Annotated in this window: 60 protein-coding genes and 1 riboswitch (2 of these 61 cut by a window edge); of the genes, 20 read left to right on the top strand and 40 right to left on the bottom strand. The window is 66.4% G+C overall.

All coding sequences use genetic code 11. The features are described from left to right. The 3 genes in view from BP68_RS13035 to BP68_RS13025 are tightly spaced (each overlapping or abutting the next) and all read right to left on the bottom strand, a layout consistent with a single transcriptional unit that may run on beyond the window. On the bottom strand, positions 1–971 hold the 5' portion of the coding sequence (locus tag BP68_RS13035; protein WP_496372409.1) for a COX15/CtaA family protein. Its footprint begins 226 nt before the window's first position; the window shows 971 of its 1,197 coding nt (coding positions 1–971); its start codon is at positions 969–971; its stop codon lies beyond the left edge, outside the window. Beyond that, entirely contained in the window at positions 968–1,717 is a 750-nt protein-coding gene (locus BP68_RS13030) for a redox-active disulfide-containing membrane protein (RefSeq protein WP_496372407.1), read from the bottom strand. The genes BP68_RS13035 and BP68_RS13030 overlap by 4 nt, the downstream gene beginning before the upstream one ends. Beyond that, positions 1,659–2,441, bottom strand: coding sequence for an SURF1 family protein (locus BP68_RS13025; protein ID WP_496372405.1), 783 nt, complete (start codon positions 2,439–2,441; stop codon positions 1,659–1,661). The genes BP68_RS13030 and BP68_RS13025 overlap by 59 nt, the downstream gene beginning before the upstream one ends. Before the next feature lie 15 nt (positions 2,442–2,456). Here BP68_RS13025 and BP68_RS13020 point away from each other — a divergent pair, with 15 nt between their 5' ends. Continuing rightward, positions 2,457–2,681 (top strand): twin transmembrane helix small protein, encoded by a 225-nt coding sequence (locus BP68_RS13020; RefSeq protein ID WP_496372403.1) that lies wholly within the window; start codon positions 2,457–2,459, stop codon positions 2,679–2,681. Between the two features lie 159 nt (positions 2,682–2,840). Here the strand turns inward: BP68_RS13020 and BP68_RS13015 are convergent, their stop codons facing one another. The 7 genes from BP68_RS13015 to BP68_RS12985 form a co-directional block, all read right to left on the bottom strand. Beyond that, positions 2,841–3,722 (bottom strand): cytochrome c oxidase subunit 3, encoded by an 882-nt coding sequence (locus tag BP68_RS13015; RefSeq protein WP_496372401.1) that lies wholly within the window; start codon positions 3,720–3,722, stop codon positions 2,841–2,843. Between the two features lie 60 nt (positions 3,723–3,782). Beyond that, on the bottom strand, positions 3,783–4,004 hold the full coding sequence (locus tag BP68_RS13010) for a DUF2970 domain-containing protein (RefSeq protein ID WP_496372399.1): 222 nt from the start codon (positions 4,002–4,004) through the stop codon (positions 3,783–3,785). Beyond that, positions 4,001–4,621: a cytochrome c oxidase assembly protein gene (locus tag BP68_RS13005; RefSeq protein ID WP_496372397.1), complete on the bottom strand. Its 621-nt coding sequence runs from the start codon at positions 4,619–4,621 to the stop codon at positions 4,001–4,003. Before BP68_RS13005 ends, BP68_RS13010 begins: the two co-directional genes overlap by 4 nt. Positions 4,622–4,634: 13 nt before the next feature. Further along, complete coding sequence (locus tag BP68_RS13000) at positions 4,635–4,745, bottom strand: cytochrome oxidase small assembly protein (protein ID WP_496372395.1); 111 nt, start codon at positions 4,743–4,745, stop codon at positions 4,635–4,637. Positions 4,746–4,766: 21 nt separating this feature from the next. Beyond that, entirely contained in the window at positions 4,767–6,401 is a 1,635-nt protein-coding gene (gene ctaD, locus BP68_RS12995; protein WP_496372393.1) for a cytochrome c oxidase subunit I, read from the bottom strand. Between the two features lie 33 nt (positions 6,402–6,434). After that, the gene (gene coxB, locus BP68_RS12990; protein ID WP_496372391.1) at positions 6,435–7,604 is read right to left on the bottom strand and encodes a cytochrome c oxidase subunit II; all 1,170 of its coding nucleotides are present in this window, start codon (positions 7,602–7,604) and stop codon (positions 6,435–6,437) included. 497 nt (positions 7,605–8,101) lie between these two features. After that, on the bottom strand, positions 8,102–9,010 hold the full coding sequence (locus BP68_RS12985; RefSeq protein ID WP_496372389.1) for a class I SAM-dependent methyltransferase: 909 nt from the start codon (positions 9,008–9,010) through the stop codon (positions 8,102–8,104). Between the two features lie 35 nt (positions 9,011–9,045). On the opposite strand from BP68_RS12985, the gene BP68_RS12980 reads away from it, so the two are divergent. Together BP68_RS12980 and BP68_RS12975 are read left to right on the top strand one after the other, a co-directional pair. Further along, on the top strand, positions 9,046–9,783 hold the full coding sequence (locus tag BP68_RS12980; protein WP_496372387.1) for a phosphoribosyltransferase family protein: 738 nt from the start codon (positions 9,046–9,048) through the stop codon (positions 9,781–9,783). A gap of 85 nt (positions 9,784–9,868) precedes the next feature. Beyond that, positions 9,869–10,351, top strand: coding sequence for a tRNA (cytidine(34)-2'-O)-methyltransferase (locus tag BP68_RS12975; RefSeq protein WP_496372385.1), 483 nt, complete (start codon positions 9,869–9,871; stop codon positions 10,349–10,351). On the opposite strand, the gene BP68_RS12970 is transcribed toward BP68_RS12975, so the two are convergent. Next, complete coding sequence (locus BP68_RS12970) at positions 10,342–11,277, bottom strand: LysR family transcriptional regulator (protein WP_496372383.1); 936 nt, start codon at positions 11,275–11,277, stop codon at positions 10,342–10,344. The two genes, BP68_RS12975 and BP68_RS12970, sit on opposite strands and share 10 nt — an antisense overlap. Before the next feature lie 226 nt (positions 11,278–11,503). Between BP68_RS12970 and BP68_RS12965 the strand changes: the two genes are divergently transcribed. Then, positions 11,504–11,824, top strand: coding sequence for a DUF4148 domain-containing protein (locus BP68_RS12965; protein WP_496372381.1), 321 nt, complete (start codon positions 11,504–11,506; stop codon positions 11,822–11,824). 61 nt (positions 11,825–11,885) lie between these two features. Here the strand turns inward: BP68_RS12965 and BP68_RS12960 are convergent, their stop codons facing one another. The 3 genes from BP68_RS12960 to BP68_RS12950 all read right to left on the bottom strand — a co-directional run bounded on the left by BP68_RS12960 (position 11,886) and on the right by BP68_RS12950 (position 13,760). Next, positions 11,886–12,350 (bottom strand): MaoC family dehydratase, encoded by a 465-nt coding sequence (locus BP68_RS12960; RefSeq protein WP_496372379.1) that lies wholly within the window; start codon positions 12,348–12,350, stop codon positions 11,886–11,888. Positions 12,351–12,418: 68 nt separating this feature from the next. Continuing rightward, positions 12,419–13,039: a nucleotide-binding protein gene (locus BP68_RS12955; RefSeq protein ID WP_496372377.1), complete on the bottom strand. Its 621-nt coding sequence runs from the start codon at positions 13,037–13,039 to the stop codon at positions 12,419–12,421. A gap of 82 nt (positions 13,040–13,121) precedes the next feature. Beyond that, complete coding sequence (locus BP68_RS12950) at positions 13,122–13,760, bottom strand: LysE family transporter (protein WP_496372375.1); 639 nt, start codon at positions 13,758–13,760, stop codon at positions 13,122–13,124. Between the two features lie 255 nt (positions 13,761–14,015). Here BP68_RS12950 and kefC point away from each other — a divergent pair, with 255 nt between their 5' ends. After that, complete coding sequence (kefC, locus tag BP68_RS12945; protein ID WP_496372373.1) at positions 14,016–15,887, top strand: glutathione-regulated potassium-efflux system protein KefC; 1,872 nt, start codon at positions 14,016–14,018, stop codon at positions 15,885–15,887. A gap of 90 nt (positions 15,888–15,977) precedes the next feature. Here the strand turns inward: kefC and BP68_RS12940 are convergent, their stop codons facing one another. From BP68_RS12940 to BP68_RS12905, 8 genes are all read right to left on the bottom strand, one after another. Further along, positions 15,978–16,970 (bottom strand): tripartite tricarboxylate transporter substrate binding protein, encoded by a 993-nt coding sequence (locus BP68_RS12940; protein ID WP_496372371.1) that lies wholly within the window; start codon positions 16,968–16,970, stop codon positions 15,978–15,980. A 77-nt stretch (positions 16,971–17,047) separates the two neighbouring features. Then, the gene (gene catC, locus BP68_RS12935; RefSeq protein WP_496372369.1) at positions 17,048–17,332 is read right to left on the bottom strand and encodes a muconolactone Delta-isomerase; all 285 of its coding nucleotides are present in this window, start codon (positions 17,330–17,332) and stop codon (positions 17,048–17,050) included. 43 nt (positions 17,333–17,375) lie between these two features. Then, positions 17,376–18,716 (bottom strand): short-chain fatty acid transporter, encoded by a 1,341-nt coding sequence (locus BP68_RS12930; RefSeq protein ID WP_496372367.1) that lies wholly within the window; start codon positions 18,714–18,716, stop codon positions 17,376–17,378. Between the two features lie 55 nt (positions 18,717–18,771). Further along, positions 18,772–19,500, bottom strand: a complete 729-nt coding sequence (locus BP68_RS12925) for an SDR family oxidoreductase (protein ID WP_496372365.1) — start codon at positions 19,498–19,500, stop codon at positions 18,772–18,774. Between the two features lie 113 nt (positions 19,501–19,613). Beyond that, positions 19,614–20,414 (bottom strand): 3-oxoadipate enol-lactonase, encoded by an 801-nt coding sequence (gene pcaD / locus BP68_RS12920; RefSeq protein WP_496372363.1) that lies wholly within the window; start codon positions 20,412–20,414, stop codon positions 19,614–19,616. Positions 20,415–20,443: 29 nt separating this feature from the next. Continuing rightward, positions 20,444–21,646 (bottom strand): 3-oxoadipyl-CoA thiolase, encoded by a 1,203-nt coding sequence (gene pcaF, locus BP68_RS12915; protein WP_496372361.1) that lies wholly within the window; start codon positions 21,644–21,646, stop codon positions 20,444–20,446. Positions 21,647–21,721: 75 nt separating this feature from the next. Next, positions 21,722–22,375 (bottom strand): 3-oxoacid CoA-transferase subunit B, encoded by a 654-nt coding sequence (locus BP68_RS12910; RefSeq protein ID WP_496372359.1) that lies wholly within the window; start codon positions 22,373–22,375, stop codon positions 21,722–21,724. Between the two features lie 26 nt (positions 22,376–22,401). Next, positions 22,402–23,097: a 3-oxoacid CoA-transferase subunit A gene (locus BP68_RS12905; RefSeq protein WP_496372357.1), complete on the bottom strand. Its 696-nt coding sequence runs from the start codon at positions 23,095–23,097 to the stop codon at positions 22,402–22,404. A 102-nt stretch (positions 23,098–23,199) separates the two neighbouring features. Here BP68_RS12905 and BP68_RS12900 point away from each other — a divergent pair, with 102 nt between their 5' ends. Then, on the top strand, positions 23,200–24,003 hold the full coding sequence (locus tag BP68_RS12900; RefSeq protein WP_496372355.1) for an IclR family transcriptional regulator domain-containing protein: 804 nt from the start codon (positions 23,200–23,202) through the stop codon (positions 24,001–24,003). A gap of 15 nt (positions 24,004–24,018) precedes the next feature. On the opposite strand, the gene BP68_RS12895 is transcribed toward BP68_RS12900, so the two are convergent. After that, entirely contained in the window at positions 24,019–24,240 is a 222-nt protein-coding gene (locus BP68_RS12895) for a hypothetical protein (RefSeq protein ID WP_496372448.1), read from the bottom strand. A gap of 128 nt (positions 24,241–24,368) precedes the next feature. On the opposite strand from BP68_RS12895, the gene BP68_RS12890 reads away from it, so the two are divergent. Continuing rightward, complete coding sequence (locus tag BP68_RS12890) at positions 24,369–24,803, top strand: DUF1841 family protein (protein WP_496372353.1); 435 nt, start codon at positions 24,369–24,371, stop codon at positions 24,801–24,803. Here the strand turns inward: BP68_RS12890 and BP68_RS12885 are convergent. From BP68_RS12885 to tyrS, 3 genes are all read right to left on the bottom strand, one after another. After that, a complete protein-coding gene (locus tag BP68_RS12885; protein ID WP_496372351.1) occupies positions 24,764–25,666 on the bottom strand; it encodes a universal stress protein in 903 nt (300 codons plus the stop codon). The two genes, BP68_RS12890 and BP68_RS12885, sit on opposite strands and share 40 nt — an antisense overlap. A gap of 201 nt (positions 25,667–25,867) precedes the next feature. After that, entirely contained in the window at positions 25,868–25,993 is a 126-nt protein-coding gene (locus BP68_RS12880; protein ID WP_496372349.1) for a hypothetical protein, read from the bottom strand. Positions 25,994–26,142: 149 nt separating this feature from the next. Then, positions 26,143–27,375: a tyrosine--tRNA ligase gene (gene tyrS, locus BP68_RS12875; protein WP_496372347.1), complete on the bottom strand. Its 1,233-nt coding sequence runs from the start codon at positions 27,373–27,375 to the stop codon at positions 26,143–26,145. A gap of 191 nt (positions 27,376–27,566) precedes the next feature. Here tyrS and BP68_RS12870 point away from each other — a divergent pair, with 191 nt between their 5' ends. Both BP68_RS12870 and BP68_RS12865 read left to right on the top strand, forming a co-directional pair. Next, a complete protein-coding gene (locus tag BP68_RS12870; protein ID WP_496372345.1) occupies positions 27,567–28,931 on the top strand; it encodes a M23 family metallopeptidase in 1,365 nt (454 codons plus the stop codon). 14 nt (positions 28,932–28,945) lie between these two features. Beyond that, positions 28,946–30,067 carry an anhydro-N-acetylmuramic acid kinase gene (locus tag BP68_RS12865; protein ID WP_496372343.1) on the top strand — a complete coding sequence of 374 codons (1,122 nt, stop codon included), beginning with the start codon at positions 28,946–28,948 and terminating at the stop codon, positions 30,065–30,067. Between the two features lie 61 nt (positions 30,068–30,128). On the opposite strand, the gene erpA is transcribed toward BP68_RS12865, so the two are convergent. The 6 genes from erpA to BP68_RS12835 form a co-directional block, all read right to left on the bottom strand. Further along, a complete protein-coding gene (gene erpA, locus BP68_RS12860) occupies positions 30,129–30,500 on the bottom strand; it encodes an iron-sulfur cluster insertion protein ErpA (protein WP_496372341.1) in 372 nt (123 codons plus the stop codon). Between the two features lie 61 nt (positions 30,501–30,561). Continuing rightward, positions 30,562–30,957 carry a bactofilin family protein gene (locus BP68_RS12855; RefSeq protein WP_496372339.1) on the bottom strand — a complete coding sequence of 132 codons (396 nt, stop codon included), beginning with the start codon at positions 30,955–30,957 and terminating at the stop codon, positions 30,562–30,564. Positions 30,958–31,022: 65 nt separating this feature from the next. After that, complete coding sequence (locus BP68_RS12850) at positions 31,023–31,739, bottom strand: DUF6776 family protein (protein ID WP_496372337.1); 717 nt, start codon at positions 31,737–31,739, stop codon at positions 31,023–31,025. Between the two features lie 118 nt (positions 31,740–31,857). After that, complete coding sequence (gene rpsI, locus BP68_RS12845) at positions 31,858–32,250, bottom strand: 30S ribosomal protein S9 (protein ID WP_496372335.1); 393 nt, start codon at positions 32,248–32,250, stop codon at positions 31,858–31,860. Between the two features lie 10 nt (positions 32,251–32,260). Further along, entirely contained in the window at positions 32,261–32,689 is a 429-nt protein-coding gene (gene rplM / locus BP68_RS12840; RefSeq protein ID WP_011804079.1) for a 50S ribosomal protein L13, read from the bottom strand. Positions 32,690–32,842: 153 nt separating this feature from the next. Beyond that, positions 32,843–34,768: a serine/threonine protein kinase gene (locus BP68_RS12835; RefSeq protein ID WP_496372333.1), complete on the bottom strand. Its 1,926-nt coding sequence runs from the start codon at positions 34,766–34,768 to the stop codon at positions 32,843–32,845. A gap of 214 nt (positions 34,769–34,982) precedes the next feature. Here BP68_RS12835 and BP68_RS12830 point away from each other — a divergent pair, with 214 nt between their 5' ends. Continuing rightward, positions 34,983–35,876: a 23S rRNA (adenine(2030)-N(6))-methyltransferase RlmJ gene (locus BP68_RS12830; protein ID WP_496372331.1), complete on the top strand. Its 894-nt coding sequence runs from the start codon at positions 34,983–34,985 to the stop codon at positions 35,874–35,876. Positions 35,877–35,906: 30 nt separating this feature from the next. Here the strand turns inward: BP68_RS12830 and BP68_RS12825 are convergent, their stop codons facing one another. From BP68_RS12825 to ahcY, 5 genes are all read right to left on the bottom strand, one after another. Beyond that, positions 35,907–36,665, bottom strand: coding sequence for a septal ring lytic transglycosylase RlpA family protein (locus BP68_RS12825; protein ID WP_496372329.1), 759 nt, complete (start codon positions 36,663–36,665; stop codon positions 35,907–35,909). Next, entirely contained in the window at positions 36,613–37,230 is a 618-nt protein-coding gene (locus BP68_RS12820; protein WP_496372327.1) for a hypothetical protein, read from the bottom strand. The genes BP68_RS12825 and BP68_RS12820 overlap by 53 nt, the downstream gene beginning before the upstream one ends. A gap of 61 nt (positions 37,231–37,291) precedes the next feature. Beyond that, positions 37,292–38,131 (bottom strand): methylenetetrahydrofolate reductase [NAD(P)H], encoded by an 840-nt coding sequence (gene metF / locus BP68_RS12815; protein WP_496372325.1) that lies wholly within the window; start codon positions 38,129–38,131, stop codon positions 37,292–37,294. Further along, positions 38,128–39,126 carry a TlyA family RNA methyltransferase gene (locus BP68_RS12810; RefSeq protein ID WP_496372323.1) on the bottom strand — a complete coding sequence of 333 codons (999 nt, stop codon included), beginning with the start codon at positions 39,124–39,126 and terminating at the stop codon, positions 38,128–38,130. The genes metF and BP68_RS12810 overlap by 4 nt, the downstream gene beginning before the upstream one ends. A gap of 114 nt (positions 39,127–39,240) precedes the next feature. After that, positions 39,241–40,668: an adenosylhomocysteinase gene (gene ahcY, locus BP68_RS12805; protein WP_496372321.1), complete on the bottom strand. Its 1,428-nt coding sequence runs from the start codon at positions 40,666–40,668 to the stop codon at positions 39,241–39,243. Between the two features lie 61 nt (positions 40,669–40,729). Further along, positions 40,730–40,811, bottom strand: a riboswitch (S-adenosyl-L-homocysteine riboswitch). 134 nt (positions 40,812–40,945) lie between these two features. Between ahcY and BP68_RS12800 the strand changes: the two genes are divergently transcribed. The 9 genes from BP68_RS12800 to BP68_RS12760 are packed head-to-tail and all read left to right on the top strand — an operon-like array spanning position 40,946 to position 50,943. Next, positions 40,946–42,574, top strand: a complete 1,629-nt coding sequence (locus tag BP68_RS12800; RefSeq protein WP_496372319.1) for a peptide chain release factor 3 — start codon at positions 40,946–40,948, stop codon at positions 42,572–42,574. A gap of 12 nt (positions 42,575–42,586) precedes the next feature. Continuing rightward, positions 42,587–43,957 carry a hypothetical protein gene (locus BP68_RS12795; RefSeq protein ID WP_496372317.1) on the top strand — a complete coding sequence of 457 codons (1,371 nt, stop codon included), beginning with the start codon at positions 42,587–42,589 and terminating at the stop codon, positions 43,955–43,957. Between the two features lie 17 nt (positions 43,958–43,974). Continuing rightward, positions 43,975–44,325: an EamA family transporter gene (locus tag BP68_RS12790; RefSeq protein ID WP_496372315.1), complete on the top strand. Its 351-nt coding sequence runs from the start codon at positions 43,975–43,977 to the stop codon at positions 44,323–44,325. A 17-nt stretch (positions 44,326–44,342) separates the two neighbouring features. After that, entirely contained in the window at positions 44,343–45,329 is a 987-nt protein-coding gene (locus BP68_RS12785; RefSeq protein ID WP_496372313.1) for a glycosyltransferase family 2 protein, read from the top strand. A gap of 18 nt (positions 45,330–45,347) precedes the next feature. Beyond that, positions 45,348–47,228: a beta-galactosidase gene (locus BP68_RS12780; RefSeq protein WP_496372311.1), complete on the top strand. Its 1,881-nt coding sequence runs from the start codon at positions 45,348–45,350 to the stop codon at positions 47,226–47,228. 35 nt (positions 47,229–47,263) lie between these two features. Then, a complete protein-coding gene (locus BP68_RS12775; protein ID WP_496372309.1) occupies positions 47,264–48,094 on the top strand; it encodes an HAD-IIB family hydrolase in 831 nt (276 codons plus the stop codon). After that, positions 48,036–49,532, top strand: a complete 1,497-nt coding sequence (locus BP68_RS12770) for a YfdI family membrane protein (protein ID WP_496372307.1) — start codon at positions 48,036–48,038, stop codon at positions 49,530–49,532. Before BP68_RS12775 ends, BP68_RS12770 begins: the two co-directional genes overlap by 59 nt. After that, positions 49,529–50,512, top strand: coding sequence for a glycosyltransferase family 2 protein (locus BP68_RS12765; RefSeq protein ID WP_496372305.1), 984 nt, complete (start codon positions 49,529–49,531; stop codon positions 50,510–50,512). The genes BP68_RS12770 and BP68_RS12765 overlap by 4 nt, the downstream gene beginning before the upstream one ends. Next, positions 50,509–50,943, top strand: coding sequence for a GtrA family protein (locus tag BP68_RS12760; RefSeq protein ID WP_496372303.1), 435 nt, complete (start codon positions 50,509–50,511; stop codon positions 50,941–50,943). The genes BP68_RS12765 and BP68_RS12760 overlap by 4 nt, the downstream gene beginning before the upstream one ends. 25 nt (positions 50,944–50,968) lie before the next feature. On the opposite strand, the gene BP68_RS12755 is transcribed toward BP68_RS12760, so the two are convergent. Beyond that, on the bottom strand, positions 50,969–51,400 hold the full coding sequence (locus BP68_RS12755) for an Lrp/AsnC family transcriptional regulator (protein WP_496372301.1): 432 nt from the start codon (positions 51,398–51,400) through the stop codon (positions 50,969–50,971). Positions 51,401–51,531: 131 nt separating this feature from the next. Between BP68_RS12755 and ocd the strand changes: the two genes are divergently transcribed. Further along, the gene (gene ocd, locus BP68_RS12750) at positions 51,532–52,578 is read left to right on the top strand and encodes an ornithine cyclodeaminase (RefSeq protein ID WP_496372299.1); all 1,047 of its coding nucleotides are present in this window, start codon (positions 51,532–51,534) and stop codon (positions 52,576–52,578) included. 128 nt (positions 52,579–52,706) lie between these two features. On the opposite strand, the gene BP68_RS12745 is transcribed toward ocd, so the two are convergent. Next, positions 52,707–53,444 (bottom strand): amino acid ABC transporter ATP-binding protein, encoded by a 738-nt coding sequence (locus BP68_RS12745; RefSeq protein WP_496372297.1) that lies wholly within the window; start codon positions 53,442–53,444, stop codon positions 52,707–52,709. A gap of 25 nt (positions 53,445–53,469) precedes the next feature. Then, on the bottom strand, positions 53,470–53,818 hold the 3' portion of the coding sequence (locus tag BP68_RS12740; protein ID WP_496372295.1) for an amino acid ABC transporter permease. 323 nt of this gene lie beyond the right edge of the window; only the last 349 of its 672 coding nucleotides appear in the window; its start codon lies beyond the right edge, outside the window; the stop codon is at positions 53,470–53,472.

The raw sequence follows: 53,818 nt of genomic DNA, 5'->3' as shown, positions 1-53,818 counted from the left end.
TGGTCGCGCAGCACGCCGGCGCGCGCCAGGCGCCACACCAGCAGCGCCAGCACCAGCAGCACCGCATAGGCCGCGAGCCGGTGCACGTAGTGGATGGCCGTGAGCGCGGCAAAGCTGATGTGGCTGCCGTCTTGCAGCAGGCCCAGGGCGCGCCAGATCTGGAAGCCCTCGGCAAAGGCCATGTCGGGCCACCAGCTGCCCTGGCATTGCGGGAAGGTGGTGCAGGCCAGGACCGCGTAGTTGGTGCTGACCCAGCCGCCCAGCACGACCTGCAGCGCCACCAGCGCCGCCGCCGCGGCCAGCAGCCGGCGCAGGCCGCGCGGCAGCGCCGCGGGCGCCACGCCCCGGGTGGCCTGCGTCTGGCGCACGGCCTGCACGCACAGCAGCGCCAGCAGCACCAGGCCCCCGATGAGGTGCAGCGTGACGATGGCCGGGAACAGCTTCATGGTCACCGTGAGCGCGCCGAACGCGCCCTGCAGGCAGACCCAGACCAGCGTGACCGTGGGCCACCAGGGGCTGAGGGGCGGCGGCGCGCCGCCCTCGCGCAGCGCGCGCCGCCGCTGGCGCCACGCGGCCACGGTGAGCGCGATGATGAGCACGCCCACGCCGGTGGCCAGGTAGCGGTGGATCATCTCCACCCAGGCCTTGCCGTGCGTGACCGGGCCCGTGGGCATGGCCTGCTGCGCGGCGGAAATCTCGGCATGCGCGCCCATGGGGCTGGCGCTGCCGTAGCAGCCCGGCCAGTCGGGGCAACCCAGGCCCGAGTCGGTCAGGCGCGTGAAGGCGCCGAACAGCACCAGGTCGAAAGTGAGGAACAGCGTGAGCACCGTGAGCGCCTGCAGGTGCCGCGCGGGGCCGCGGCCCCGGCTGCGCCACCAGACCCAGGCCAGCGGCCCGAGCGCGATCGCCACGCCCAGCGCCATGATCTCGATGATCGGCGCAAGGTCGTAGAGCGGCTGCATGTCGGTCATGGCTGCGCCGCCTCCCGGCCGGCCTGGTCCCACGAGGACGAGGCGCGCAGCAGGCGCTCCAGGTCGCGCTTGGCCTTGGCCGCGCCAGCGCGGTCCAGCCAGGCGGGAAAGCGCATCATCCAGTTGCCCATGGGATCGACCACGTACAGGTGGTCGGGCAGCCGGTGCCCGGCCTCGGGCGCCAGCCAGGCGGCCAGCGCGGCGCCGTCCATGCGCAGCACCGTGGCCTGCCCCAGCCCGGGGGCGATGTCGGCCGGCGGCGAGGCACCGTCCGGCACCAGCCAGACCCAGTCCATGCGGTCCTTCTCGCGGCCCATGCTCTCGCGCAGCTGCCGCTGCAGGTACAGGTTGTTGCGGCAGCCTTCGTCGCAGGCGCCGGGCGCCACGCTCACCAGCAGCCACTGGCCGCGCAGCGCGTCCAGCGGCAGCTCGGCGCCCGCCAGGGTCGTCACGCGCGCCTGGGCCGGCATGGGGCGCTGCGGCTCGATCAGCTCGCCGAAGTTGCGCCGCCCCTCGGGCCGCACCACGTAGTAGGTGAAGTACGAGGCGACCACGGGCGCGGCGCAGACCAGCAGCAGACCCAGCATCTGCCAGCGGCCGCTGCGCGAGCGCTGCAGCGCCGCCACGGCGTCGCCCGCCTGCGGCAGGCTGTGCACCGTGAGGCCCAGCGGCTGCTGGCCGCCGGGCTCAGGCGCGCGGTTGGCGGCCTGATCGAGGTATGCGTCGGACGATTTGGAACCAGACATAGAGGATTGCCACCAGGCCGCAAAGCCCGAACCATTGGAAAGCGTAGCCGTAATGCTTGTCCACGCCGCTGTCGACGGGCGCCCAGTCGCGCCGCAGCCCTTCGCCGGCGGCGTCGGTCTGCACCACAGTCAGGGGCAGCAGCGCCAGGCCGGTCTCGGCCCCATAGGCGGCCAGGTCCAGATTCTGCCGGATGCGCGAAGACCCCTCGTCCCCAGCGGACGCCGCGAACTCATAGAGGCGCGCGGGCGGGCCCGCCACGCGCCCGCCCACGGCCACCTCGCCCGCTGGCGTGGCGATGTCCGGCAGGCGCGTGCGGTCTTGGAAGTTGCGCGGCACCCAGCCGCGCTGCACCAGCACGGCTGCCTGGCTGCCGCCCAGGCGCAGCGGCGTGAACACGAAGAAGCCGGGCCGCCCCTGCATCTGGCGGTTGTCCAGGAACACCGTGGCCTCGGGCAGCCAGTGGCCCTGCAGGGCCACGCGGCGGTGCAGCAGCGTCGCGGCGGCGGTCCCTGCCCCGTCTGCCTGCGCCTGCGCCCGCAGCAGCTCGGCGCCCTGCAGCGGCGCCAGCGCCTGGCGCTCGTCGATGGCGGCCTGCAGGGCCAGCTTCTGCGCGGCGCGCGATAGCTGCCAGCGCCCCAGCGAGGCCGTGGTCGCCATCGCCACCAGGGCGGCCAGCGTGACCAGCCAGAAGCGCAGGCCGAAGGGGCGTGGTGCGGGGTTCACCGGATAATGGGCTCCATGAAAATTCTGGTGGCACTGGCGTTTCTCGCCATCATCGCAAGCCTGGGCTCGGCGCTGTTTTTCATGATGCGCGGCGGCGGTGATGACCGGGCGCGCGGCAAACGCATGGCCCACGCCCTGGCGCTGCGCGTGGGGCTGTCGATTGTGCTGTTCCTGTGCCTGCTGCTGGCCTGGAAGCTGGGCTACATCCAGCCCACGGGCCTGCCCGCCGCGGCGCACTGACGGCAAAAAAATGAGCGTCTGGCGCTTGTTGTCCAATGCTTTCAGAGGTTTTCAACATTGAATTCCTTATGCAGCAAGCGCCAGCAGCTATTCTTTTGAAAGCAACGCCCGCGTAAAAAAAGCGCCTTGCGGCGCTTCTTGCCCGGAGGCGCTGGCGGCTCACATCCAGTACACCAGGATGTACAGGCCCAGCCAGACCACGTCCACGAAGTGCCAGTACCAGGCGGCACCCTCGAAGCCGAAATGCCGCTCGGCCGTGAAGTGGCCCTTTTGCAGGCGCAGGGTGATGAAGAGCAGCATCAGCATGCCCACGAACACGTGGAAGCCGTGGAAGCCCGTGAGCATGAAGAAGGTGGAGCCGAACACGCCCGAGTTGAGCTTGAGGTTCAGGTCCGTGTAGAGGTGGAAATACTCATAGCCCTGCACGCACAGGAAGGTGATGCCCAGCAGCACGGTGAGCCACATGAAGCCGATGGTCTTGGCGCGCAGGCCTTCGCGCAGCGCATGGTGCGCGATGGTGAGGGTGACGCCCGAGGTCAGCAGCAGCGCCGTGTTGATCGTGGGCAGCCAGAACGGTCCCACGGTCTGGAAGGGCTCGACGATGTTGGCCGGGGACGCCGTGGCGCCGGCCGCCACGGTGGGCCAGACGGCCTTGAAGTCGGGCCACAGCAGCGCGTTGTCCAGGCTGCCCAGAGCCGGCACGGAGTGCGCGCGCGCCCACCACAGGGCCGTGAAGAACGCGCCGAAGAACATCACCTCGGAGAAGATGAACCAACTCATGCTCCAGCGGTAGGAGATGTCGATCTTGCGGCCGTACAGCCCGCCCTCGCTCTCGTGTGCCGCGTCGCGGAACCACTGGTAGAGCACGAACAGCCACCACGCCAGGCCGAAGGCCAGCGAGTACTTGCCCCAGTCATGGCCGTTGATCCACTGGCTCGCGCCCAAAATGACGAAGAACAATCCGGCCGACGCCAGCACGGGGTGGCGCGACTCCGCGGGGACGTAGTAGTAAGGCGTCGTGCCGGGGGTAGATGCACTCATGTCAGCTCCTCGATCTCAAAGTTCTTGGTTGTCTCGTGCTTGTCGTTGCGGTGGTATCTCTCAGACGACCCAGTTCACCAGCCCTATCAGCAGCAGCACCAGCGCAAAGATGCCCACCACGCCCACGAACACGATGTGCAGCGGCTGCAGCTGTTCCTGGTCCTGCTGGTATTCCGCGCCCTTGCGCAGCCCGATGAAGGACCAGGCCACTGCCCGCAGGGTGCGCAGCAGCGAGCCCCGGCGCTTGGCCGGCGGCTGCGGCGAACGGCCGTTGGTGCTCATGTGCCGGTCTCCGCACGCGCGCCTGCGGGCGCCGTGGCCGTGGACTGGGGTGCGGGCGGCGTCTTGCCGCCCACCTCGAAAAAGGTGTAGGACAGCGTGATCGTCGTGACGTCCTTGGACAGCCGCGGGTCGATCACGAAGGCCACGGGCCATTCCTTCTTTTCGCCCGGCTCCAGCGTGTACTGGCTGAAGCAAAAGCATTCCAGCTTGCTGAAATGCGCCGCCGCCTGGCGCGGCGCATAGCTGGGAATGGCCTGCGCGGCCATGCGGCGGTTCTGCACGTTCTGGAACTCGTACATCACCGTCGCCAGCTCGCCCGGGTGCACCTGGATGGAGCGCTGCGCGGGCTTGAAGTCCCAGGGGCCGCGCGCGTTGGCGTCGAACTCCACGGTGATCAGGCGGCTCTTGTCCACCTGGGTGTTGGCGGGCAGCTTCACGTCACGGCCCGCCACGCCGTTGCCCGGCACCTGGCGCTCGGACAGCGAGAGGATGTTGATGCCCGTCATCTCGCAAATATGCTTGTAGATCGGGATCAGCACATAGCCGAAGGCGAACATGCCGGCAGCCACCACGGCCAGCTTGCCCACCATCTTCAGGTTCTCGCGGTGCATGGCCATGGTCCGTCTTCCGTCAATGCAGCCAGGCGATCTTCACCACGAATCCGATGAAGAAGGCCAGCACCACCGATGCCAGGATCAGCGCCATGCGCAGGTTGGATTTCTTTTGCTCGGGCGTGGTCATGGGGGCCTTCCCGCGCCTTGGTCAGCCGATCACCCGCGTGGCGGTGGCGTCCAGCTTGGGCGGCACCTCGAAGGTATGGAAGGGCGCCGGCGAGGGCACTTCCCACTCCAGGCCCTCGGCGGCCTCCCAGGGCTTTTGCGGCGCCTTCTCGCCACGCCCGCGCATCGCGGGCAGCACGACGAACAGGAAGAAGTACACCTGCATCAGCCCGAAGCCGAAGGCGCCCACGGAGGCCAGCGCGTTGAAGTCCGCGAACTGCATGGGGTAGTCGGCATAGCGGCGCGGCATGCCCGCCAGGCCCAGGAAGTGCATGGGGAAGAAGGTGATGTTGAAGGTGATCAGCGAGCCCCAGAAATGGATCTTGCCGCGCATTTCGGAATACATCACGCCGGTCCACTTGGGCGCCCAGTAGTAGTAGGCCGCGAACATCGAGAACAGCGAACCCGCCACCAGCACGTAGTGGAAGTGGGCCACCACGTAATAGGTGTCCTGCAGCTGGATGTCGATGGGCGCCATGGCCAGGATCAGGCCCGTGAAGCCGCCCATGGTGAACACGAAGATAAAGCCCACCGAGAACAGCATGGGCGTCTCGAACGTCATGGAGCCGCGCCACATGGTGGCCACCCAGTTGAAGATCTTCACGGCCGTGGGCACGGAGATCAGCATGGTGGCGTACATGAAGAACAGCTGGCCGGTCACGGGCATGCCGGTCGTGAACATGTGGTGGGCCCACACGATGAACGACAGGATGGCGATGGACGAGGTGGCATAGACCATCGACGCATAGCCGAACAGCTTCTTGCGGCTGAAGGCCGGCACGATCTGGCTGATGATGCCGAACGCCGGCAGGATCATGATGTAGACCTCGGGGTGGCCGAAGAACCAGAAGATGTGCTGGTACATCACCGGGTCCCCGCCGCCGGCGGGGTTGAAGAAGCTGGTGCCGAAGTGGCGGTCCGTCAGCGTCATGGTGATGGCGCCGGCCAGCACGGGCATCACGGCGATCAGCAGGTAGGCCGTGATCAGCCAGGTCCAGGCGAACATGGGCATCTTCATCAGCGTCATGCCCGGCGCGCGCATGTTCAGGATGGTCACGATGATGTTGATCGAGCCCATGATGGAGCTGGCGCCCATGATGTGCATCGCAAAGATGCCCACGTCCATGCTGGGCCCCATCTGCAGCGTCAGCGGCGCATAGAGCGTCCAGCCCGCGGCGGGCGCGCCGCCCGGCATGAAGAACGAACCGACGAGCATGAGCGCGGCGGGAATCAGCAGCCAGAAGCTGAAGTTGTTCATGCGCGCGAAGGCCATGTCGGACGCGCCGATCTGCAGCGGAATCATCCAGTTCGCGAAGCCCACGAACGCCGGCATGATGGCGCCGAACACCATGATCAGGCCGTGCATGGTGGTGAGCTGATTGAACAGCTCGGGGTTCACCAGCTGCAGGCCGGGCTGGAACAGCTCGGTGCGGATCAGCAGGGCCAGCACGCCGCCGATCATCAGCATGGCGAAGGAGAACAGCAGGTACAGCGTGCCGATGTCCTTGTGATTGGTGGCGAACACCCAGCGCCGCCAGCCGGTGGGTGCATGGTGATGGTCGTCATGGCCGTGCGCGTGACCGCCAGCGTGCCCGTGATTGTCCAGAACTGCGCTCATGGTTCGATCCCTCAAAACGTTGGGCGTTGCGGTTTACTTGCCACGCTGGGCCACGATCTCTGCCGGCTGCACCAGTTGCCCGGTCTTGTTGGACCAGGCGTTCTTGGTGTAGGTCGTCACGGCCGCCAGATCGGTGTCGCTCAACTGCGCCCAGGCGGGCATGGCGCCGCCGGCCGCGCCCTTGAGCACGACCTGGATCTGCTTGGCATGGTCCGCATCGGTGACGATGGCCGAGCCGTCGAGCGGCTTGATCGGTCCCGCGCCCTTGCCGTTGGCCTGATGGCAGGCGGCGCAGTTGGCGGCATAGACCTTCTCGCCACGCGGCAGCAGCGCCTCCAGCGTCCAGACCTTGCTGGGATCGTCCAACTTGGCGGCCGCCTTCTTCTTTTCCTGCGCCACCCACTGCGTGTATTCCTGCGCCGAAACGACCTTCACGTGGATGGGCATGTAGGCGTGCTCCTTGCCGCACAGCTCGGCGCACTGGCCGTAGTAGTCGCCCACTTTCTCGGCGCGGAACCAAGTGTCGCGCACGAAACCGGGGATGGCGTCCTGCTTGATGCCGAAGGCCGGCACCATGAACGAGTGGATCACGTCATTGGCCGTGGTGATCACGCGCACCTTCTTGCCCACCGGCACCACCAGGGGCGCATCCACCTTCAGCAGGTAGTCCGCCGGCGCATTGGCCACGTTGCCGCTGTCGGACATCTGGCGGTGGCTGCTGTCCAGCGTGGAGATGTAGGCCAGGCCCTCGCCCTCGCCGGCGATGTAGTCGTAGCCCCACTTCCACTGGTAGCCTGTCACCTTCACGGTGAGATCGGCATTGGTCGTGTCCTTTTGCGCCACCAGCACCTTGGTGGCGGGCAGCGCCATGAGGATCACGATGACGAAGGGAATCACCGTCCACACCACTTCCACCGTGACAGATTCATGGAAGTTGGCGGCCTGCGCGCCGCGCGACTTGCGATGCTTCCAGATCGAATAGAACATCACCGCGAACACGCCGATGAAGATCACCGTGCAGATGATCAGCATCATCCAGTGCAGGTAATGCTGCTCCTCTGCGATCTTGGTCACTGGGGGGGCCAGGTTCAGCTGGTTCACCGCGGGGCCGCCGGGCAGGTCCTGCACCGCATGGGCCGCAGTGCCCATCCATGCTCCTGCGACCAGCAGCCAAGAAGCCGGCTTGTTGGAAATGCTCGTCATAGTTCTCACTTACTTCTAAGCTCCAATTGACCAATCCCTTGCCGCTCCTGCGTGGGGTCAGGCAGCGCGCAAAGCCATGCGAATCCATCCCGCCAGGCCGGCACGGGTGTGGCTGCGCCACGTTGTAGTCCGTGTTCGTCCCGAGCCGCATGAACCCGACTTCCCAATCAGTCCAGACCGCTTTCCTGGCAGCCTGTTGTCTCCGTGATCCGGTGCGAGGCTCATGGCCCGCGCGGACTCTCCCGATCGCGTTCAGCATGCCCAGCCCCGAACCGGGCTGCAATACGCATTAGTCCCGAGGAAAGACCGCCAAGAAATGACGCAGGCAGGAGGTCTGGCGGCGCGCCGGCGCCCTCAGAGCTCCAAAAGATGCGACCGACGAGTCCAGGCAGCGTGCCCGCCCCGCAGCGCCAAGAGAGTTCCGAATCCGCAATCGCAAATAATTGTAGCGCGCCTTGATTGAGGTCATTGAGGGCGCAAATAGCGCCACAGCGGGCTCAGCGCGCCTGTGTACGCCCCGCGTGCAGCATGGCGCGCATGTCCTGCAGCGACACCGCGCTGCTGCCCTCCACACGCACGCGCGGCGCGGGTTTGAAGGCGTGGCCGTAGACGATCTCGAAGGTCAGCGCCAGTTGGCCGCCATTGCGCGGATCGGCCAGACGCTCCGTCAGTGCCCGCTCCAGGCGCTCGCGCCAGTGGCGTCCACGCAACGCTGCAAAGCGCTGCGGATGGAGGTTGCGCCCCAACCCGCGCAACTCCTGCAGCAGGCGCTGCGCAGTGGCAAACGTGAGGGTGACGCGCTCCATGTCCATCACCGGCTCTGAAAAGCCGGCATGCACCAGCATGTCGCCCCAGTCGTGCATGTCGGTCATGGCATGGCCGGGCGCGGGCCAGCCCAGCTCGGCATACAGCGCGTGCAGTTCGCGCACCGTGTCGGGCCCCAGGCAGGAGAACATCAGGTAGCCGTCCACCGCCAGCGCGCGATGCCAGCGGGCGATCAGCGCCTGCGGGTCGGCGGCCATGTGCAGCGCCATGTTGGACCAGAGCATCTGCACGCCGCCGTCCTGCGGCAGGCCGAAGCGCGGCGCGGCCGCAGACCAGCGCGCCGGGCTCCACCAGGACTTGGCGAACCGCGCCCGTGCGGCCGCCTCGCCCGCGGGCGAAGAGGTCTCGGCAATCTGGCAGGCGGACTGCGGGAAGCGCTCGCTCACCAGCGCATGGCCCTGCACGCCGCCCCGCAGCGGGTCCCAGTCGCACCAGGCCTGGGGCGCCTTGACGATCCACTGCAGCCGGTCCTGCATGCGCTGCGCCACTTCCTCGTGGAGCCAGGGCGAGGCGTCGGGCACCATGCCATGCCAGCGTGCGGCGGCGACCGGGTCGATGGTGGGCGGAAGGTGTTCGGACATGGCGTGCCGCAAATGGCCGCGAGTATATTGACCGCATGCTTTTCACGCGCCCCGCAGGGACATCGCAACGCTGGCGCCAGGGCCTGCACGCCCTGGCGGGGCTGGCGGCCCGGCTGCCCAGCCAGTGCGCGGTGTGCCACGCCTGGCCCGCCAGGCGGGTGTGCGACGCCTGCCGCGCACAGTTTGCCCTGCCGCTCGCGCGCTGCGCCACCTGTGCGCGCAGCGTGCCGGTCGGCGTGGCGCACTGCGGAGACTGCCTGCGGCACCCGCCACCCCTGGACGCCTGCCTGGCAGCGGTGAGCTACGGCTTTCCCTGGGCCGGCGTGCTGGCGCAGTTCAAGTTCCAGGCCGATCCCGGCTGGGCCGGGGCGCTGGCGGGGCTCATGCGCCACACCCCGGGCGCGCACGAGTTGCTCGCGCAGGCCGACTGGGTGCTGCCCGTTCCCCTGTCGCCCGAACGCCTGCGCCAGCGCGGCTACAACCAGGCACTGCTGCTGGCACGCCGGCTGGGCAGCCCACGCGTGCATGCCCATTTGCTGCTGCGCACGCGCGACGCCGAGGCGCAAAGCCACCTCACGCGTGCCCAGCGCCTGCGCAACCTGCGCGGCGCCTTCATGCTGGAGCCGTTGCAGGCGGCCCAGGCAACGGGCCGGCGCGTGGTGCTGGTGGACGACGTGATGACCACCGGCGCCACGCTGCACGCGGCCGCGGCGCCGCTGCGCGAAGCGGGTGCGCTGCACATCGGGGCACTGGTGCTGGCCCGCACGCCATGAGCCGGAACACGCTCAAGATACGAACGATTACCAAGCACCGGACCGCAAAGCGGCTTGCGCCGCTTTGCGCGTTGACAATAGCGCCATGTTTCACATCGTCCTTGTCGAGCCCGAGATTCCGCCCAACACCGGCAATGTGATACGCCTTGCCGCCAACACCGGTTGCACGCTGCACCTGGTCGAACCACTGGGCTTTTCCATGGAGGACCGGCTCATGCGCCGCGCGGGCCTGGACTACCACGAGTACGCCGAAGTGCGCCGCCACGCCGGCTGGACGGCGCTGCTGCGCGACCTGCAGCCCGACCCCTCGCGCATGTTCGCGCTCACCACGCATGGCACGCAGTCGGTGCACGACACGGGCTTTCTGCCCGGCGACTGGATGGTGTTCGGCGCCGAGTCGCGCGGCCTGCCGGCCGAGCTGCGCGAGACCTTCCCGCCCGCGCAGCGCCTGCGCCTGCCGATGCTGCCGGGGCAGCGCAGCCTGAATCTCTCCAACGCCGTGGCCGTGACGGTCTACGAGGCCTGGCGGCAAAACAGCTTCCTGGCGCCTGCCATGGCTCAGCCCTGAGCCTGCGCTTCCCCGCTGTCGCCGTTCAGCGCCTCACGCAGGCGCAGGCGCGTGCGCTCGGTCAGGAAGTCCAGGAAGGCGCGGACACGCGCCGGCATGAACCTGCGGCTGGGCAGCGCGGCGTAGAGCGTGTAGCTGCCGCAGGTCCATGGCGCCAGCACGCGCACCAGGCGGCCGCTGCGCAGGTGCTCCGCGGCCAGGTCCACGGACAACAGGGCGATGCCCGCACCGCCCAGCGCGATCTCCATGAGCGTGTCCGCATGGTTCGCCACGCAGACCGGATGCACCTCCACTTCGGTCAGGCGCTCGCCCTGCTCCGGGTGGCTGAGCTGCAGCACGCGCCCCTGCATATCCGCGCTGCTCGACAGCAGGCAGTCGTGCTCCGAAAGCTCCTGCGGCATGCGCGGCGCGGGGCGGCGGCTCAGGTAGGCGGGTGACGCGCACAGCACCCCCACGGTGGTGGCGAAGGGCCGCGCGATCACGTTCGCGTCATAGCCGGAGGGCACGCCGAGCAGGGTGATGTCATGGTCGGCTATCGGCGGGTCGCTGCCCAGCCGCACATGGATGTCCACCAGCACGGCCGGATGCTGCGAGCGGAAGTCCGCCACCATCGGCGCAAGAAGATGCGCGGCCATCACCGGATTGGCGCACACCCGCAGCACCCCGCTCATCACCCCGGTGTATTCCTGGGCCATGGCGCGCGCCTCCTCGACCTCGGCCAGGATGGAGCGCACGCGGGCCAGATAGGCCGCGCCCGCCTCGGTCAGCGCGACCCGGCGCGTGGTGCGCTGCAGCAGGCGCGCGCCCACATCGCGCTCCAGGTCGGCGACGAAGCGCGTCACCGTGGCGGGCGACATGTCCAGCGCGCGCGCCGCGGCCGCAAAGCCGCCCTCGTCGGCCACGGCCTGGAAAACACGCATCGTCATCAGCCTGTCCATGCCCATCTCCTTTCCGCTTGAATGACAAGATTATTTCAATTTCATGAATGAATCATTGCAGGAACACGGCTTTTTCTCAGGGTTACCCCTGAATAAAGTTCACCCCATGGACGGCACTGCTGCTCTGGCAGCAATCCTCCTCAGCCCCGCAAGCGCAGGCAGGCAGCCGGCGCACCGGGAACAACGGTCACCCTGCAACGGAAGGAACAACATCATGAACAAGAGCACTCGCACCCTGATCGCCTCCGTGATGGCCCTGGGCGCCATCACCGCCGCACACGCCGACTCCCCCATCCAGTACGGCGAAGGCTACTACCCTGCCGACACGCTGCAGTCGCAGCCCAGCACGCTCACCCGCGAAGCGGTGATCGCCGACCTGGTGGCCGCGCGCGCCAACGGTACGCTGCCCTACTCCGGCGACGGCTACGACCTGGCCAAGCCGATGAACACCGAGAGCACGCTGACGCGCGCCGAGGTCCGTGCGCAGGCCATCGCCGCCGCCCGTGACGGCACCATCGTGTCCGGCGCCCTCTGAACGCCGCACGGCCGCCTGGCCTTCAACCGAGCCGCTCGCCCCCAGGGGCCGAGCGGCTTTTTCACGCTGGTGCGCCGTAGCTGCGCACCAGCGCCTCGGCCACGCACACGGGCTTGTCGCCGCCCTCGCGCTCCATGGTGACGGCCCAGGCCATCTGCAGGCCGTCGGGCGGCACGGGCTCGGCCGCGGCCAGCGCAAAGCGCGCGCGCAGGCGGCTGCCCACGGGCACGGGCGCGGGAAAGCGCACGCGGTTCAGGCCGTAGTTCACGCCCATGCGCGCGCCCTCGATGGCGAAGGCCGCCTCCATCATGCGCGGCATCAGCGACAGCGTCAGAAAGCCGTGCGCGATGGTGCCGCCAAAGGGCCCCTGCGCCGCGCGCTGCGGGTCCACGTGGATCCACTGGTGGTCGCCCGTGGCCTCGGCAAACAGGTTCACCTGCGCCTGGGTGACGGTCATCCAGTCGGTCACGGCCACCTCCTGCCCGACGCAGGCGGCCACCTCGGAGTAGCTGCGGAAGGTTCTCATGCGGCCACTGTAGCGGCCGCGCAAGGCGGTGCTTGTCGGGCGGGCGACAGCGCCGGCCGCGGCCCGTTTCAGTCGGCGTCCAGCCAGTCGCAGATGCCCTGCCACTGCGCCAGGTCGCGCTGTGCGCGCGCCGGGTTCAGGTCGAACAGGCTCAGGCCCTGCGCCGCCAGGTGGATGTAGTTCTGCGTGTCGCGCAGGCAGCCCAGCACCGGCAGGCCCAGGCCGTCCACGAAGCGGTGCAGATGGCCGGCCGCGATGGTGCGCGCGTCCACCCGCATGCCCACGATGCCGATCTGCACGCCGGCGCCGCGCCGGTGCGCCGCCAGGTCGTCGAGAAACTGGCGCGTGGCGAAGATGTCGAACACGCTGGGCTGCAGCGGCACGACGATCTTGTCGGCCAGCTTCAGCGTGTCCTTGAGGCGCCAGCCGTGCAGGCCCGCGGGGGTGTCGAGCACGGCGCGCGCGGCGTCCTTCGGCGGCTTGTCGATGCGGTCGGCATCCACCTCCCACAGGCCGATGGGCCGCGCCGCCGCCGGGCGCTGGCGCAGCCACAGCCGCGCGGACTGCTGGCGGTCCACGTCGCCCAGCACCACGGCATGGCCGCGGCGCGCGAAGTAGCCCGCGATGTGGGTGGCCAGCGTGGACTTGCCCACGCCCCCCTTGGGATTGGCGACTGCGACCACCGGCATGCGATCCCCTTCCACGGTTTCAACAAAAAAAACGGGGCCAGCGCCCACCCATCAAGCGCAAACAGCTATTATTTTAATAGCATTACCCCTGCTGCGTGCCGCGCTTGACGAAGAACAGACCCGCACCCACCAGCATCAGCAGGCCGCCGAACACGCGGTTTTGCGTGCGCATGGCCCGGCCGCTGCGCATGAGGGTGCGCAGCGCGCTGGCGCCGGCGGCATAGCCGTTCATGACGATCAGGTCCACCGTGATCAGCGTGACGGCCATGACCAGCAACTGGCTCCACAGCGGCCGCGCGTCGGTCATGAACTGGGGCAGCACGGCCACCATGAAGATGATGCCCTTGGGATTGGTAGCGTTGGTCAGCAGCCCGGCCAGCACGCGCCGGCGCCAGCTGGCGGGCGCGGCCTCCAGGTCGCCCTGCAGCGTGCCGGCGGCGCCCGCGCGCCATTGGCAAAAGCCCAGGTAGATCAGGTAGCAGGCGCCCAGCACCTTGACGATGCCGAAGGCCAGCTCCGAGGCGACCAGCAGCGAGCCCACGCCCGCGCCGGCCACGATGAGGATGAACAGCAGGCCCAGCTCCAGCCCGAGGATGGTCGCGCCGGCCTTGCGCACGCCATAGGACAGGCCGTGGCTCATGGACAGCACGGCGCCCGAGCCCGGCGAGATGGCGATCACCCACGACGCCGCAAAAAAAGCCATCCAGGTATGCCAGTCCATGTTGCGGTCCGCCGGGAAAAGTGGTGAAGAGGAAGCGCCGATTCTATCGACCACGCTCCGCGCCCGCAGGCGGGCGGCCCGGGAACGGTTTGAAGCAATTTCCGCCTTGAAGGCATGCGCAGCATGCGCAACAAGCTACATAATCCATAGCATACCTGTGCACCCCGCTCGCCTTCCCCCGCCCTGCACGCGCGCGCGGCGCGCGGGGTGCCAGAATTTCGACCTGCCTTCTTCCGCACCGCGCCGCGCACCACCATGGCCCAAGCCCCCGCCTGGCTCACCTACGGATTCACCTACCTGGCCGCGGCCGTGATCGCCGTCCCCATTGCCCGCGCGCTGGGCCTGGGCGCCATCATCGGCTACCTGGCCGCCGGCATCGCCATCGGCCCCTGGGGGCTGGCGCTGGTGAGCAATGTGCAGGACATCCTGCACTTCGCCGAATTCGGCGTGGTGCTGATGCTGTTCCTCGTGGGCCTGGAGCTGCAGCCCAGCCGCCTGTGGAGCATGCGCCGCCCCATCTTCGGCCTGGGCACGGCGCAGATGCTGGGCTGCGCCGCGCTGCTGTGGGCCGCGGCCTGGGCCGTCGGCCTGCCCTGGCGCGTGGCCCTGGTAGGGGCGCTGGGGCTGGCGCTGTCGTCCACCGCGATCGCGCTGCAGGTCCTCAACGAGCGCAACCTGATGCGCACCGACAGCGGGCAGAAGGCGTTTTCCATCCTGCTGTTCCAGGACGTGGCGGCCATCCCCATCCTGGCGCTGCTGCCGCTGCTGGGCGTGGCGGCCCGGGCCGCCGACGCCGCCCACCCGCATGGTGCGCAGGACCTGCTGCTGGAGGCGCTGAAGATCATCGGCGTGGTGGGCGCCATCGTGCTGGGCGGGCGCCTGGCCCTGCGGCCGCTGCTGCGCTGGATCGCCCAAAGCAAGACGCCCGAGATCTTCACCGCCGCCTCGCTGTTCCTGGTGGTGGGCATCGCCATGCTGATGCTGTCGGTGGGGCTGTCGATGGCGCTGGGCGCCTTCCTGGCCGGCGTGCTGCTGGCCGACAGCGAGTACCGGCGCGAGCTGGAGACCGACATCGAGCCCTTCAAGGGCCTGCTGCTGGGCCTGTTCTTCATCGCCGTGGGCATGAGCATCGACTTCGGCGTGATCCTGCGCGCGCCCTGGACCATGCTGGGCCTGCTGCTGGGCTTTCTGGCCGTCAAGGCCGTGGTGATCTGGCTGCTGGCGCGCGTGACCGCCATGCCCTACCAGGAGAGGCCGGTGTTCACGCTGCTGCTGGCCCAGGGCGGCGAGTTCGCCTTCGTGGTGTTCCAGGCCGGCGCCAACTTCCGCGCCATTCCCGGCGAGATGGCGTCGCTGCTGATCGGCGCGGTGGCGCTGTCCATGCTGATGAGCCCGCTGCTGCTGGTGCTGCTGGACCGGGTGCTGCTCAAGCGCTTTGCCACGCTCAAGAGCGCGCCGCAGGCGCAGGAGATCTCCGAGCCGCAGTCCGCGCCCGTGATCATCGCGGGCTTCGGCCGCTACGGGCAGATCGTGGCGCGCATGATGCTGGCCCAGGGCGTGCCCGCCACGGTGCTGGACCACAGCGTGGAGATGCTGGAGGTGGCCCACACCTTCGGCTACCGCGTGTTCTACGGCGACGCCACGCGCGTGAACCTGCTGCGCATCGCCGGCGCACAGGAGGCGCGCGTGCTGGTGGTGGCGGTGGACGCGCCCGAGCAGTCGCTCAAGATCGTGCAGCTGGCGAAGAAGCATTTCCCCCACCTGGAGATCGTGGCCCGCGCGCGCGACCTGACGCACTGGTACGCCCTGCGCGACCTGGGCGTGACGCATGTGGAGCGCGAACTGTTCGAGTCCAGCCTGCGCACCGCGCGCACGGTGCTGGAGCTGTCGGGCCTGACGCCGCGCGAGGCCGAGGCCCTGTCCGCGCGCTTTCGCGTCCATAACGTGGCGCTGGCCGACCGCATGTACGAGCACCACAACGACCGCGAGGCCATGATCGCCCTGGCCAAGCAGGGCCGCGCCCAGCTGGTGGAGCAGATGGCCAAGGAGCGCCAGGAAAGGCTGGCCGACGCCGAGGCCGGCTGCGGCCTGCCGCCGGATGCGCCCCATCCGCCCCGGGTTCCATAACAAAATAGCCTGCAGCGCCCATCTACAAAGCGCTACAAGCTATCAATTACATAGCAACCTCCGCCATCACCGGGAGGATGCGCCGGTGCTTCAGTTGGCCGTGGCGCCGGACTCCTTCACCACCCTGCCCCACTTGGCACTCTCGGCCTGGATGAAGGCGGCGAACTGCTCGGGCGTCTCGCTGATGGTCTCGCCGCCCTGCTCCTTGATCTTGGCCACCACCTCGGGCTGCTTCAGCACCTTGGCCAGGGCCGCGTTCAGCCGCTCCAGCACGGGCTTGGGCGTGCCGGCCACGGCGAACATGCCGAACCAGGACGTGGCCTCGTAGCCGGGCACGCCGGCCTCGGCGATGGTCGGCACGTCGGGCAGCTCGGGCGAGCGCCTGGCCGTGGTCACCGCGATCGGGCGCAGCTTGCCGGCGCGCACATGCTGGATGGCCGAGGGCATGTTGTCGAACATGATGGCGATCTGGTTGCCCAGCAGGTCGGTCACGGCCGGGGCGCTGCCCTTGTAGGGCACATGCACCATGTCCACCTTGGCCATGCTCTTGAACAGCTCGCCCGACAGGTGGATGGAGCTGCCGCTGCCCGAGGAGCCGAAGTTCACCGCGCCCGGATGGGCCTTGGCGTAGTCGATCAGCTCCTTGACGGTCTTGAACGGCTGCTGCGGGTGGGCCACCAGCAGGTTGGGCACGTTGGCCACGCGCGTGAGCGGCGCGAAGTCCTTCACCGGGTCGAAGGGCATCTTCTTGTAGAGCGCGGCGTTGATGGCATGCGTGCCCACCGTGCCCATGAACAGGGTGTAGCCGTCGGCCGGCGCCTTGGCAGCCAGCGCGCCGCCGATGTTGCCGCCCGCGCCCGCGCGGTTGTCGATCACCACGGACTGGCCCAGCTCCGCCGACAGCGCCTGGCCCACGATGCGCGCCAGGATGTCGGTGGTGCCGCCGGCCGAGAACGGCACGACGATGGTCACGGGCTTGGTGGGGTAGTTCTGCGCGCCGGCGGCCAGGGGCAGCGCACCGGCGGCCGCCACGGCCAGGCCGGCCAGCAGCGTGCGGCGTGCGATAGGGAAAGTGCGGGTCATCTTGTTTCCTCTGTCTCTTGGGATGGTTGTTGTTGTGCCCCGGGGCGGCGCGCCTACGGGGGCGCCGCCCTGGCAGGTCACTCCTGGACGATGGCCGACGGGTGGTTGGCCAGCGGCTTCACCGTGATCTGCATGTAGGGGAACAGCGGCAGGCCGCTGAGCAGCTGGTGCAGCTCGTCATTGCTGGCCACGTCGAAGATGCTGACGTTGGCGTACTCGCCCACCACGCGCCACAGGTGGCGCCACTTGCCTTCGCGCTGCAGCTGCTGCGCGTAGTCCTTTTCCTTGCGCTTGATCTCGGCCGCCACGGCGGGGTCCAGCGTATGGGGGATGTTGACGATCATTTCAACCATGTACAGCATGGGCGTTCACTCCTTGAGGAAAGAAAAAAAGGGAGGGGGGGGATTACAAGAGCGGCCAGACGATCATGGTCACCGCGTAGATGGCGCCCACCAGCAGCATGGACACCACCGTGTAGCCCATGATGTCCTTGAGCTTGAGCTTGGACAGCGCCAGCGCGGGCAGGATCCAGAACGGCTGCACCAGGTCGTTCCAGCCGTTGCCCAGCATCACCGACATGGCCGTCTGCGCCTGCGATGCGCCCAGGGTGGTGGCCGCGTCGATCATGAAGGGGCCCTGCAGCACCCAGTGGCCGCCGCCCGACGGGGCGAAGAAGTTGATCACGAAGGAGCTGATCAGCCCCCACAGCGGCAGCGTGTCCGCGCTGGAGACGCTGACGAAGATATGGGCGATGGACTCCACCAGGCCCGAGCCGTGCATGATGGCCATGATGCCGGCGTAGAACGGGAACTGCAGCACGATGCCGCCGATGGTCTTCACGCCCTCGTTGACCTTCTCCACATAGTTCATCGGGGTGCCCAGCAGCAGCACGCCCAGGAACAGGATGAAGAAGTTGATCATGTTCAGGTCGAGGTTGCCGCCCTTCACGAAATGCATGGCGACGTAGGCCATGCCGCACAGGCCGATCAGCAGGCTGAGCAGGCGGCTGTTGTTCAGCCGGTAGGCCAGCGTCTTGTCGTCGCCCAGCAGGCCCTGCGCGTCGGCGGCGGGCCTGGATTCGTTGGCGACGGTGGCCGGGTCCAGCTCCACCACGGTCTCGCCCCGCTTGGGGTGCATGGCGGCGTTGAGCAGCGGCAGGGCGATGAGCACCGCCAGGCTGGTCAGCAAGATGGGCGCGGAGAAGATGGTTTCCGACAGCGGGATCAGGCCCATCGTGCTCTCGAAGGAATGGCCCTTGGTCGAGATGAGCACGGGAATCGTGGCCGAGAAGCCCAGGCTGTACATGGTGAAGCCGGTGTAGGCCGACGCGATGATCAGCGGGTAGTGCACGCCCTTCACCTTGAGCGCGAGCTTGCGCGCCATGATGCCGCCGATCACCAGCCCGAAGCCCCAGTTCAGGTAGCTGCCCACGCAGCCCACCACCGTGGCCACGATGATGGCCTGGCGCGGCGTGTGCACACGCGCGGCGATGCGGTTGAGGAAGCGGTCCACGATGGGCGCGGCCGCCAGCACGTAGCCCATGACCAGAATCACCGCCATCTGCGTGGTGAAGGCCAGCAGGCTCCAAAAGCCCTTGCCCCAGTCCTGCACCACGGCGTCGATCGGGCGGCTCTCCACACCAAAGGCCAGGGCCATGGTGAGCAGCGTGAGCATGATGGCGAAGACGAACGGGTCGGGCAGGTAGCGCCGCATCAGTTCGGTGAAGAAAGCGGTGATCTTGGTCATCGAAAAAACTAGTTGTTGTAGGTCAGGGAAACAGAAAAAAAGAAAACCGGGCCGCTCAGACGCCCGCCACGCCCACGGTCATGCCGCCGCAGACGTACAGCACCTGGCCGGTGACGAAGCCACTGCGCGCGTCGAGCAGGTAGGACACGGCGTGCGCCACGTCCTCGGGCGTGCCCACGCGCTTGACGGGCACCGCCTCGACGATGGCCTGGGTGCGCGGCGCGCCGGGCGGGTTTGCGCGGTCGAACAGTTCGGTGCGGATGGGGCCCGGGCCGATGGCGTTGGCCGTGATGCCGTGGCGCCCCAGCTCCAGCGCCCATACGCGCGTCATGCCGATCAGGCCGGCCTTGGTGGCCGAATAGGCCGTGCGCAGCTCCTTGCCCAGCGCGGCGCGCGAGGACATGTTCACGATGCGCCCGAAGCCCGCCGCCTGCATGCCCGGCAGCAGCGCCTGCATGCACTGCAGCGCGCAGCGCAGGTTCAGCGCCACGGCCAGGTCGAACTGCTCCAGCGTTTGCTGGCCCGCCTCGGCCGGCACCACCACGCCCACGTTGTTCACCAGGCGCGTGATGGGGCCGCCCTGCAGCGCCTGCGCCAGCGCGCGCGCCGTCTCGGCGGGGTTGGACAGGTCGGCCTGGATGCCGCCGGGCACATGCGCCACCGCGCGGTCGATGACCACGGGCTCGTAGCCGTCGGCGCGGCAGCGTTCGGCCGTGGCCGCGCCGATGCCGGCGCCGCCGCCGGTGATGAGCACGCGCTCGCGGGAAGGGGATGCCATCGTCATATTCACTCCAAGGCCATGCGTTGCGGCCGTGCACACCGGCGGCGCGCAGGCCGCTGGACCGGTGCGCGCGGCACGGAAATCAAAAAAGGGGGACCGGCGCTGCCGGGGCGGCGTCAGCCGTGCAGAAACCGCTCCAGGGCCGTGTCGAAGGCCGCGGGCGCTTCCAGGTTGGACAGGTGCGAGGCCGGCACCTCGGCCAGCCGCGCGCCGGGGATGGCGGCCTGCATGAAGCGGCCGTCTTCCACGGTGGTCACGGGGTCGGCGCTGCCGGCCACGATCAGCGTGGGCACGGCGATGCGCCCGATGTCGGCGCGCAGGTCGGCCTGGGCCAGCGCCTCGCAGCAGGCGGCATAGCCCTCGGGCGGCGTGGCGGCAATCCAGCCCTGCGCACGCTGCACCACATCCGGCTGGGCGGCGCAGAACGCCTCGGTGAACCAGCGGCCGGGCGACGACGCGGCCAGCTCGGCCATGGCGGCCTGGCCCTTGTCGCGTACCAGCGCGGCGCGCTGGTGCCAGCCGTCGGCCGTGCCGATCTTGGCGGCGCTGTTGCACACGGCTACGCTCAGCAGGCGCTGCGGCGCATGCACGCCCAGCCACAGGCCGGTGAAGCCGCCCATGGAGATGCCGCAGAAATGCGCGCGCTCGATGTGCAGTGCGTCCAGCAGGGCCAGCACGTCGCCGCCCAGCCGATCGAAGCCGTAGGGGCCCGGCGTGACGGCGCTGCCGCCGTGGCCGCGCGTGTCGTAGCGCACCACGCGGAAGTCGCGCGCAAAGCGCTCGGCCTGCGCGTCCCACATCTCCAGCGTGGTGCCCAGCGAGTTGGAAAACACCAGGGCCGGCGCGTCCGCCCGGCCTTGCACGCACACGCGCAGGCGCCCGCCCGCCGTGTCCACCCATTGCTCTTGCTTGCTCACATTCACTCCTTGGTTGGTGTCCACGCCGCTCACACGCGCTCCAGCACCACGGCAATGCCCTGGCCCACGCCGATGCACATGGTGCACAGCGCGTAGCGCCCGCCCAGCTGGTGCAGCTGGTTCACGGCGGTGGTGGCCAGTCGCGCGCCCGATGCGCCCAGCGGGTGGCCCAGGGCGATGGCGCCGCCCCACTGGTTCACGCGCGGGTCGTCATCCTGCAGGCCCAGGTCGCGCAGCACGGCCAGGCCCTGGGCGGCAAAGGCTTCGTTGAGTTCGATCACGTCCATGTCGGCCAGCGTCAGGCCGGTCTGGGCCAGCACCTTGCGCACGGCGGGCGCCGGGCCGAAGCCCATGATGCGCGGCGCCACGCCGGCCGTGGCCATGCCGACCACGCGGGCGCGGGGCACCAGGTGGTATTGCTGGGCGGCCTCTGCGTTGGCCAGCAGCAGCGCGCAGGCGCCGTCGTTCACGCCGCTGGCGTTGCCGGCCGTCACGGTGCCGCCCTCGCGCACCACGCCCTTGAGCCTGGCCAGCGCCTCCAGCGTGGTGGCACGCGGGTGCTCGTCCTGGCTGACGACGACGGGGTCGCCCTTCTTCTGGGCGATGGACACCGGCACGATCTCGCGCGCCAGGTGGCCGGCGGCGATGGCGGCGGCGGCCTTTTGCTGGCTGGCCAGGGCCATGCGGTCCTGGGCCTCGCGCTCTACATGGAAGTCGTCGGCCACGTTCTCGGCCGTCTCGGGCATGGAGTCCACGCCGTACTGCTGCTTCATCAATTTGTTGACGAAGCGCCAGCCGATGGTGGTGTCGTAGACGGCGTTGGCGCGGCTGAAGGCGCTCTCGGCCTTGGGCATGACGAAGGGCGCGCGGCTCATGCTCTCCACGCCGCCGGCGATCATCAGGCGAGCCTCGCCCGACTTGATGGCGCGCGCGGCGCTGCCCACGGCATCCAGGCCCGAGCCGCACAGGCGGTTGATGGTGGCGCCGGGCACCTCCAGCGGCAGGCCCGCCAGCAGGGCCGACATGCGGGCCACGTTGCGGTTGTCCTCGCCGGCCTGGTTGGCGCAGCCGTACAGCACGTCGGTCACGGCGGCCCAGTCCACGCCGGGGTTGCGCTCCATCAGCGCCTTGATGGGCAGGGCGCCCAGGTCGTCGGCGCGCACGCTGGACAGCGCTCCGCCGTAGCGGCCGAAGGGGGTGCGGATGGCGTCGCAGATAAAGGCTTGGGTCATGGTGTCTCCCGAAGGAATTTCAAAAAAGTGAGCTGTCAGCGCTTATCCATCAAGCGCTGGAGCCTGTTTTGATGCTTATTGCTGTGCGGGCTGGATCGGCAGGCCGACGATGCTCTCCAGCTCGGCGTGCGTGAGGCCGGGCACGGTGTCGATCAGGCGCAGGCCCTGGGGCGTGCATTCCAGCGTGCACAGTTCGGTGTAGATGCGCTTCACGCAGGCCAGGCCGGTGAGCGGGTAGGTGCAGTCCTGGACCACCTTGCATTCCCCGGTCTTGGTCAGCAAATCCATCATCACCCAGGTGGACTTGGCGCCTACGGCCAAGTCCATGGCGCCGCCCACGGCCGGAATGGCGCCGGGCTCGCCCGTGCTCCAGTTGGCCAGGTCGCCCGTGGCCGACACCTGGAAGGCGCCCAGCACGCAGATGTCCAGGTGGCCGCCGCGCATCATGGCGAAGCTGTCGGCATGGTGGAAGTAGCAGCCGCCCGGCAGCAGGGTGACGGGCTGCTTGCCGGCGTTAGTCAGGTCGTAGTCCTCCAGCCCTTCGGCCGGCGCGGGGCCCATGCCCAGGATGCCGTTCTCGGAATGCAGCACCACCTCGCGGCCGGCGGGGATGTGGTTGGCCACCTTGGTGGGCATGCCGATGCCCAGGTTCACATAGGCGCCGTCGAAAATGTCCTGGGCCACGCGGGCGGCCAGCTCATCTTTGCTTCGTTTTTGATAGCTACTCACGCTGTCTCTCCTTGGCTGAACGGGCTTTATTTCTTGAATCCACCGGCCTGGGTGGCCACGCGTGGCACCTTCACGACCTGGCTGACGTAGATGCCGGGGGTGACGACGGCCTCGGGGTCCAGCTCGCCCAGCTCCACCAGGTCGTGCACCGTGGCAATGGTGAACTTGGCCGCCATGGCGCAGACCGGGCCGAAGTTGCGCGCCGACATGCGGTAGGTCAGGTTGCCCCAGCGGTCGCCGCGCTCAGCCTTGACCAGCGCCACGTCGCCGTGGATGGGGTACTCCAGCACGTAGTGGCGGCCGTTGATCTCGCGGGTCTCCTTGCCCTCGGCCAGCTGCGTGCCGTAGGCCGTGGGGCAGAAGAAGGCGCCAACGCCGGCGCCGGCGGCGCGCATGCGCTCGGCCAGGTTGCCCTGGGGCACCAGTTCCAGCTCGATCTTGCCGGCGCGGTACAGGTCGTCGAACACCCAGCTGTCCACCTGGCGCGGGAAGCTGCAGATGATCTTGCGCACCTGGCCGCTCTTGAGCAGCGCCGCCAGCCCGGTGTCACCATTGCCGGCGTTGTTGTTGACCACGGTGAGGTCGCGCGCGCCATGGGCGATCAGGCCGTCGATCAGCTCCACGGGGTTGCCGGAGGTGCCGAAGCCGCCGATGAGCACGGTGGCGCCGTCCTGCACGCCCGACAGCGCCTGGGCGACTGAATCCGCAATCTTGTTGATCATGTCTTGCTGTGAAGTGAGGAAAAAGGAAACCGGCGCTGTGGCCGGTGCATTTGTTCGCATATAGAACAAATGTTCGTATAATGAATTTTAGGACGAAGCGCCATGAATGACACCCCCCTTTCCGTAAGTAATACCCACAAGCCCGGCGACAGCTATGTGCAGTCCTTTGCCCGCGGGCTGGAGGTCATCCGCTCTTTCAGCGCGGCCGCGCCGCAGCAGACGCTGAGCGAGGTGGCCGCACGCACCGGGCTCACGCGCGCCGGCGCGCGGCGCATCCTGCTGACGCTGCAGACGCTGGGCTACCTGGAAAGCGATGGCCGGCTGTTTCGCCTCACGCCGCGCATCCTGGACCTGGGCTTCGCCTACCTCAGCTCCATGCCGATCTGGGACCTGGCCGAACCCATGATGGAAGCGCTCACGGACCGCGTGCACGAGTCCTGCTCCGCCGCCGTGCTCGACGGGCTGGACATCGTCTATGTGCTGCGCGTGCACACCCACAAGATCATGAGCACCAACCTTGCCGTGGGCTCACGCCTGCCGGCGTTCTGGACCTCGCTGGGCCGCATGCTGCTGGCCACGCTGCCCGAGCACGAATTGCGCGCGCGCCTGGCCGTCCTGCCGCGCAAGCAGTTCACGCGGCACACGGTGCTGGACGATGAGGCGCTGCTCGCACGCATCGCCCAGGCGCGCGCGCAGGGCTGGTGCCTGGTGGACCAGGAACTGGAGGAGGGTTTGATCTCGGTGGCCGCGCCGCTCATCAACCGTGCGGGCCACACGGTGGCGGCGCTGAACATCAGCGGCCAGGCCAACCGCACCAGCACCGAGATGCTGCGCGAACAGCTGCTGCCCGAATTGCTCAAGACCGCGCAGGCGATCTCGCGCACGCTGGGCACCCGCCGCGCCTAGCCACGGCGGTGGCCGTCAGGGCTTGCGCATGCTCAGCACCAGCAGCACCGCGCCCACGGCGATCGCACCGATGCTGAGCCACTGCGGCACATTGACGGATTCCTTTTCCTTCACCGTCAGCTCCAGCGGCCCGATCTTGGCCTGCGTGGTCTCCTTGGTGAAGCTGAAGCCCCCGGTCAGAAAACCCGCCAGGCCCAGGATCAGCAAAATCACGGCCAGGATGCGCATGCCCGTCATGGTGTCTACCTCGTCGGTCCAAAGTTGTGCAGGCATGCACTGTAGGCGGGCGCCCCTGGCACCGCGCGTAGGAGGCTGCCGCAACCTGTGGCCATGACCTGGGCGGGCCGCGTGCTACGCTGGCGGCCATGTTCAATCCGTCCCAAGCCGACGTGCGCCGCTTCTTCTGCGCCGCACATGCCAAGCAGCAGGCCGGCCAGCCCATGGAAGCCATCGAGACGCTGGCAGGCCTGTGGATCGCCGAGCACCCCGAGTACCACGCCGACCTGTCCGACGCGGACGCCGCCCTGGCCCGCAACTACGACGAGACGCCGGACCGCACCAACCCCTTCCTGCACCTGTCCATGCACCTGTCGATCAGCGAGCAGTGCAGCATCGACCAGCCGCGCGGCATCCGCCAGGCCGTGGAACTGCTGGCCGCGCGCCTGGGTTCGCTGCACGACGCGCACCACGCGGCCATGGAATGCCTGGGCACCATGCTCTGGGAGGCCCAGCGCGCGGGCCGTCCTCCGGACGGCGAGGCCTACATCACCTGCGTCCAGCGCCGCGCCACGCGGGGCTGAGGCGCCGCGCCGCGCGCCGCGGCGCCGGGGTAGTCGTGCGGGTACACCAGCACGTCGCAGCCCACGCCTCCCAGCAGGCGCCGGGCCACGCTGCCCAGCAGGGCATCCATGACCAGGCTGCGCCGGCGATGGCTCAGGGCCACCAGGTCCGCGCCCGAGCTTTCCTGCTGCACCGCCAGTTGCCGCGCCATGTCGCCCATGCCGATGGACAGGCCGACACGGTTACGCCGCGCCTCGAAACCGTCCGACAGGCGCACGAGACGGTCGTGCGCATGGCGGCGCATCTCCTCGCGGTAGGTCCGCACGGCCTGGGCCGAGGCCTCGGCGCTGCGCAGCTTGGCCTCGTCGCGCATGTCCACCGCGTGGAACAGCTCCACCGCCGCCGAACCATCCAGCGCGCCCGCATAGCGCACCATGGCATTCGACGCTGGTGAGAAGTCCACGGCCACCAGCACATGCGCATAGGCGGCCAGCGCCGCCTGCTGCACCACCAGCGCCGGGCAGGGGCTGCGCCGCAGCACCTGTGCCAGCGTACCGCCGGCCCACAGTCCGCCCAGACCAACCTGCGGGCGCTTGTCCAGCACCAGCAGATCGGCGCCTTCGGCGGCGCGCAGGACGGAATCCGCCACATCGCCACCGTGATACGGCAGGGCCGAGACCGGGAGGTCATGGCGGCGCGCCAGCTGGCGCGCGCGCTGCTCCAGCCGCGCCTGGGGGTCGGCGAACTTCGGGTCCGGCATTTCGGCACCGAAGAGGATGCGCAGGCGGGCCTTGTGTTCGGCCGCCAGCAGTGCGGCGCGGTCGAGCGCATGCTCCGCGGCGGTGGAAAAATCGGTGAGGGCCACAATGGTCTGAAGGCGCATGGTGCATAACTCCTGGTCGGCGAACGGGGGCAACGGCGTGCAGCAGGCCGTCGGCGGTGCGTCATCGGCAATGGGAGGGGCAAGCCAGGCAGCCGCAGCGGTGTGCGACAGAACTTGCGTGCAGGCGGGTTCCAGCGTGCCTGGGCGGGATGCCCGGCGGTGCTGGATGACGCTCGAAGGGAAAGAGGAGAACCGCCGGGCCTAGAAATCTGCGGCCGGCGAAGCTGGTTTCAGAACACCCATCCTGTGCATGGCGCGCGCCAGCGCAGCGGCCGCCGAAGCAAGCCGTGCGATACGCACGCAGGGGGTGGAAACCAGAAAACGCATGGGCTCGATTGTAGGAAATACCCCCGCCGCGGACAAGGATTCCGCACTGGATCGTGCCAGATAGCGGGCGCCGCCTGGGACGCGCCCGCGAGCCCTCTCTTGCGACGCCTCACCCGACCGATGCTGGTCGGGTGGCGTCGCCCGTGGGATCAGGCAAGCGTCACGCGGGCAAACTTGCGCTTGCCGACCTGCACCACATAGCAACCCGCCTCCAGCCGCAGGCCACGGTCGCTGATCACGGAACCATCCACGCGCACGCCGCCGCCGTCGATCAGGCGGTTGGCCTCGCTGGTCGAGGGCGCAAGATTGGCCTGCTTGAGCAGGGCACCGATGCCCAGCGGGGCGCCGGAAAGCGCCAGCTCCGGGATCTCGTCGGGTACGCCGCCCTTGCTGCGGTTGACGAAGTCCTGCTCGGCCGCATCGGCGGCGGCCGCGCTGTGAAAGCGCGTGGTGATCTCCTTGGCGAGCATCACCTTGGCATCCTTGGGATTGCGCCCGCCCGCCACCTCGGCCTTGAGCGCGGCGATCTCGGCCAGGCTCTTGAACGACAGCAGCGTGAACCAGTCCCACATCAGCGTGTCCGAGATCGACAGCACCTTGGCGAACATCGAGTTGGCGTCCTCGGTGATGCCGATGTAGTTGTTCTTGGACTTGGACATCTTCTGCTCGCCATCCAGCCCGACGAGCAGCGGCATGGTGAGCACGCACTGCGGCTCCTGACCCCATTCCTGCTGCAGATGGCGCCCCATGAGCAAGTTGAACTTCTGGTCGGTTCCACCCAGTTCCAGGTCGCTCTTCAAGGCCACGGAGTCGTAGCCCTGCAGCAGCGGGTACAGGAACTCGTGCAGGCTGATCGAGCTGCCGTCGGTGAAGCGCTGGTGGAAATCGTTGCGCTCCATCATGCGCGCCACTGTGTACTTGGCCGACAACTGGATCATGCCGCGCGCGCCCAGCTGGTCGCACCATTCGCTGTTGTAGCGGATCTCGGTCCGCGCCGGGTCCAGCACCTTGGCGGCCTGGGTGTAGTAGGTCTCTGCGTTCGCCTTGATCTGCTCCGCCGTCAGGGGCGGACGCGTGCTGTTGCGCCCCGAGGGGTCGCCGATCAGCGTGGTGAAGTCGCCGATCAGGAAGATCACCTGGTGGCCCAGGTCCTGGAGCTGGCGCATCTTGTTGAGCACCACGGTATGGCCCAGGTGAATGTCCGGCGCGGTGGGGTCCAGCCCCAGCTTGATGCGCAGCGGCTGGCCTGTGGCTTCGGAACGGGCCAGCTTCTGGCCCCACTCCTCCTTGGGCAGCAGTTCATCAACGCCGCGCAGGGACACTTCAAGCGCCCGTCCTACACCATCGGTCACCGGGAATGTTGTAACAGCAGATTGATTCATAAGGGTTTTTGTGGGTGTCGCCGGCACCCCAAGGACTATACTTTCGGGCACTTCCAAGCAGTGGATTCTAGTGGGCCCGCCAGCCAGCCCGGCGTTGACCACCCTCCACCGCACACCGACATTCTTGGTGTCTCCCGCCCTTTCGTCCCTTGGCACGGGGCCTGGAGGCACACCTACGCCTGGGGTAAGACTTGAACAACGGCTTGACCACCGCCTGCCTGTCATGGCTCAACGAGCTAAGGCAATCCGTTCAGAAGCATCCGAAACGCATCACCGCCGCCGTGGCGACCCTGCTGCTCACAGGCGGCGGCGGCGCCTTTGCCGTGGCCTCCTTCGCGCCCGACCCGGCCGACCTGCCGGTGCGCACCGTGGCTCACCCCGTGGAGTCGCTGGCCGGCGAAGAACCCCTGTCCTCGCTCGTGGACATTCCGCAGTATTCGCTCTATCGCTCCGACGTCACCCGCAGCTCCGACACGGCAGAGAGCATTCTGCAGCGCCTGGGCATCGCCGATCCCGTGGCATCGGCCTTTCTGCGCGGCGACAGCAACGTGCGCCAGCAGCTGCTGGGTCGCGGTGGCCGGTCGATGTCCGCGGAGACCACCGACGACCACCGCCTGCTGCGCCTGACCGCACGCTGGGCACCCGAGGACAGCGGCCAGTTCAAGCGCCTGGTGGTCGAGCGCACGCCGGACGGCAGCTTCGCCTCGCGCATCGAGACGGCACCCCTCACCGTAGGCAGCCGGCTGGCGGGCGGCGTCATTCGCAGTTCGCTGTTCGCTGCCACCGATGCAGCCAATATCCCCGACGCCGTGGCCGTGCAACTGGCCGAGGTGTTTTCCGGCGACATCGACTTCCGCCGCGCGCTGCGCAAGGAGGACCGCTTCTCCGTGGTCTATGAGACCTTAGAGGCCGACGGCGAGCCGCTGCGCAGCGGCCGCGTGCTGAGCGCCGAGTTCCACAACAGCGGCAAGACCTACAACGCCGTCTGGTTCCAGGAACCCGGCGCCACCAAGGGCTCGTACTACACGCTGGACGGCGAGAGCATGCGTCGCGCCTACCTCACGTCTCCGGTGGAGTTCTCGCGCGTTTCCAGCGGTTTTGCCATGCGCCTGCACCCCATCCACAAGACCTGGCGCGCCCACTTGGGTACGGATTTCGCCGCCCCCACCGGCACGGCCGTGCGCACCGTGGGCGACGGGGTGGTGGATTTCGCGGGCGTGCAGAACGGCTACGGCAACGTGGTCTACGTCAAGCACCGCAACCAGCACGTCACCGTCTACGCCCACCTGAGCCGCATCGACGTGCGCAAGGGCGAGGGCGTGGAGCAGGGCCAGAAGATTGGTGCCGTGGGCGCCACGGGCTGGGCCACAGGCCCGCACCTGCACTTCGAGTTCCGCGTCGATGGCGTGCACAAGGACCCGATGACCATTGCCCGCCAGAGCGAGGCCGCCCAGCCGGTGTCGGCCGCCGCGCGCCCGGCGTTCGAGCGTCTTGCGGGCAATATGCGCGTGCAACTGTCCTCGGCAGCACAAATCCTGCAGGCCAGCGCCGAATAACGCGACACACCCCGGTGAACAGTCAGGCGCCGTGGTTCATTGGGCTGATGTCGGGCACCTCGCTCGACGGCGTCGATGGCGTGCTGGCCCGGTTTTCCGATGGAAAATGCACCGTGGCCCAGCACGCATCAGCGCCACTAGCTCCTGATTTAAGAGCAGAACTGCTCGCCCTGAATGCCAGCGGTGGCGACGAGTTGCACCGCGCCGCGCTGGCGGCAAACGCACTGGTGCTCACCTACACGGGCGTGGTGCATGCCCTGCTCCGGCGGGCGGGGTTGACGCCCGATGCCGTGCGGGCCATAGGCGCCCACGGACAGACGGTGCGCCACCGCCCCCAGGCCTTCGATGGCACGGGCTACACGCTGCAACTCAACAACCCCGCCCTGCTGGCCGAAGCCACGGGCATCACAGTCGTCGCCGATTTCCGCAGCCGTGACGTGGCGGCCGGCGGCCAGGGCGCCCCCCTGGTGCCCGCGTTTCACCAGGGCGTCTTCGGTCAGCCGGGGCGCACGGTGGCCGTGCTGAACCTGGGCGGCATCTCCAACCTGAGCATCCTGCGTCCCGATGGCGCCGTGCTGGGCTTCGATTGCGGCCCCGCCAACGCGCTCATGGACTACTGGTGCCAACGCCACACCGGCCAGCCCTATGACGACGGGGGTCGCTGGGCCCGCACCGGCCAACCCATTCCCTCCCTGCTCACCGCCTTGATGGCAGAGCCCTTTCTGGCCCACCAACCGCCCAAGAGCACGGGGCGCGACCTGTTCAACCCGGACTGGCTGGCCCCACACCTCGCGGCCTGCGCGCACGATGCCCAACCCCAGGACGTGCAGGCCACGCTGGCCGAGTTCACCGCCCATGCCTGCGCACAAGACCTGGTGCGGCACGCACCGCACAGCGAGCTGCTCATCGTCTGCGGTGGCGGCGCGTTGAACGACCACCTCATGAAGCGCCTGCAGGCGCTGCTGCCGGGCGTGCGCGTCGAAAATTCGGAGCGCCATGGACTGCCCCCGCTGCAGGTGGAGGCCGCCGCCTTCGCCTGGCTGGCGCGCCAATGTGTGCAGGGGGCCACGGCCAGCCTGCCCAGCGTGACCGGTGCACGTGGCGCGCGCATCCTCGGCGCCATCTATCCCGCCTGAGCCTGCTTCAGGCAGGCGTGAAAAAACCGCCCGAAGGCGGTTTTGGCGGGGAGGCATCCAATCAGTTCTCGACCGAAAAGCTCGACCCGCAGCCACAGGTCGTCGTGGCGTTCGGATTCTTGATGACGAACTGCGCGCCCTGCAGATCTTCCTTGTAGTCGATTTCCGCACCCAGCAGGTACTGGTAGCTCATGGCGTCGATCAGCAGCGAAACCCCGTTCTTGGTCATCGTCGTATCGTCTTCGTTGGTGATCTCATCGAACGTGAAGCCGTACTGGAAGCCCGAGCAGCCGCCGCCCTGAACGAAGACACGCAGCTTGAGGTCGGGGTTACCCTCCTCCGCAATCAGTTCGGCCACCTTGGCGGCGGCGCTGTCGGTGAACAAGATCGGGGTGGGCATTTCGGTGTGGGTATTCTCGGCTACGGCGCTCATGGTGGGCTCCTTGGAACAGTTTCTCTCTTTGATGGTACGGCAAAGCCCGACGCGGCTCCGCTCACTGAGCGTTTGACGCCAGCTTCAGTGTGGGCTTTTCATCGAGCAGCAGGGTCACGGGGCACAACTGCCCCGCAATCACCGCGCCCTGGTGCATTTCAAGAGCCTTGTAGTGCACGTTGCCCGTGATGCGCGCCTTGGGCTGCAGTTCCAGCAACTCCGCCGCATGCACCGGCCCATCGACCGTGCCATTGATGATCACATGCGCCGCATGCAGCGTTCCCTCCACATGCGCCGACTCGGACACCACCAGCATGCTGGGCTCGGCAGAGGCGCGCACGTCGCCCACCACCTCGCCATCAATGCGCAGCCCGTCGGTGAACAGCAGGTCGCCCTGAAGGCGCGTGCCCTGGGCAATCAGGCTTTTGATGGGGGGCTGCTTCTTGCGCGAGAACATGCGGTACTCCTAAGGAACGGACGAAAAGGCAACGGGCGTGACGCGGGCTTGCTGGCCCATGATCGCTATTCAAGAGAAAACGTCTGGATCGCGCGCACGGAGCCACCCTCCACCAGACGCGCCGTCACGGTTTTTACCATGGCCTGCGGCGGCAGATTCAATACGCCCTGGGCTCGCCGATATTGCTGGAACTGCATGGGCTGACTGACCACGGGCGGCTGCGACGACCAAGGCGCCCCCTGCGCCACTCCAGCCAGCACCAGCTCCAGCCGCCCCTTGAACTCTGGCGCATTGCGCATGGGCTGGATCGCCAAGACCTGCCAACGCAGCTGGGCTCCATCGCCCAGGATCTCGGCGTACAGTCCACGGATGGCCAGCGCCTTGTCGGCCTTGGCCGCGGGAATGAGTTTCTCGAAGAACCCCAGGTCGTCGCGCAGGCTGCGGTTGTCGGCCTCGAGCTGGCGGATCTGCTCCGTCAGGCGCTCCATCGCTGCGCGTTCGGTCGTGCGCAGGCTGTCAGCCACCACGCTCCTTTCCTGCTGCAGGCGGCTGTCCTCACGCAGCTGCACGACCTCGGCCCGCAGGCGCCGCAGTTCCTCGCGCGCATCGGCATCCAGCCCCGCTATGCGCTTGCCGAACTCGAATGCCCACAGCGTCACGGCACCACACAGCCCCAGCGCGATGGCCAACACAACCCACCGCAACGGCCATGGCAACGCACTGCGTACGGCCATGCGGGGAGCCGTGATGGTGAGGCGGCGACGTAGAAGACGAAAGCGCATGGAAATCGGGAAAAGTCTGGCGTGAAAAGCAAAAAACCGCCCACAGGGGCGGTTTTTCTGCAGTCTGCAGCGCACCCTGAGGTGCGTCGCAGCATACCTGCAAAGCAGCTGCGTGCGATTAACGCTTCGAGAACTGCTTGGCGCGGCGAGCGGAGTGCAAGCCGACCTTCTTACGCTCGACTTCACGCGCGTCACGCGTCACGAAGCCAGCCTGGCTCAGTGCAGCCTTCAGCGTTGCGTCGTAATCGATCAGGGCGCGGGTGATGCCGTGACGGGTTGCACCGGCCTGGCCGGATTCACCGCCGCCATGCACGTTCACCTGGATGTCGAAGGTTTCGACATGGTTGGTGAGCACCAGCGGCTGCTTGGCGATCATGATGGAGGTTTCGCGGCCGAAATACTGCTGAATGTCCTTGCCATTCACAGTGATCTTGCCGGAACCCTTCTTCAGAAACACGCGGGCGACGCTGGACTTGCGACGGCCGGTGCCATTGTTCCATTCACCAATCATTCAAGGCTCCTTAGATTTCCAGCGCTTTGGGCTGTTGGGCAGTGTGCGGGTGTTCCGCGCCGCCGTAGACCTTGAGCTTCTTGATCATGGCGTAGCCCAGGGGGCCCTTGGGCAGCATGCCCTTGACGGCCTTCTCGAGCGCACGGCCGGGGTGCTTGGCCTGCAGGTCACGGAAGTTCGTGGCCGTGATGCCGCCGGGATAGCCGGAATGACGGTAGTACACCTTGTCCAGGGACTTGGTGCCGGTCACCTTGAGCTTGGAGGCGTTGATGATGACGATGTAGTCACCAGTGTCAACGTGAGGCGTGTAAATGGCTTTGTGTTTGCCGCGCAGACGGAGGGCAACTTCGCTGGCTACCCGGCCGAGCACCTTGTCGGTGGCGTCAATCACAAACCACTCGTGCACGACCTCAGCGGGCTTTGCGCTGAATGTAGACATGAGTTTCTCTTTTCTAGAGGCGGTTTGGCGGTCCTTTTCCACGGTCGGTGCTCCTCGTGCGGGGGCCTCTTAGGTGGGTTCTGATACTTCGCCGCGGGACCAAAAACGCTGCGAAGCCAAACATTATACGAAATCGCCACAGCCACCGCGCAGTCACTGCGGGTACATCTGCCGCCGACGCTCTTCCGCCTCCTGCTTGCGACGGTTCTCCACACAGATGGGGTGGGTCGCCACGCCGGCCTTCTGGCACTCTTGGTGAATGCACATGGGCCGGGCAAAGAAGCTTGCCGACGCACACACCTCATCCGGTCCCGGAGCGCGCGCTGGCGCCGCCGGGCGTGGGGCTGGCGGGGGCGGCGGAGGCTCGGGCGCCGCTGCCACGGCCTGCGGCACGGGCGGCGCGGATACCGGTGGCGGCTCCGCCACCCGGCGCGATGGCTTCGCCCTCTGCGCGGCAGTCACCGGCACTGCTGGCGTTGTCGCCATCTCCGGCGTCGTAGTCTCGGGCGGCGGCACGGAGGCACCCGCCTCTTCATGGCTCGTGAGAAGCAGTTCGGCCGACGCCTGCGGTCCCGGAGCCTTCGCCGGTTCGGCCAGCTCCGTGATGATTTCACTCTCCGGCGTCAACCGCGGGCGCTCCTGCCGCGCCCACCACAGCCCTCCGGCAATGGCCAGCACGACCAGCGACCCCACCATGGCCCAGACCGTTCGCACATGGCCCGAGGAACGCCGAGGCACTCCGGCACCAGCAGCTGCGGCGGCCTTGCCAGGCCGACCGCCCTCAGATGCGCGCCCCTCGGGCGCATGGCTTTGCCGGACGGGGCCGCGCCGGCGCCGCGAATGCTCATCCCATTGCTGCGATGCATCACGCGTGTCCGCAAACGCCTGCGTGTCGCCCGCGTCGACCACCGTTTCCTGGAACGCCGGCTGGGGCGAATCTTCTTGCTTCCCGGAAGAAGCAGCATCGGCGCCACGCACCGCCGATGGAGCCGCCCCCTGCGGTTCCGAATACAGCGGCTGCGACAGTGCCGTGATGTCGATCACCGGCATGGCCACGCCCTGGGCATCCTTGCTCGACGGCTCGACCCAGATGTCGCCCAGTTCCGCACGGAAATCGAAGGATTCCAGCCCCGCAGGCGCGGACGTCATGCCCATCGTCTGCAGAAACTGGTCGATGGACTGCGGCCGGTCCTCCGGCTGCAGCGCCAGGCACTGCGCGACCGCGTCGACGAACGGACGCGAGTATTCGACCCCGAACTGCTTGCGCACGGTGCGCGCCACGCGCGAGAACGACACCATGCGGTCCCGTATGGCGCGCAGAGTGGCAGGCAACGGCGTGTCGTTGCACAGGCAGCCATGCACCACGGCGCCCAGCGAATACAGATCGCTCCAGGGCCCCTGCTTCAGGTGATCCGCAGCGTCCGTGTACTGCTCGATGGGCGCGTAGTTGACCTTGAGCACGGCCGTGTGCCTTTGGTCACGGTCGCTGATCGCATGGCGTGCCGCGCCCAAGTCCAGCAACACCGGCGGCCCATGGTCCTGCAAAAAAATGTTGTCCGGCGAGATGTCCCGGTGCAGCGTCTGCCCCTCGTGCAGCACGCGCAGCGCGCTCGTGACCGACCACAGCACCTGGCGCAGCCAGCTTTCGGGCGGGGGCGTGCGCATATGGGCGCGCGCCTGCTTGAGCGTCATGCCGCTGTACAAGGGCATGACCATGTAGGCCGTGTGATTGGCCTCCCAGAAACGGAAGACCTTGACCAGCGAGGGATGGTCAAACTGCGCCAGCAACCGCGCCTCGTCCACGAACGAGGCTAGTCCGGCCTGGAACGACTGCTCGTCCGACGAGGAGCGCACCCACAGCGAATGTCCATCGGCACGCCCGGCAAGCGCCGCCGGCATGTACTCCTTGATCGCCACAAAGCGCAGCAAGGAATGGTCGAATGCCTGGTACACCATGCCGAAACCGCCCACGCCCAGCAGGGCCACCACCTCGAACTCCCCCAGCCGGGTACCGGGCTGCAGCGCATCGACATGGTGCGCAATGCTGGCTGGCGTGGTGTGCTGGGGGACGGCGGACATGGAGCAGATCAACAGGTGGCGCGGGGAATGGGCAGATGCGAAGGTGGGGAATGAAGTCCTGGCGCGGGCGGCCCATGGCCGTCAACGGTCGCCATGATGCGTCAAGCCGGCCCGGGGACCGGCAACAAAGCGCATCCTGTCTGCCAAAAACATCACATCCCTTTGGCAGCGCTGCCGCATTGTGCCGCGAACGCGGGTCGTTACCATTGCGCGCATGTTCAGCTATCGCCACGCCTTTCATGCAGGCAATCACGCCGATGTGCTCAAGCACACGGTGCTCATCGCCACTTTGCAACACCTTCTACAGAAAGAAGCGGCCCTGACCGTGCTGGATACACATGCCGGAGCGGGCCTATACCGGCTGGATGGCGACTATGCCACCACCAGCGCCGAGTCCACGGACGGCATCCTCCGTCTGGTTCCACCCGCCACCCCCGCCACGCTGGCGCCTGCCTTGCAGGAATACGTGGACATGGTGCGCGCCTTCAACCAGGGCGCGAACACCCGCGTCTATCCCGGCTCGCCCTTCATCGCCCAGCGCCTGCTGCGCGACCAGGACAAGCTCAAGCTGTTCGAGCTGCACCCCACGGACGCCCGCGCCCTGGCGGGCAACGTGGCCCAGCTGGAGGCCGGGCGCCAGGTGGCCGTGCTGCAGGAAGACGGTTTCGAAGGCGTCAAGAAATTTTTACCTCCACCGGCCCGCCGTGCCCTTGTACTCTGCGATCCCAGCTATGAAATCAAGAGCGACTATGCGCGCGTGCAGGACATGGTGCAGGACTCGCTCAGGCGCTTTGCCACGGGTGTGTACGCCGTCTGGTATCCCATCATCCCGCGCCCGGAGGCGCATGACTTGCCCCGCCGGCTCAAGACCATGGCGACCAAGGCCGGCAAGCCCTGGCTGCACGCCACGCTGACGGTGAAGTCCAGCAAGATGGGGCCAACGACCACCGGCGAACCCGGCCGCCGGCCAGGCCTGCCCGCCAGCGGCATGTTCCTGATCAACCCGCCCTTCACGCTGCAGGCTGCGCTGCGCGAGGCGCTGCCCCAGATGGCCGAGCTGCTGGCCCAGGACCGGCACGCCGCGCATACCCTGGAGCACGGCGGCTGATCCTCACGCCGAGGCCAGGCGCCACCGCCCTCAACGGCGCCGCGCCCGGGCCTTGGCCTTGTCCGGTCGGCCCTGGCGCACCGCCGGCCGCGGAGCGGGCGCCGATGCACGCACCTCATCGTCCACCGCAGCCTCGAGTTCCGGCAGGCCTTCGGGGCAGTCATCATCCTCCGGCCCCAGGCGCCAGAGCTCGACGGGTTTGATGCCCAGGCCCGTCATGCCCAGCTCCTGCGCGGCAGCCTGGCTCAGGTCGATGACGCGGCCGGGCGCAAACGGCCCGCGGTCATTGACGCGCACCACCACCACCTTGCCGTTGACCATGCTGCGCACGCACAGGCGCGCGCCGAAAGGCAGGGTGCGGTGCGCGGCCGTGAGTTCCTCGCGGTCGAAACGCTCACCGCTGGCCGTGCGCCGACCGTGAAAGCGCCCGCCATACCACGACGCCAGTCCACGCCCCAGCAGCTCGCCGGTATCGCCCGCTGCGGGCACCTCGTCGGGCTCGGCGTCGGAGGCGGGCGCAGACGGGACAACCGCCCTGCCCTCGGCGCCGCGGGCACGTGATGGCGCGGGCGGGGCCGCCGGCCGCGCCGTCGGCTTGGCGCGCGACGCGGCGGCCTGGCCCGGCTCCCCTTCGCCGGGGGTGGTCGCCGTTGGCGGCGCTACGCAGCCCGCCAGCCAGGCGCACAGCAGGCAGGCGCCCAGGGCGCGCAGCAGCCGGCTGGCGTATGCAGTGGTTTCAAGATTTGGCGCAGCGCGCGGTGATGTTGTCTTCAAAACGGCGTAAGTCATTGCGTTCGCCCGGCGTCAGGTCCGCGCGTGCTTTCTTGGCCGCAAGGATACGCCGGGACTCCGCGCACTGGCGCGCCTGGCGGTCTTCCTGCTCCTGCTCCGCCCACTGCTCCTGCTGCAGGCGGTCCGCCTCTTCGCGGCGCTGGAGGCGGGATTCGCGCCGCTCCTTGTAGTAGCGCGACGCGGCCTCGCTCTCCTCATCGCTGCAGTCGCGCCGGTATTCGCGCTGCATGCCCGCAATCACCTCATAGCTCGATCCATTGGCCGAGGCCGAGCGGATGCTGCCCTGCAGGGTGCGGCAGCGCGCGCTCATGTACTCCTGGTAGTCCGGCGCCTCCCGCACGGAGCTGCTGCGCCGCGCCGGCGCGTAGTCCCGCGACTCGCTGCGCCGCTCCACGGGTCCCGCGGATACGGCCGTGGTGACCATGCCCTGCGGGCAGGGGCGCGACAGGTTGTAGACCGTGCCGCTTTCGTCACGGCAGGAATAGCGCGTCTGCGCGGCAGCGGGTGCGGCCTGCAGGAGCGTCAGGGTGATCAGCAGCAAGGGGGCGATGGCGGGCTTCATACCGAGAAGGGGCGCAATTGAAAGCAAAGGTAAACACCGCCAATATTACCCAGCCCCACCGTTACACCGCCAGGCGCCGGCAGATTTCCAACGTGACCGCGCTCTGGTTCATGGTGTAGAAGTGCAGCCCCGGCACGCCGCCGCGGCGCAGTTGCTCGCACAGTTCGGTCACCACATCGAGGCCGAAGGCGCGGATGCTGGCCGTGTCGTCGCCAAAGCCCTGCAGGCGCAGGCGAATCCAGCGCGGGATCTCGGCGCCGCAGGCGTCCGAGAAGCGCATGAGCTGCGAGGCCCCCGTGATCGGCATGATGCCGGGCACCACGGGCACGTCGAGGCCCAGGCGGCGCACCTCGTGCACGAAGCGAAAGTAGGCGTCGGCGTTGAAGAAATACTGCGTGATGGCCGAATCGGCCCCCGCACGCACCTTGGTGGCGAAGGCCTGCAAGTCGGCCTCGAACGAGCGGGCCTGGGGGTGCACCTCGGGGTAGGCCGCCACTTCGATGTGGAAGTCTTCACCCGTCTCGGCGCGGATGAAGGCCACGAGGTCGCTGGCGTACTGGAACTCGCCCCCGATGCCGTAACCGCTGGGCAGGTCGCCGCGCAACGCCACCAGGCGCTTGACGCCCATGGCCTTGAGTTCGGCAAGCTGCTCGCGCACGCTCGCGCGCGTGGCGCCGATGCACGAGAAGTGCGACGCCGCGCTCACGCCCTCCGCCAGGATCTCCCGCACCGCGGCAAAGGTGCCGGCCTGCGTGGAGCCGCCCGCGCCGTAGGTCACCGAGCAGAACTCGGGCCGCTGCGCATAGAGCTGCTGGCGCACGGCGCGCAGCTTGTCGGCGCCCTCGGGCGTCTTGGGCGGAAAGAATTCGAAGCTGACCGGAAAGGCCGTGGATGGGCTCATGCCACCCTCCTTGCGTGAATGAAGAATTCGCGGTTGCCGTCACCGCCCTCGATGGGGCTGTCCAGCCAGCCCTGCACCTGCAGCGGCAGGGCCGCACAGCAGTCGCGGATGCGCTGCTCGACCTGGGCATACAGCGCGGGGTCGCGCACGATGCCGCCCTTGCCCACCTGGCCGGGCTGCAGCTCGAACTGCGGCTTGACCAGCATGAGCAGCGTGCCGCCCGGTTTGAGCAGCGGCACCAGCGCGGGTAGCACCAGCGTGAGCGAGATGAAGGACAGGTCGCCCGTGATCAGGTCGAAGGCTGGCGTGATGTCCACATCGGCACATTCGGGCCGGCGACGGCGCTGCACCGGCAGCGTTCCGTCGGACCGCGCCTTGGCCTTGGCGGCGCGCTCGGCCTTGAAAGACTCGATGTCGTGCTCCTTGGCATCGTTGCTGTCGTCGTAGTCGTCGTCGACCATGCCGCCGTTGCGCATCCAGGCGTAGGGCGCCTGCGGCTGGGTCTCGTTGTCTTCCGCTTCCTCGATGACCTCGGACAGCGCCTCCTCGCAGGCCGCCTGCAGCGATTCGGGCGTCATCGCGCGGGCGTTCAGGCCCTCCACGCAGACCACGCGCGGATCAGCGCGCAGGCGCTCGTGCAGCTGAGCGTGGCCCACGTCCACGCCGATGACCTGCGCCGCGCCGCCCTGCAGCAGGCAGTCGCTAAAGCCCCCGGTGCTCTGGCCCACGTCCAGGCAGCGCAGGCCCGCCACCTGCAGGCCCGTGGCCTGCAGCGCGCCCTCGAGCTTGAGGCCGCCGCGCGAGATGTAGCGCGCCTCGGCCGCGTCCAGCAACTGCACCTCGGCCACGGTGGGAATGTCGTCGCCGTTCTTCACCACCTTCTGCCAGGGCGTGAGCGGCGACAGCCGCCACTGCACGCCCGCGGCAATCAGGCGCTGGGCCTGCGAGCGCGTGCTCGCATGGCCGCGCTCCACCAGAAAAACGTCCGCACGCATGGCGTCGCCCTCTCTTGTTTTGATAGCTGGTTGCGCTTTCCCTGCGCCATGTTCGGGCATATTTCATGCTGAACATGGCTAGCAACAAGCGCAGGCAGCTATGGTTTTTGCAGATCAGTAGCGGTAAGTGTCAGCCTTGTACGGGCCTTCCTTCTTCACGCCGATGTAGGCCGCCTGCTCGTCGGTCAGCTCGGTCAGCATGGCGCCGACCTTCTTCAGGTGCAGGCGCGCCACCTTTTCGTCCAGGATCTTGGGCAGCACGTAAACCTTGCCGGCCTGGTACTCGGCCGGCTTGGTGAACAGCTCGATCTGGGCGATGGTCTGGTTGGCGAACGAGGACGACATCACGAAGCTGGGGTGGCCGGTGGCGCAGCCCAGGTTCACCAGGCGGCCCTTGGCCAGCAGGGTGATCTTCTTGCCGTCGGGGAAGGTGATCTGGTCCACCTGGGGCTTGACTTCTTCCCACTGGTACTGCTCGATCGAAGCCACGTCGATTTCATTGTCGAAGTGACCGATGTTGCAGACGATGGCCTGGTCCTTCATGGCCACCATGTGCTCGTGGCGGATGATGTCCTTGTTGCCGGTGGTGGTCACGAAGATGTCGGCCTTGTCGGCGGCGTACTCCATGGTCACTACACGATAGCCTTCCATGGCGGCCTGCAGGGCGTTGATGGGGTCGATCTCGGTCACCCACACCTGGGCAGACAGCGCGCGCAGGGCCTGGGCCGAGCCCTTGCCCACGTCACCGTAGCCAGCCACGCATGCCACCTTGCCGGCGATCATCACGTCGGTGGCGCGCTTGATGCCGTCCACCAGGGATTCGCGGCAACCGTACAGGTTGTCGAACTTGGACTTGGTCACCGAGTCGTTGACGTTGATGGCGCGGAACAGCAGCGTGCCCTTGGCCGACATTTCGTTCAGGCGGTGCACGCCGGTGGTGGTCTCTTCGGTCACGCCGATGATCTGGGCCGACTTGCGGGTGTACCAGGTGGGGTCCACGGCCAGCTTGGCCTTGATGGCGGCAAACACGATGCGCTCTTCTTCCGAGCAGGGGTTGGCCAGCACGGACAGGTCCTTCTCGGCCTTCTGGCCCAGGTGCATCAGCATGGTGGCATCGCCGCCATCGTCCAGGATCATGTTGGGGCCTTCGCCTTCGGTGCCGGCAGCGCCGAATTCGAAGATGCGGTGGGTGTAGTCCCAGTAGTCGGCCAAAGACTCGCCCTTGATGGCGAACACGGGCGTGCCGGTGGCGGCTATCGCGGCAGCCGCGTGGTCCTGGGTCGAGAAAATGTTGCACGACGCCCAGCGCACATCGGCACCCAGGGCCTTCAGCGTCTCGATCAGCACGGCCGTCTGGATGGTCATGTGCAGCGAGCCGGTGATGCGCGCGCCCTTCAGGGGCTGGGCGGCAGCGAACTCTTCGCGGATGGCCATCAGGCCGGGCATTTCGGTTTCGGCAATCTTGATTTCCTTGCGGCCCCAGTCGGCCAGGGAAATGTCGGCGATGGCGAAATCGGCGGGGGACTTGAGAACAGCGCTCATGGTTTTCTCCAAATCGGATGCTGAAAAAACCACGCCTTGGGGGAGCTCACCGCACAAGAAGCGTGGGCGAGCGTCGTTGCGAATGCAGGGGTCCGAGCCTCGCGCCCCGCTGTGCTGGGGACGCTGCAACGCTCCTCGGAAAGCGCGAATTATAACGGCCGCCCCGCGCGAACCCGGGCGCCTTAGAATCCGGCCCAATTCCCGGGAGCGGCCTCGCGCCGCCCGCTTTCCTTTTCGCCGCGCGGCGTGCCGCGCCGGCACCTCACCCGAAATCACTGTGTCGTACGCCCCAGAAACCCGGCGCCGCCGGACCTTTGCCATCATCTCCCACCCCGACGCGGGCAAGACCACGCTGACCGAGAAGCTGCTGCTGTTCTCGGGCGCGATCCAGATCGCGGGCGCCGTTAAGGGCCGCAAGGCCAGCCGCCACGCCACCTCGGACTGGATGGAGATCGAGAAGCAGCGCGGCATCTCGGTGGCCAGCTCGGTCATGCAGATGAGCTACCGCGACCACGTGATCAACCTGCTGGACACGCCCGGCCACAAGGACTTCTCGGAAGACACCTACCGCGTGCTCACCGCCGTCGACTCGGCGCTGATGGTGATCGACGCCGCCAACGGCGTGGAAGCGCAGACGCGCCGCCTGATCGAGGTCTGCCGCCAGCGCGACACGCCCATCATCACCTTCGTCAACAAGATGGACCGCGAGGTGCGCGACCCGCTGGACATCCTCGACGAGGTCGAGCGCGAGCTAGGCATGCCCTGCTGCCCCATCACCTGGCCCGTGGGCCAGGGCAAGAGCTTTGGCGGCATCATCAACCTGCGCACGCAAAGCATGACGGTGTTCACCGCGGGCAGCGAAAAACGCCCGCAGGACTTCGAGGTGATTCCCCTGGCAGAGGCCGACAGGCTGCGCGCGCGCTTCGGCAAGGCCTTCGACGACGCGCTGGAGAGCATGGAGCTGGCCCAGGGCGCCTCGGCCGAATGGGACCATGAGGCCTTCCTGGCCGGCAAGCTCACCCCCGTCTTCTTCGGCTCGGGGGTGAACAACTTCGGTGTGATGGAAGTGCTGGACGCCGTGGTCGACATGTCGCCCCCGCCCGGCCCACGCATCGCCTTCACCGAGGTGAACCGCAACCGCGAGGAAAAGACCATCCAGCCCGACGACGAGAGCTTCTCGGGCGTGGTCTTCAAGGTGCAGGCCAACATGGACAGCAACCACCGCGACCGCATCGCCTTCGTGCGCGTGGCCTCCGGAAAGTACACGCCCGGCATGAAGATGAAGGTGCAGCGCACAGGCAAGGAACTGCGCCCCACATCCGTGGTGACCTTCATGTCGCAGCGCCGCGAGGCCGTGGACGAGGCCTATGCCGGCGACATCATCGGCTTCACCATCCACGGCGGTGTGCAGCTAGGCGATTCGATCACCGACGGCCCCAGCCTGCAGTTCACCGGCCTGCCGTTCTTCGCCCCCGAAATGTTCATGACCGTGGTGCTGAAGAACCCGTTGCGCACCAAGCAGCTGCAGCAAGGCCTGATGCAGTTGGGCGAGGAAGGTGCGATTCAGGTGTTCAAGCCCGATGTGGGCGGCAACATGCTGCTGGGCGCCGTGGGTCAGCTGCAGTTCGAAGTGGTGCAGCACCGACTGAAGACCGAATACGACTGCGATGTGCGCCTGGAAGGCTGCCAGTACACGGGCGCGCGCTGGATCACGGCCGACACCCCGGCCGAACTGCGCGAATTCGAGAACGCATACCCGCTGCGCCTAGCGCATGACGCGGCGGATACGCTGGCCTATCTATGCACCAGCCCGTATGACGTGCGGCTGGCACAGGAGCGGTTTCCGAAAATCCATTTCCATCCGCTGCGGGAGCATGCGGGGTTGGCGTTGCAAAGCGGAGGCTAAGCAGACACCCATATGCCGCACACCGCCCAGCCATCTCGCCAAGCAAGGCCGCTGGCCTTCATGTTCGGTCTGCTCCTATTGATCTATGGGGGCTGGCTGGCGGTTTTCTGGCCCGGCATGCTGGGGGAAGATAGCCTGGCCATCCTGCTCGAGGTGGGGGACCCTGCAACATATAGATCGGGCAAGCCCGCATTCTGGTACTACTTTGTCCGCCTGTTCTATCAAGGCCACCATCTTGTAGAGATACCTATCGCGTTCATGATGGCTTTGAGCGCGTTCATTCTCGCGCGCATCCTTGCCTGGTGTTGGACTCAGCGGCTGTACGGGACCACAATTTCCTTGCTGGTTTTCGTATGCATGGCCCCTCACTTGATATTTTTTGTGGGCATGCTGTATCCGGATGGCATCTATTCAGTGGCAGTGGCTGGGTTGCTGTTTGAAGTATGGTTGATCGCCCATCTTCGCAAAGCGAGCTTTCTATCGCTGCTGGTCCTCACCCTCACGCTTCCGATTGCAGCATTCGCACGCCCCAATGGCATCATTTTTCTAGTACCCGTTGCCATCTTGGTGTTCATCGCCGACAAAACCAGCCGTCGATGGATTGCCGCCATCCTGCTGGCATGGTGCGCCCTCGCGGTTGCTGCGGCCAGTACGCACAAATCCAGCAACCATGGCGCACTTTACCCACTGGCCATTTTTGAAACAGTCAACTTCCTGCAGGCGCGGCCCATGAATTTGTGGACAGCGTCGCCGCGCGTATTGCCAAGCACCATAGAAGTCCTGACAAAGCACCACCCCATAGAAACCTATACCAGTCACTACGATCCAGACTACTGGGACCCTCTGCAATTCACCCCCACTGGACCGCGTGTCATGGCATTTCCTCGCCAGGATCGCAAAATCATTACCCGCGATTTTTTCCGCTACAACCTGTGGAACAACATGCCCAAATTCATGGGCAGCAGAGTCAACGTCTTTCTCGTCTCGGCACTCGCTCAAGGGGGCGCCCCCAATCTAAGCTATGCACAGCATGTTCTGCAGCGCATCAACACCCAAACCACCTATCGACAGTTTCAACTCAACCAAGCGGAGCGGGCGCTCACCAGTCTCCATGAGATCAGCTATCACTACCGATGGTTGCTCTGGACTCCATTTTTTGGCATAGGGCTACTAGCGTGGGCCTTGTTGAAAGGCTTCCAGCTTCACAACAAGGCGCTGCTTTTGATCGCCGCCCCTATGCTGATCCAGCTTGGAGCCATATTCATCTTTTCTATTGCTGGCGAGTATCGGTACCTACTTCCCTTCTTCACTCTACCGCTGGTCTTGCTGCCCATCCTTGCATTTGGCGCACGCCCTATTGCCACACGATTCCCTCCCAAATGACGGATGCAAAGCAGATCATGTCCCCATTGCTCACCATTTCCACGATTGCCTGTGTGTTAGGAATTTCGATCGGGCAGATGCTTTTTAAAAAGGCTGCACAATCCATCACTGAAGCCGCCAACTGGCATCACTGGGTTTTCAACGGATGGCTGCTTGCAGCCTTGGTTCTGTATGGCATCACTACCTTGGCATGGATCTGGGTATTGCGCCACGCGCCGTTGCACCTCGCCTACCCCTTTATGGGTCTGGCTTTCCTGATCGTTCCTTGCCTTGGCTGGCTATTCCTGGGCGAGCCCATCCGCCCCTCCACTCTGGTGGGAGGTGCACTAATTCTCGCCGGCATAGCCATAGCTGCCCGCGCCTCCTGACCTTTCCATCTGACCGCATGAAGATCGCCGTTGCCATCCCCTGCTACAAGGTCGCACAGCATGTGCTGGACGTGATCAATGCCATTGGCCCGGAAGTGCAGACGATTTATGCCGTTGATGACGCCTGCCCCGATGGCAGTGGCCGTTTTATCGAGCAGCACAACCGTGACCCTCGTGTGCGCGTGCTCTATAACCCCGAGAACCGGGGCGTCGGTGGAGCAGTCATCACAGCCTACAAGGCCGCCTTGGCCGACGGCATGGACATCGTTGTCAAAATCGATGGCGACGGACAGATGGATCCGTCATTGCTCCCCGTCTTCGTACGCCCACTTCTGAGCGGCCAAGCCGACTACACCAAGGGCAACCGTTTCTTCCGCCCCGAATCGGTGCAAGGCATGCCACCGGTGCGGCTGTTCGGCAATGCCGTGCTGTCGTTTCTCACCAAGATCAGCTGCGGCTACTGGAACGTGATGGATCCAACCAATGGCTACACGGCCGTACGCACCTGTGTCTTGGCAGAGCTGCCACTCGACAAGTTGGATCAACGTTACTTCTTCGAGACGGACATGCTATTTCGACTGAACACGGTGCGTGCCGTGGTCAGGGACATTCCTATGGACTCCGTCTACGCCGACGAGGAGTCGAATCTCAAAGTCGGCCGCGTGCTACCTGAGTTTCTGCACAAGCACCTGTCACGGCTATGGCGACGCTATGTATACAGTTATCTGGTACGGGACTTCAATATTGGTACGTTGTACAGCCTCAGCGGCGTGATGTTGGTGTTCATGGGCAGTGTCTTCGGCGCATGGCACTGGGTCACTGGCACGTATAGCAGCCACCCTGCAACAAGCGGCACTGTGATGCTTGCGGCCCTGCCCGTGCTCATTGGCATTCAGTGCTTGATCGCCTTCCTGCACTATGACGTGAGCAACCTGCCCACCGAGCCGCTGAGCCTCTCGCTTGAGCAGCCTACCGGCTGCACCGACGCGCCCAATGGTCAGTGACCCACCTGCGCACTGTCCATGCCATTGCAGCATTCCGCCCATTTCTCAGCCCACTTCATGACTGCTCCTTTGATCCGCACCGCTGCTCTGCTGAGCCTCTCGCTAGTTGCCTCTCTTGGCCAAGCACAACCAGCCGAACAGAAACAGCGCCCCCCGATGGTCCTGGCACCCACCATAGAAGGCATGTTCCTATGCGACGAGGCCGTCGCCGACGCCAAAGTAGCGGGGATTGATGCAGCACATGCCTATTGCCGTGCACGCAAGCTGGACGGTTCGACAGCCATTACTCGCCTGTTGAATACCCTGGAACCAGGCGGCCCCAAGGGTTCCGTCCAGATCGGCTACACAGCCACGCTGCAATTGCTGGGGCTATACAAGCAAACGCCCAAGGGCTGGGTCATTGACCCCGAGCAAGTAGATGCATTCCTGCGCGTCATTGGCCAAGTGGATCGCCCTGTGGTGCTCTATTTCTCCGCGGACCACTTTGATTCCGTGGGCCCCCTGACCGAAGAGCTGCGCAAGGACCCGCGCAACCTCATGCAACTGCGCGACGGCAAGCCGTTGGAACTGGGGTACTTCGGATACCGAATCATCCCTTACACCCTGTCGGCCGACCTCTCCATTCCCGTCAACCGCTATCGTTTCGAGGCGCTTGACTATGTGGCCAAACGCATCAAGGCCTTGCCGCAGAAGGTACAACGCCGCATCGTGGCCTACACACTGGCGGGAGAGTTGCACCACATGTTCCCCGACTTCGAGAATGGTATGGGGGCATACCAAGACATCCAGGTCACGGACTACAGCCCCGGCTCGATAGCGGGCTTTCGCCAGTGGCTGAAGAACAAGTACCAGACGGTTGAACAATTCAATACTCGCCATGGCTTTGCCTATGCGTCGTTCGATGCGGTTCCCGCGCCGTCACGCAACATCCGCAAGGACAAGCTCACCTCCTTTGGCGAGCACTACGATGCCTTTGCCGATGGCACGTTGCCGATTGGCGGCTGGCTATGGGATCCAAACAAAGCCATTGACAAGCTCGATCTGTATGTGGACGGTCGGCTTATCGGCCCCATTCCACGCGGTCTGAATCGTCTGGATGTGTACCGTGCAGAGGCCTCCATCACGACCCCAAACACCGGCTTCCGGTATGACCTGGATTTCAGCAGCTTGCCCCCGGGTCGCCATCTCGCACAGGTAATCGCCGAATCGCGTGGCACGCGCCACAAGTTGGCCGAGGTCGAGTTTGTTGTGGTCCCCCGCGACCAGGGACGCGTGAGCGCCTCCAAGCCCCCCATGCTGCCCGCACTCAAGGACGCCAAGAATCTTCCCGGCGTACGCTCTTGGCTCGATCTGCCGCGTTCTCTGCAGGACGTGTACTACAACCCGCTGGCTCGTGACTGGAATCTGTACCGGGAATCGCAGGTCCATGGACTCCTACAAGCCTTTCATGCCCGCGCACTCAAGGCTGGCCTGCCAGGGGACAAGCTCTTCTCTCACCAGATCATTCCCGACGTCAATGCGTCATGGAACCCGCAGCTCTTCGCCGCCGGCCAGACCCTGGATGGCAGTGTTCCCTGGAAACATGGACTGAACATGTATGGCGGCGCGACCGACAGCGCGTGGCTGCGCAGCTTCATGGCCCAGCGCAAGATCAGCGACTATGGCGTGCCTGAATTCAACCCCCAGCAATGGAAGCGCGACGGTGCCCACCTTGCAGCACTGCAGTCGCACTACGAAGCAGGAGCGCGCTTCATCAGCCCCTACTACTTCTCCGTCATCCCCGACAAGTTCAAGGGCGGCGGCGAACATGGCGTAAACCGCATGGAACTCGGCCCGAACAACACCAAGGATGGCTCCGACAAGTTCTATCGCGCCATCATCGAATTCGCCAAACGCTAGGGCACATACGCCTTAGCGACGTTTTCCTCGTTCCCATGCAACCCATTGCCCTCTGGCCACTACAGGCACGCGCAGGTATCTCCGGCGTGTTCACCGATATTGATGACACGCTGACCACCGACGGCGCCATTACCCCCGACGCGCTGCAGGCACTCACCGACCTCAAGGCGGCAGGCCTGCATGTGGTACCCATCACCGGCCGCCCCGTGGGCTGGAGCGAACCCTTTGCCGCCACTTGGCCAGTGGACAGCATCGTCGCTGAAAACGGCGCGGTGGCGCTGCTGCGCGCGGCACAGGCTTCAGAAGAAAAAGGCCTACAGACCTTATCTCACAAGCGTCAACAGCTATCAAAAATATATCAACAGAATACCGCCACGCGCACCAGCAACTACACCCGCATGCAGCAGGTACTGGCCGAAATCGAGGCGCAAGTCACCGGAGCTCACCGCGCCACCGACTCCGCGGGGCGCGAGACGGACATCGCCATTGACCACAGCGAATTCACCCATCTGCCGCAGGCGGCCATAGACCAGGCCATGGCCCTCATGCGCGCAGCGGGCATGAATGCCACAGTGAGCAGCATCCACATCAACGGCTGGTTCGGTGAACACAACAAGCTGGAAGGCGCACGCTGGATCGTGCGCGAACTCTTTGACCGAAACCTAGACACGGAGATCGACCGCTGGGTCTACATTGGTGACTCAACGAACGACCAACTCATGTTCGAGCATTTTCCGCATAGCGTCGGTGTGGCCAATATCGCGCGCTTCGTTCCCCAACTCCAGCACCTGCCCCGCTATGTGACCCATGGCGAGCGCGGTGCAGGCTTTGCCGAACTGGCGGCTACGCTCCTGGCGGCCCGCTGACAAAGGCCTCCATTTCAAGATGGCCAAGGCCCCCTCTCCAGCGCACACGATCGCCGCCCCCACGCTCTACCGCTGGTGGGCAATTGCGCTGGGCCTGGTTCTCATCGTGCTATCCGAGCGCATCGCCTTCAACGACAGCGGCGACTTCATTCGCAGCGTGTATTTCATGCTCGCCGGCCCTGCGGAAAGTACGGGACGTCTATGGACATTCCTACCCGGCAGATTCTTGCGCTTCGATCATTTTGATGCGGGCAGCCTGGTGTTCGCAGCCTTTGGCTATCTCCAAAAATGGACAAGCGCCGTCTATTTCGACCTGCGCTGGCAGTCCATCGGCGCCAAGCTGTTGCTGCTGTGGCTCGTGCACCTCATCACCTTGCGCATCGTCGTGATTCGGCATATGGCTCAACTTGGCCGCGTGCTGGTATTCACGGCACTGTGCTTGGTTTTTTTCCAGGCCCACCACATCGGCATATTCAAGAGCTTCTATGCCGAATATGTGACGTTCTTCGGCTGTCTGTTGACCGTCCTGGGGCTTCTTTCCCCAGCGGGGCGCCCCGCCACGGTGTACATCATTGGCGGAGCATTGGTGCTGGGACTGTCCAAGGTTCAGTACTTTTACGCTCCAGCACTGCTGCTGTTATGCCTGGGATGGCATTGGCTGCGCGCTGGGACCTGGCGGGAACACGCATCCACGGCCACAGGGCTGCTGTGCGTTCAGCTCCTGTGCCTGCTGCCGCTGCAACACAACCCCTATCAGCAGCTGAACTATCACCAGTCGCTGTATTTCGGCTCCTACATGGTCCTCACGCCACAAGAGCGACAAGACCTGGGCCTGACTCCGCGGCAGCAAGCCTGCGTCGGCCTGGATAGCTGGGGACATCGTGCCGCCGGCCCTGGAGGAAGCCTGCCGCAACACGAAGGTGGCAGTTGCTATGGGGAGCAGCAGCTCACCCTTCGTGATGTACTGCAGCCCCATATGGAGCACCCCACGCTGCTGTGGCGCCTGGCACACTACGCGTTGCCGGAGCACTTCACTGCGCAGTACTTTCATGTGTACCGCTCGCTACCCTACATTGTTCCCGCGGACCGCCGCTCATTTGGCGGAGCAAGCGGCCTCGTCAGGCTGACGCAGTGGCGCGATGCCACCGTCACACGCATTTGGCCGGTCATCGTCGCCATGGGCCTTCTGGCGGGCCTGGCGGGTCTTCGCGCACAGATCAACGTAGGGGTCGCCAATCTCTTCCTGGCTGCATTCATCCTCAGCCAGATCGCAGTCAGCCTACTGGGCGAGGGCATCCGGGACCTGAGCAAGCATCTCTGGGGCGCCCAGTTGGCCCTGGACATACTTCTTTGCACACTGCTGCTTCAGGCATGGCTGTTTTGGCACAAGCGCACGGACCCACGAAGCAAGAGTTCATCTGAACGCATTACCCCATGAAAAAGCTCGTTTCCATTGTTGTTCCGGCCTACAACGAAGAAATGGTGCTGCCCCTGTTCCATGCACGCATCGCACAGGTGCTGACCACGTTGGATCAGTATGACTGGGAGATCGTCTTCGTCAACGACGGTAGCAAGGATGCCACCCAAGCCATCATGGAGCGCCTGCACGCTAGTGACCCGCGCATCACCTGCGTGAATCTGTCACGCAATTTCGGCAAGGAAATCGCGATGACCGCAGGACTGGAGCATGCACTCGGCGATGCGGTCATCGTCATCGACGCCGACCTGCAAGATCCGCCCGAGTTGATGGTCCAGTTTCTCGAGGCATGGGAAGCAGGCTTCGATATCGCATACGCCCGCCGCACACACCGCGATGGTGAAACCTGGCTGAAAAAAGCCACAGCCGCCAGGTTCTACCGCGTCATGGGCAAGATGTCCCACGTGCACATCCCAGCAGATACGGGTGACTACCGGCTCATGAGCCGACGCACGGTGGACGCGCTGCTGCAGCTGCGCGAGCAGCACCGCTTCATGAAGGGCTTGTTTGCATGGGTCGGTTTTCCGTCGAAGGCCATCGACTACCGGCGCGATCCGCGCGCCGCCGGCGCCACCAAGTTCAATTACTGGAAGCTCTGGAACTTCGCTCTTGAGGGCATCACCTCTTTCACCATCCTGCCCCTCAAGGTCGCCTCCTATCTGGGCGTTCTTATTTCGCTGTTCGCCTTCCTTGCCGGCGCATGGATCACACTCAAGACGCTGCTATGGGGTGATGCCGTGGCAGGCTATCCCACCCTCATCGTCACCATCCTGTTCTTGGGAGGCTTGCAGCTGCTGTTCATCGGCATTCTGGGCGAGTACCTTGGCCGTATCTACAACGAAACCAAGGGACGCCCGCTGTACTTCGTGCAACAGTACGCCCCGGCGCGTGCCCTCGCCGCGCGCGGGCTCCCGGCGGCCCTCCCCCAAAAAGCACGATGAGCACCTTGCCACAGTTTCTGCGCTTCGCCGCAGCCGGCACGGTAGGCTTTGTCGTGGACGCTGGCGTGCTCTACCTGACCGCCGGCGTGCTGGGCTGGTATGGCGCTCGCGTGTTGTCCTTTCTCGCTGCTGTGACCACCACATGGTGGCTGAACCGCAGCATCACCTTCCGTGCCGAGACGAGCCACCAGCCCACACAGCCATCCGGCATGGCCATGGAGTACTTGCGCTACCTGTGCTCAATGAGCGGTGGCGCAGCATTGAACTACCTGCTGTACGCAGCGACGGTGCACTGGACCCAACACCCCTGGAGCCCTTTGCTAGGCGTTGCACTCGGGTCGATAGGGGGCATGTTTGCCAACTACGCCGCGGCACGCCACTTGGTTTTCCGCAGGCGCACCACGGGCCCACAGCACCCGCCAGGAACATAAGAGCCCCCTTTCCCGGGGCCCGCCGCTACACCTTGTAGGTGGACAGCAGAATGCTGGTCTCCGTATTGGCGATGCCCGGCGTGAGGCGAATGCGGGCCAGCGCCTGGTCGAAGGCCTCAAGGCTCTCGGCGCGCAGTTCGGCCACGATGTCCCAGCGGCCGTTGGTGCTGTGCAGCGCCCCCACCACGGGCTCGCCACGCAGCGCGCGGATCACCTCGGGCGCGGCGTTGCCCTCCACGGCGATGCCCATCCAGGCGCGAATGCGGTGCGGCTCCGAATCGGGCCGCAGGCGCACGGTGTAGCCGACGATCACGCCCGTCTCCTCCAGCTTGCGCAGGCGGTTTTGCACGGTGCCGCGCGCCACGCGCAGCCGGGCCGCCAGCGTGGCCACGGGCGTGCGCGCGTCGGCGCGCAGCAGGGCGATGATTTCGCGGTCGATGTCATCCATGCTACTCATAGTGCCAGTCATTGTGGGCAATACGCCAGTTTGTGCCACTTTTTGAGCAGTTTGGCGGCTGGTGCCTGGCAGGGACTCTGCCCACAATGGAATGCAAGCCCCCGCCTTGCCCCCACCGGAGCCTTGCCGCCATGACCCGCCTCATCGACCTTCCCACCCTGGCAGCGCTGGTGCAGGACATCGGCCCCGCGCGCTTCATGAGCGAACTGGCCGCCGAGATCCGCGCCGACTTTCTGCGCTGGCCCGCATTCGACAAATCGGCGCGCACGGCCAGCCACAGTCCGCGCGGCGTGATTGAACTCATGCCCGTGGCCGACGATGCGCTCTACAGTTTCAAGTACGTCAACGGCCACCCCGGCAATCCGGCCAGCGGCCTGCCCACGGTGATGGCCTTCGGCGTGCTGGCCGAGGTGCGCACGGGCTATCCGCTGCTGCTGTCCGAACTCACGCTGACCACCGCGCTGCGCACGGCCGCCACATCGGCGCTGGCGGCGCAGGTGCTGGCCCAGCCGGGCAGCCGCAGCATGGCGCTGATCGGCAACGGGGCGCAGGCCGAGTTCCAGGCCCTGGCCTTCCATGCGCTGCTGGGAGTCCAGGAACTGCGCGTCTTCGATACCGACCCGGCCGCCACCACCAAGCTACAGCGCAATCTGGCGCACACGGCGGGGCTCACGGTGGTGCGCGCCGCCTCGACGGCCGATGCCGTGCGCGGTGCCGACATCGTGACCACGGTGACGGCCGACAAGAGCCGCGCCACCATCCTCGCACCGGCGATGGTGGAGCCCGGCATGCACCTGAACGCCGTGGGCGGGGACTGCCCCGGCAAGACCGAGCTGCACCCCGACGTGCTGCGCCGCGCGCGCATCGTCGTCGAATACGAGCCGCAAAGCCGCATGGAAGGCGAGATCCAGCAGTTGCCCCCCGACCACCCGGTGACCGAGCTGTGGCGGGTGCTCGGCGGCCAGGCACCGGGGCGGCAAACCGCGGACCAGGTCACCGTGTTCGATTCCGTGGGCTTTGCGCTGGAAGACTATTCAGCCCTGCGCTACGTCCACCGGCTGGCCCAGGCACGGGTGCTTGGGGAAGAGGTGGAGCTGGTACCCACGGACGGCGATCCCAAGGACCTGTTCGGCCGCACGCGCGGCAATGCATGCAGCCGGCTGCGCCGGATTGCCTGAGGCCGCAGCAGCACAAATTCAAGCCAAAACAGCCTCTAGCGCTCACCCACAAAGCGCTAACAGCTATCAAAATGGAAGCAAAAAGGCGCCCATAGGCGCCTTTTCTTCATCCTGAACGCGCAGGCCGCTCAGTGCTGCAGGATCTTGTTGAGGAAGTCCTTGGTGCGCGGCTGGCGCGCTTCGGGGTTGCCGAAGAATTCCTCCTTGGAGCAGTCCTCGAGGATCTTGCCGCCCACGTCCATGAAGATCACGCGGTTGCTGACCTTTCTGGCGAAGCCCATCTCGTGCGTCACGCACATCATGGTCATGCCTTCGTGGGCCAGGCCCACCATCACGTCCAGCACCTCGCCGACCATCTCGGGGTCGAGCGCCGAGGTGGGTTCGTCGAACAGCATGACGATGGGGTCCATCGACAGCGCGCGCGCGATGGCCACACGCTGCTGCTGGCCGCCTGACAGCTGGCCCGGGAACTTGTCCTTGTGCGCCGTCAGGCCCACGCGCTCCAGCATCTTCAGGCCGCGCTTCTTGGCGTCGTCCGCGCTGCGGCCCAGTACCTTGATCTGGGCGATGGTCAGGTTCTCGGTCACCGACAGGTGCGGAAACAGCTCGAAGTGCTGGAACACCATGCCCACGCGGCTGCGCAGCTTGGGCAGGTCGGTCTTGGGGTCGTGCACGGCCACACCGTCGACGAAGATCTCGCCCTTCTGGAAGGGCTCGAGTGCGTTGATGGTCTTGATCAGCGTGGACTTGCCCGAGCCCGAGGGGCCGCAGACCACGACCACTTCACCCTTTTGAATGTTCGTGGAGCAGTCCGTGAGCACCTGGAAGCTGCCGTACCACTTGGAAACGTTCTTGAGTTCAATCATTGCAATTCCTTGTGCCAGCGCTTGTTCAGCGAATGATGGCGATCTTCTTGTGCAGGCGCTTGACCAGCCAGGACAGCGCATAGCAGATGGCGAAATAGACCACCGCCGCGGCCAGGTAGGCCTCGATGGGGCGGCCGTAGTTCTTGCCGGCGATCTCGAAGCCCTTGAGCATGTCGTAGGCGCCGATGGCGTACACCAGCGAGGTGTCCTGGAACAGGATGATGGTCTGCGTGAGCAGCACCGGCAGCATGTTGCGGAACGCCTGGGGCAGCACCACCAGCCGCATGTTCTGGCCATAGGTCATGCCCAGCGCCTGGCCGGCGAAGACCTGGCCACGCGGGATGGACTGGATGCCGGCGCGCATGATCTCGCTG

Source organism: Diaphorobacter oryzae DSM 22780 (assembly GCF_059568935.1).
The sequence above is the reverse complement of the archived record's forward strand: the minus strand, read 5'-3'. Positions and strand labels throughout refer to the sequence as shown.

What these genes read in the sequence shown, in the direction of transcription:
- BP68_RS12930 (WP_496372367.1), bottom strand. Translation starts at nt 18,716, where the DNA reads ATGACCAAGATCACCGCTTTCTTCACCGAACTGATGCGGCGCTACCTG.
- BP68_RS12765 (WP_496372305.1), top strand. Translation starts at nt 49,529, where the DNA reads ATGAAAAAGCTCGTTTCCATTGTTGTTCCGGCCTACAACGAAGAAATG.
- BP68_RS12855 (WP_496372339.1), bottom strand. Translation starts at nt 30,957, where the DNA reads ATGTTCTCGCGCAAGAAGCAGCCCCCCATCAAAAGCCTGATTGCCCAG.
- BP68_RS12810 (WP_496372323.1), bottom strand. Translation starts at nt 39,126, where the DNA reads ATGCGTGCGGACGTTTTTCTGGTGGAGCGCGGCCATGCGAGCACGCGC.
- rplM (WP_011804079.1), bottom strand. Translation starts at nt 32,689, where the DNA reads ATGTCTACATTCAGCGCAAAGCCCGCTGAGGTCGTGCACGAGTGGTTT.
- pcaF (WP_496372361.1), bottom strand. Translation starts at nt 21,646, where the DNA reads ATGACCCAAGCCTTTATCTGCGACGCCATCCGCACCCCCTTCGGCCGC.
- BP68_RS13030 (WP_496372407.1), bottom strand. Translation starts at nt 1,717, where the DNA reads ATGTCTGGTTCCAAATCGTCCGACGCATACCTCGATCAGGCCGCCAAC.
- BP68_RS12965 (WP_496372381.1), top strand. Translation starts at nt 11,504, where the DNA reads ATGAACAAGAGCACTCGCACCCTGATCGCCTCCGTGATGGCCCTGGGC.
- BP68_RS12795 (WP_496372317.1), top strand. Translation starts at nt 42,587, where the DNA reads ATGCCGCACACCGCCCAGCCATCTCGCCAAGCAAGGCCGCTGGCCTTC.
- BP68_RS12760 (WP_496372303.1), top strand. Translation starts at nt 50,509, where the DNA reads ATGAGCACCTTGCCACAGTTTCTGCGCTTCGCCGCAGCCGGCACGGTA.
- BP68_RS12880 (WP_496372349.1), bottom strand. Translation starts at nt 25,993, where the DNA reads ATGCGTTTTCTGGTTTCCACCCCCTGCGTGCGTATCGCACGGCTTGCT.
- BP68_RS12960 (WP_496372379.1), bottom strand. Translation starts at nt 12,350, where the DNA reads ATGAGAACCTTCCGCAGCTACTCCGAGGTGGCCGCCTGCGTCGGGCAG.
- BP68_RS13000 (WP_496372395.1), bottom strand. Translation starts at nt 4,745, where the DNA reads ATGACCACGCCCGAGCAAAAGAAATCCAACCTGCGCATGGCGCTGATC.
- BP68_RS12830 (WP_496372331.1), top strand. Translation starts at nt 34,983, where the DNA reads ATGTTCAGCTATCGCCACGCCTTTCATGCAGGCAATCACGCCGATGTG.
- coxB (WP_496372391.1), bottom strand. Translation starts at nt 7,604, where the DNA reads ATGACGAGCATTTCCAACAAGCCGGCTTCTTGGCTGCTGGTCGCAGGA.
- BP68_RS12820 (WP_496372327.1), bottom strand. Translation starts at nt 37,230, where the DNA reads ATGAAGCCCGCCATCGCCCCCTTGCTGCTGATCACCCTGACGCTCCTG.
- BP68_RS12905 (WP_496372357.1), bottom strand. Translation starts at nt 23,097, where the DNA reads ATGATCAACAAGATTGCGGATTCAGTCGCCCAGGCGCTGTCGGGCGTG.
- ctaD (WP_496372393.1), bottom strand. Translation starts at nt 6,401, where the DNA reads ATGAGCGCAGTTCTGGACAATCACGGGCACGCTGGCGGTCACGCGCAC.
- catC (WP_496372369.1), bottom strand. Translation starts at nt 17,332, where the DNA reads ATGCTGTACATGGTTGAAATGATCGTCAACATCCCCCATACGCTGGAC.
- metF (WP_496372325.1), bottom strand. Translation starts at nt 38,131, where the DNA reads ATGAGCCCATCCACGGCCTTTCCGGTCAGCTTCGAATTCTTTCCGCCC.
- BP68_RS12955 (WP_496372377.1), bottom strand. Translation starts at nt 13,039, where the DNA reads ATGCCGGTGGTCGCAGTCGCCAATCCCAAGGGGGGCGTGGGCAAGTCC.
- BP68_RS12970 (WP_496372383.1), bottom strand. Translation starts at nt 11,277, where the DNA reads ATGACGATGCGTGTTTTCCAGGCCGTGGCCGACGAGGGCGGCTTTGCG.
- BP68_RS12785 (WP_496372313.1), top strand. Translation starts at nt 44,343, where the DNA reads ATGAAGATCGCCGTTGCCATCCCCTGCTACAAGGTCGCACAGCATGTG.
- BP68_RS12895 (WP_496372448.1), bottom strand. Translation starts at nt 24,240, where the DNA reads ATGACGGGCATGCGCATCCTGGCCGTGATTTTGCTGATCCTGGGCCTG.
- BP68_RS13005 (WP_496372397.1), bottom strand. Translation starts at nt 4,621, where the DNA reads ATGGCCATGCACCGCGAGAACCTGAAGATGGTGGGCAAGCTGGCCGTG.
- BP68_RS12850 (WP_496372337.1), bottom strand. Translation starts at nt 31,739, where the DNA reads ATGCGCTTTCGTCTTCTACGTCGCCGCCTCACCATCACGGCTCCCCGC.
- BP68_RS12975 (WP_496372385.1), top strand. Translation starts at nt 9,869, where the DNA reads ATGTTTCACATCGTCCTTGTCGAGCCCGAGATTCCGCCCAACACCGGC.
- BP68_RS12940 (WP_496372371.1), bottom strand. Translation starts at nt 16,970, where the DNA reads ATGACCCGCACTTTCCCTATCGCACGCCGCACGCTGCTGGCCGGCCTG.
- erpA (WP_496372341.1), bottom strand. Translation starts at nt 30,500, where the DNA reads ATGAGCGCCGTAGCCGAGAATACCCACACCGAAATGCCCACCCCGATC.
- BP68_RS13015 (WP_496372401.1), bottom strand. Translation starts at nt 3,722, where the DNA reads ATGAGTGCATCTACCCCCGGCACGACGCCTTACTACTACGTCCCCGCG.
- BP68_RS12900 (WP_496372355.1), top strand. Translation starts at nt 23,200, where the DNA reads ATGAATGACACCCCCCTTTCCGTAAGTAATACCCACAAGCCCGGCGAC.
- BP68_RS12790 (WP_496372315.1), top strand. Translation starts at nt 43,975, where the DNA reads ATGTCCCCATTGCTCACCATTTCCACGATTGCCTGTGTGTTAGGAATT.
- kefC (WP_496372373.1), top strand. Translation starts at nt 14,016, where the DNA reads ATGGCCCAAGCCCCCGCCTGGCTCACCTACGGATTCACCTACCTGGCC.
- BP68_RS12825 (WP_496372329.1), bottom strand. Translation starts at nt 36,665, where the DNA reads ATGACTTACGCCGTTTTGAAGACAACATCACCGCGCGCTGCGCCAAAT.
- BP68_RS13020 (WP_496372403.1), top strand. Translation starts at nt 2,457, where the DNA reads ATGAAAATTCTGGTGGCACTGGCGTTTCTCGCCATCATCGCAAGCCTG.
- BP68_RS12780 (WP_496372311.1), top strand. Translation starts at nt 45,348, where the DNA reads ATGCCATTGCAGCATTCCGCCCATTTCTCAGCCCACTTCATGACTGCT.
- BP68_RS13010 (WP_496372399.1), bottom strand. Translation starts at nt 4,004, where the DNA reads ATGAGCACCAACGGCCGTTCGCCGCAGCCGCCGGCCAAGCGCCGGGGC.
- ocd (WP_496372299.1), top strand. Translation starts at nt 51,532, where the DNA reads ATGACCCGCCTCATCGACCTTCCCACCCTGGCAGCGCTGGTGCAGGAC.
- BP68_RS12770 (WP_496372307.1), top strand. Translation starts at nt 48,036, where the DNA reads ATGGCGAGCGCGGTGCAGGCTTTGCCGAACTGGCGGCTACGCTCCTGG.
- BP68_RS12950 (WP_496372375.1), bottom strand. Translation starts at nt 13,760, where the DNA reads ATGGACTGGCATACCTGGATGGCTTTTTTTGCGGCGTCGTGGGTGATC.
- tyrS (WP_496372347.1), bottom strand. Translation starts at nt 27,375, where the DNA reads ATGAATCAATCTGCTGTTACAACATTCCCGGTGACCGATGGTGTAGGA.
- BP68_RS12745 (WP_496372297.1), bottom strand. Translation starts at nt 53,444, where the DNA reads ATGATTGAACTCAAGAACGTTTCCAAGTGGTACGGCAGCTTCCAGGTG.
- BP68_RS12835 (WP_496372333.1), bottom strand. Translation starts at nt 34,768, where the DNA reads ATGTCCGCCGTCCCCCAGCACACCACGCCAGCCAGCATTGCGCACCAT.
- BP68_RS12985 (WP_496372389.1), bottom strand. Translation starts at nt 9,010, where the DNA reads ATGTCCGAACACCTTCCGCCCACCATCGACCCGGTCGCCGCCGCACGC.
- rpsI (WP_496372335.1), bottom strand. Translation starts at nt 32,250, where the DNA reads ATGATTGGTGAATGGAACAATGGCACCGGCCGTCGCAAGTCCAGCGTC.
- BP68_RS12925 (WP_496372365.1), bottom strand. Translation starts at nt 19,500, where the DNA reads ATGACGATGGCATCCCCTTCCCGCGAGCGCGTGCTCATCACCGGCGGC.
- BP68_RS12890 (WP_496372353.1), top strand. Translation starts at nt 24,369, where the DNA reads ATGTTCAATCCGTCCCAAGCCGACGTGCGCCGCTTCTTCTGCGCCGCA.
- BP68_RS12775 (WP_496372309.1), top strand. Translation starts at nt 47,264, where the DNA reads ATGCAACCCATTGCCCTCTGGCCACTACAGGCACGCGCAGGTATCTCC.
- BP68_RS12755 (WP_496372301.1), bottom strand. Translation starts at nt 51,400, where the DNA reads ATGAGTAGCATGGATGACATCGACCGCGAAATCATCGCCCTGCTGCGC.
- BP68_RS12885 (WP_496372351.1), bottom strand. Translation starts at nt 25,666, where the DNA reads ATGCGCCTTCAGACCATTGTGGCCCTCACCGATTTTTCCACCGCCGCG.
- ahcY (WP_496372321.1), bottom strand. Translation starts at nt 40,668, where the DNA reads ATGAGCGCTGTTCTCAAGTCCCCCGCCGATTTCGCCATCGCCGACATT.
- BP68_RS12980 (WP_496372387.1), top strand. Translation starts at nt 9,046, where the DNA reads ATGCTTTTCACGCGCCCCGCAGGGACATCGCAACGCTGGCGCCAGGGC.